The 57,671-nt window shown below is 43.6% G+C and carries 43 protein-coding genes (1 of these 43 running past the window's edge); 17 read left to right on the plus strand and 26 right to left on the minus strand.

Annotated features, from left to right (window positions below; all coding sequences use genetic code 11):
- The coding region (locus CFE23_RS12410; protein WP_291088473.1) for a TetR/AcrR family transcriptional regulator at nt 1-365 on the minus strand (365 nt) is incomplete at its 3' end.
- Between the two features lie 216 nt (nt 366-581).
- On the opposite strand from CFE23_RS12410, the gene CFE23_RS12415 reads away from it, so the two are divergent.
- From CFE23_RS12415 to CFE23_RS12435, 5 genes are all read left to right on the plus strand, one after another.
- Nucleotides 582-845 carry a DUF2892 domain-containing protein gene (locus CFE23_RS12415; protein ID WP_291088475.1) on the plus strand — a complete coding sequence of 88 codons (264 nt, stop codon included), beginning with the start codon at nt 582-584 and terminating at the stop codon, nt 843-845.
- Nucleotides 846-1,060: 215 nt separating this feature from the next.
- Nucleotides 1,061-7,210 carry a YDG domain-containing protein gene (locus CFE23_RS12420; RefSeq protein ID WP_291088477.1) on the plus strand — a complete coding sequence of 2,050 codons (6,150 nt, stop codon included), beginning with the start codon at nt 1,061-1,063 and terminating at the stop codon, nt 7,208-7,210.
- Nucleotides 7,211-7,427: 217 nt separating this feature from the next.
- A complete protein-coding gene (locus tag CFE23_RS12425) occupies nt 7,428-11,111 on the plus strand; it encodes a T9SS type A sorting domain-containing protein (protein ID WP_291088479.1) in 3,684 nt (1,227 codons plus the stop codon).
- A gap of 177 nt (nt 11,112-11,288) precedes the next feature.
- Nucleotides 11,289-14,693, plus strand: coding sequence for a gliding motility-associated C-terminal domain-containing protein (locus tag CFE23_RS12430; protein ID WP_291088481.1), 3,405 nt, complete (start codon nt 11,289-11,291; stop codon nt 14,691-14,693).
- Nucleotides 14,650-18,291, plus strand: a complete 3,642-nt coding sequence (locus CFE23_RS12435) for a T9SS type B sorting domain-containing protein (RefSeq protein WP_291088483.1) — start codon at nt 14,650-14,652, stop codon at nt 18,289-18,291. Before CFE23_RS12430 ends, CFE23_RS12435 begins: the two co-directional genes overlap by 44 nt.
- A gap of 51 nt (nt 18,292-18,342) precedes the next feature.
- Here the strand turns inward: CFE23_RS12435 and CFE23_RS12440 are convergent, their stop codons facing one another.
- The 4 genes from CFE23_RS12440 to CFE23_RS12455 form a co-directional block, all read right to left on the minus strand.
- Nucleotides 18,343-18,708 carry a hypothetical protein gene (locus CFE23_RS12440; protein WP_291088485.1) on the minus strand — a complete coding sequence of 122 codons (366 nt, stop codon included), beginning with the start codon at nt 18,706-18,708 and terminating at the stop codon, nt 18,343-18,345.
- Between the two features lie 301 nt (nt 18,709-19,009).
- Nucleotides 19,010-19,777 (minus strand): hypothetical protein, encoded by a 768-nt coding sequence (locus CFE23_RS12445; RefSeq protein WP_291088487.1) that lies wholly within the window; start codon nt 19,775-19,777, stop codon nt 19,010-19,012.
- Between the two features lie 4 nt (nt 19,778-19,781).
- The gene (locus tag CFE23_RS12450) at nt 19,782-20,567 is read right to left on the minus strand and encodes an SDR family oxidoreductase (RefSeq protein WP_291088489.1); all 786 of its coding nucleotides are present in this window, start codon (nt 20,565-20,567) and stop codon (nt 19,782-19,784) included.
- Nucleotides 20,568-20,620: 53 nt separating this feature from the next.
- A complete protein-coding gene (locus CFE23_RS12455; protein ID WP_291088491.1) occupies nt 20,621-21,238 on the minus strand; it encodes a TetR/AcrR family transcriptional regulator in 618 nt (205 codons plus the stop codon).
- 362 nt (nt 21,239-21,600) lie between these two features.
- Between CFE23_RS12455 and CFE23_RS12460 the strand changes: the two genes are divergently transcribed.
- The 8 genes from CFE23_RS12460 (at nt 21,601) to CFE23_RS12495 (ending at nt 30,916) form a co-directional block, all read left to right on the plus strand.
- Nucleotides 21,601-22,014 carry a response regulator gene (locus CFE23_RS12460; RefSeq protein ID WP_291088493.1) on the plus strand — a complete coding sequence of 138 codons (414 nt, stop codon included), beginning with the start codon at nt 21,601-21,603 and terminating at the stop codon, nt 22,012-22,014.
- Between the two features lie 4 nt (nt 22,015-22,018).
- On the plus strand, nt 22,019-22,561 hold the full coding sequence (locus CFE23_RS12465; protein WP_291088495.1) for a heme NO-binding domain-containing protein: 543 nt from the start codon (nt 22,019-22,021) through the stop codon (nt 22,559-22,561).
- A gap of 3 nt (nt 22,562-22,564) precedes the next feature.
- Complete coding sequence (locus tag CFE23_RS12470; protein WP_291088497.1) at nt 22,565-25,177, plus strand: PAS domain S-box protein; 2,613 nt, start codon at nt 22,565-22,567, stop codon at nt 25,175-25,177.
- A complete protein-coding gene (locus CFE23_RS12475) occupies nt 25,174-26,307 on the plus strand; it encodes an FIST N-terminal domain-containing protein (protein WP_291088499.1) in 1,134 nt (377 codons plus the stop codon). The genes CFE23_RS12470 and CFE23_RS12475 overlap by 4 nt, the downstream gene beginning before the upstream one ends.
- Entirely contained in the window at nt 26,307-27,347 is a 1,041-nt protein-coding gene (locus CFE23_RS12480) for an ATP-binding protein (protein WP_291088501.1), read from the plus strand. The genes CFE23_RS12475 and CFE23_RS12480 overlap by 1 nt, the downstream gene beginning before the upstream one ends.
- The gene (locus CFE23_RS12485; protein WP_291088504.1) at nt 27,331-27,648 is read left to right on the plus strand and encodes an Hpt domain-containing protein; all 318 of its coding nucleotides are present in this window, start codon (nt 27,331-27,333) and stop codon (nt 27,646-27,648) included. The genes CFE23_RS12480 and CFE23_RS12485 overlap by 17 nt, the downstream gene beginning before the upstream one ends.
- A gap of 12 nt (nt 27,649-27,660) precedes the next feature.
- Entirely contained in the window at nt 27,661-28,365 is a 705-nt protein-coding gene (locus CFE23_RS12490) for a LytTR family DNA-binding domain-containing protein (RefSeq protein WP_291088506.1), read from the plus strand.
- A 115-nt stretch (nt 28,366-28,480) separates the two neighbouring features.
- On the plus strand, nt 28,481-30,916 hold the full coding sequence (locus CFE23_RS12495; RefSeq protein WP_291088508.1) for a DUF4114 domain-containing protein: 2,436 nt from the start codon (nt 28,481-28,483) through the stop codon (nt 30,914-30,916).
- 352 nt (nt 30,917-31,268) lie between these two features.
- Here CFE23_RS12495 and CFE23_RS12500 read toward each other — a convergent pair whose 3' ends face one another.
- The 4 genes from CFE23_RS12500 to CFE23_RS12515 all read right to left on the minus strand — a co-directional run bounded on the left by CFE23_RS12500 (nt 31,269) and on the right by CFE23_RS12515 (nt 35,260).
- Complete coding sequence (locus tag CFE23_RS12500; protein WP_291088510.1) at nt 31,269-31,769, minus strand: hypothetical protein; 501 nt, start codon at nt 31,767-31,769, stop codon at nt 31,269-31,271.
- Nucleotides 31,730-32,245 carry a helix-turn-helix domain-containing protein gene (locus CFE23_RS12505; protein WP_291088512.1) on the minus strand — a complete coding sequence of 172 codons (516 nt, stop codon included), beginning with the start codon at nt 32,243-32,245 and terminating at the stop codon, nt 31,730-31,732. Before CFE23_RS12505 ends, CFE23_RS12500 begins: the two co-directional genes overlap by 40 nt.
- Before the next feature lie 38 nt (nt 32,246-32,283).
- Complete coding sequence (locus CFE23_RS12510; RefSeq protein WP_291088514.1) at nt 32,284-32,796, minus strand: hypothetical protein; 513 nt, start codon at nt 32,794-32,796, stop codon at nt 32,284-32,286.
- A gap of 397 nt (nt 32,797-33,193) precedes the next feature.
- The gene (locus tag CFE23_RS12515) at nt 33,194-35,260 is read right to left on the minus strand and encodes a tetratricopeptide repeat protein (protein WP_291088516.1); all 2,067 of its coding nucleotides are present in this window, start codon (nt 35,258-35,260) and stop codon (nt 33,194-33,196) included.
- Between the two features lie 161 nt (nt 35,261-35,421).
- Here CFE23_RS12515 and CFE23_RS12520 point away from each other — a divergent pair, with 161 nt between their 5' ends.
- The 3 genes from CFE23_RS12520 (at nt 35,422) to CFE23_RS12530 (ending at nt 38,291) form a co-directional block, all read left to right on the plus strand.
- Nucleotides 35,422-35,724 (plus strand): STAS domain-containing protein, encoded by a 303-nt coding sequence (locus CFE23_RS12520; RefSeq protein WP_291088518.1) that lies wholly within the window; start codon nt 35,422-35,424, stop codon nt 35,722-35,724.
- A 24-nt stretch (nt 35,725-35,748) separates the two neighbouring features.
- Nucleotides 35,749-37,011 (plus strand): oligosaccharide flippase family protein, encoded by a 1,263-nt coding sequence (locus CFE23_RS12525; RefSeq protein WP_291088520.1) that lies wholly within the window; start codon nt 35,749-35,751, stop codon nt 37,009-37,011.
- 77 nt (nt 37,012-37,088) lie between these two features.
- The gene (locus CFE23_RS12530; RefSeq protein WP_291088522.1) at nt 37,089-38,291 is read left to right on the plus strand and encodes a glycosyltransferase; all 1,203 of its coding nucleotides are present in this window, start codon (nt 37,089-37,091) and stop codon (nt 38,289-38,291) included.
- Here CFE23_RS12530 and CFE23_RS12535 read toward each other — a convergent pair.
- Genes CFE23_RS12535 through CFE23_RS12545 form a run of 3 tightly spaced genes read right to left on the minus strand, consistent with a single transcriptional unit; the run spans nt 38,271 to nt 44,138 of the window.
- Complete coding sequence (locus CFE23_RS12535) at nt 38,271-39,827, minus strand: cellulase family glycosylhydrolase (RefSeq protein WP_291088524.1); 1,557 nt, start codon at nt 39,825-39,827, stop codon at nt 38,271-38,273. The two genes, CFE23_RS12530 and CFE23_RS12535, sit on opposite strands and share 21 nt — an antisense overlap.
- Nucleotides 39,814-41,049 (minus strand): hypothetical protein, encoded by a 1,236-nt coding sequence (locus CFE23_RS12540; protein ID WP_291088526.1) that lies wholly within the window; start codon nt 41,047-41,049, stop codon nt 39,814-39,816. Before CFE23_RS12540 ends, CFE23_RS12535 begins: the two co-directional genes overlap by 14 nt.
- Nucleotides 41,049-44,138, minus strand: coding sequence for a hypothetical protein (locus CFE23_RS12545; RefSeq protein WP_291088528.1), 3,090 nt, complete (start codon nt 44,136-44,138; stop codon nt 41,049-41,051). The genes CFE23_RS12540 and CFE23_RS12545 overlap by 1 nt, the downstream gene beginning before the upstream one ends.
- 182 nt (nt 44,139-44,320) lie before the next feature.
- Here CFE23_RS12545 and CFE23_RS12550 point away from each other — a divergent pair, with 182 nt between their 5' ends.
- Nucleotides 44,321-45,505 carry a glycosyltransferase gene (locus tag CFE23_RS12550; RefSeq protein WP_291088530.1) on the plus strand — a complete coding sequence of 395 codons (1,185 nt, stop codon included), beginning with the start codon at nt 44,321-44,323 and terminating at the stop codon, nt 45,503-45,505.
- Between the two features lie 111 nt (nt 45,506-45,616).
- On the opposite strand, the gene CFE23_RS12555 is transcribed toward CFE23_RS12550, so the two are convergent.
- The 14 genes from CFE23_RS12555 to CFE23_RS12620 all read right to left on the minus strand — a co-directional run.
- The gene (locus CFE23_RS12555; RefSeq protein ID WP_291088531.1) at nt 45,617-48,124 is read right to left on the minus strand and encodes a cation-translocating P-type ATPase; all 2,508 of its coding nucleotides are present in this window, start codon (nt 48,122-48,124) and stop codon (nt 45,617-45,619) included.
- Between the two features lie 45 nt (nt 48,125-48,169).
- Entirely contained in the window at nt 48,170-49,000 is an 831-nt protein-coding gene (locus CFE23_RS12560) for a universal stress protein (RefSeq protein WP_291088533.1), read from the minus strand.
- Between the two features lie 20 nt (nt 49,001-49,020).
- Nucleotides 49,021-49,332, minus strand: a complete 312-nt coding sequence (locus CFE23_RS12565) for a hypothetical protein (RefSeq protein ID WP_291088534.1) — start codon at nt 49,330-49,332, stop codon at nt 49,021-49,023.
- A 37-nt stretch (nt 49,333-49,369) separates the two neighbouring features.
- Nucleotides 49,370-49,531, minus strand: coding sequence for a hypothetical protein (locus tag CFE23_RS12570; RefSeq protein ID WP_291088535.1), 162 nt, complete (start codon nt 49,529-49,531; stop codon nt 49,370-49,372).
- A gap of 105 nt (nt 49,532-49,636) precedes the next feature.
- A complete protein-coding gene (locus tag CFE23_RS12575) occupies nt 49,637-50,227 on the minus strand; it encodes a YceI family protein (protein ID WP_291088537.1) in 591 nt (196 codons plus the stop codon).
- A 194-nt stretch (nt 50,228-50,421) separates the two neighbouring features.
- On the minus strand, nt 50,422-51,381 hold the full coding sequence (locus CFE23_RS12580) for an MlaD family protein (protein WP_291088539.1): 960 nt from the start codon (nt 51,379-51,381) through the stop codon (nt 50,422-50,424).
- Between the two features lie 24 nt (nt 51,382-51,405).
- Nucleotides 51,406-52,140 (minus strand): ATP-binding cassette domain-containing protein, encoded by a 735-nt coding sequence (locus CFE23_RS12585; protein WP_291088541.1) that lies wholly within the window; start codon nt 52,138-52,140, stop codon nt 51,406-51,408.
- 2 nt (nt 52,141-52,142) lie between these two features.
- Nucleotides 52,143-52,901 (minus strand): ABC transporter permease, encoded by a 759-nt coding sequence (locus tag CFE23_RS12590; protein WP_291088543.1) that lies wholly within the window; start codon nt 52,899-52,901, stop codon nt 52,143-52,145.
- A 56-nt stretch (nt 52,902-52,957) separates the two neighbouring features.
- A complete protein-coding gene (locus tag CFE23_RS12595) occupies nt 52,958-53,491 on the minus strand; it encodes a hypothetical protein (RefSeq protein ID WP_291088545.1) in 534 nt (177 codons plus the stop codon).
- Nucleotides 53,492-53,497: 6 nt separating this feature from the next.
- Nucleotides 53,498-54,124 carry a nitroreductase family protein gene (locus CFE23_RS12600; protein WP_291088547.1) on the minus strand — a complete coding sequence of 209 codons (627 nt, stop codon included), beginning with the start codon at nt 54,122-54,124 and terminating at the stop codon, nt 53,498-53,500.
- Nucleotides 54,125-54,368: 244 nt separating this feature from the next.
- Nucleotides 54,369-55,589 carry an ABC transporter permease gene (locus tag CFE23_RS12605; RefSeq protein ID WP_291088549.1) on the minus strand — a complete coding sequence of 407 codons (1,221 nt, stop codon included), beginning with the start codon at nt 55,587-55,589 and terminating at the stop codon, nt 54,369-54,371.
- Entirely contained in the window at nt 55,586-56,338 is a 753-nt protein-coding gene (locus tag CFE23_RS12610) for an ABC transporter ATP-binding protein (protein ID WP_291088551.1), read from the minus strand. The genes CFE23_RS12605 and CFE23_RS12610 overlap by 4 nt, the downstream gene beginning before the upstream one ends.
- A complete protein-coding gene (locus CFE23_RS12615) occupies nt 56,338-57,546 on the minus strand; it encodes an efflux RND transporter periplasmic adaptor subunit (RefSeq protein WP_291088553.1) in 1,209 nt (402 codons plus the stop codon). The genes CFE23_RS12610 and CFE23_RS12615 overlap by 1 nt, the downstream gene beginning before the upstream one ends.
- Nucleotides 57,547-57,635: 89 nt before the next feature.
- A protein-coding gene (locus tag CFE23_RS12620; protein WP_291088555.1) for a hypothetical protein crosses the window boundary here: on the minus strand, nt 57,636-57,671 show its end. It continues 219 nt past the right edge of the window; only the last 36 of its 255 coding nucleotides appear in the window; its start codon lies off the right edge, out of view; its stop codon occupies nt 57,636-57,638.

The raw sequence follows: 57,671 nt of genomic DNA on the forward strand, positions 1-57,671 counted from the left end.
ATATAGTCGGTAGCAACATCGTCCTGAATTTTTTCGGTCACCACCGCGATGGCTTTTTTAAGCTGATCCATAGGGTCCGGGATATTGGTGGTAGAGAAAACGAGCTTGTACTCTATCCAGCTCCAATACCACGAAGACAGGTATACCAATAGCTTGTGTTTGTTTTCAAAATACCGGTAAATGGAGCTCTCATTAGAGCCGATGCGCTCTCCCAGCTTCTTAAAGGTAAAATTATCAAACCCTATTTCATCGATTAGCAGGATGCTGTGTTGAATGATATTACGACCAAGGGCTGATGTTTCAGGATCTTTAAGATAGATTTTTTCATTCACGTGGATTTTGATATTGGAAAGTATTTCTTTCATTTCGGTTATTTTGATTGCAAATATAATAGTATTACTATCAATTTAAAATTTTTAATTTTTATTTAACAGTCATTTGGCAACGTTTCCGGAAAGCGGTTATTTGCAGCATGGTAGAAAAGTTCTCTTTTTGTTAACGAAGGTGATTAATGGTTTTCATTGGATACGCGTAATTTTGTGATCGTGAAATGAAATAATAACTACCGTTAAATAAGCGTGATGAAACGAAATGTTGGAAATAAAGACGGGTTAATACGTATAATCATTGGCGGGCTGGCGCTGGCTTTTTTCCTGTTTGTAACCATACAGGACGAGTTGGTTCGCGATATATTAATAGGAATCTCTTTTTACACCATCGTAACAGGCACCGTTCATTATTGTCCGTTGTACCTTTTTCTCGATGTTGACACCAGGACCGAAAATCCGCTGAGGCGCAAAAGGCACAGGCGCAAAAAAATGCACAAAGCGGCTACTAAAGCCTAAAATACTTCCTGCGACTTACTTTTCCGTATCGAACAACACTGGCCATTCCTCTCTGATGGTATGGCGTCATCCGTTGTTATGTTATGTGAATTTCGAAAAATAAATTCCTTTACACTTACATTACAATTGATAACCAGAAACATAAACATTTACTGATTTTCAGGACGGGATTACTTAATCTTGTGAAAGTAGCTTTGACATAAAAATAAAAAACTATGAAAAGCACTTTACTGTTTAAGAAAAATTTCAGCGTATCCTTATTCTGCCTGACATTATTTTGCCTGCAATGGCAAGTGAAAGCCCAGGTTATTATAACGAATACGACCCCTGTAACCCAGAACTTTAATAGTATGGGTACTTCCGGAACGGCATCATTGCCCACTGGATTTAAAATCGGAACAGATTACACCTCGGGAACTACCGCAACAACGCAGGCTTATGGTACAAGTGGCACTGGGGCTGTAGGGGCCAGTTCATCCGGCGCTGCCGTCAACTGGGCAGACGGTGTGACCGGCAGTTCCACAGACCGGGCAGTTGGTTTTCTGAATTCCGGATCATTTTCCAGTCCCCGATCAATCATCATGGAAATCCAGAACAATGGCGCTTCCAATATTACCTCTTTATTGGTCTCCTTTAATTATGAGAAATACCGATCAGGTTCGAGGGCTTTCGACTGGACTTTTTTTCATGGTGCCACGACGGCTCCAGCAACTGCCAATACAGCGGGAGATCAAAGTTATGCTGCAGATGGAGGAAATACCGTTGTAAATCCTGCGACTTCTGTTTCTAAAAGCTTTACCCTTTCTGGATTAAGCATTGCACCTGCTGCCAAATATTACCTGCGATGGACGTTTACCGGTGTCGGTGGCTCCTCAAATGGGCAGGGGATCGGTATAGACAATGTTAGCCTCACCGCTACGTTCCCTGGTGCGACGCCGTCTGCCGTTTTTACTACGACTTACGGAACGGCTTCTGCTGTGCAGACATTTACAGTTTCTGGGAGTAACCTGACCACGAACCTTACGGCCACAGCGCCAGCAGGTTTCGAAGTCTCTGCTGACGGAATTTCATACAACACAACAGCCTCTTTCACGCAAAGCGGCGGAAACGCCAGCGGCTCGTTAAGAATTCGTTTGAAAGCCAATGCCGCAGTGGGGTCCTATAATGCTGCCGCGATTGTATTAAGTAGCACAGGAGCAACGTCAGTTAATGTTGCCACGCCTGCCAGCGGAAATGTTGTGAATGCTAAAAGCCTTACCATTACCGGACTTACAGGAACCAATAAAGTGTATGACCGCAACGTCACCGCTTCTTTTACGGGAACAGCAACTTATTCGGGATTGGTTAATGGCGAATCGTTTGTTGTGAGTGGCACTCCAACAGCTACTTTTACAAATTTTTTGGCCGGTAACGGAAAAACCATTGCTGTTTCAGGTTATACAGCGCCTTCCGCCAATTATACCATTACGCAACCAAGCTTAACCGCAAACATTACACCCAAAGCAGTCAGTATTTCCGGCGTAACGGTTAACAACAAATCTTACGATAATTCCAATACAGCGGTATTAAATCTTGGATCGGCAACAGTTATAGGAGTAATTTCTCCGGATGTAGTGGCGGTTGACGCAGCGTTGGCGACGGCTTTGTTCGACACAACTGATGCTGGGACGTCAATAGGGGTTACCATTTCAGGACTTGGCATTTCCGGTGCCGATGCTGCAAACTACACCCTTTCAGCACAGCCAACAGGCATCACAGCCAATATTAATAAAGCGGACCAGGTGCTAACTTTTAGTCCGCTGGATCTGAAATTAGATACAGATCCGGATTTCGGTCTTACTGCTACTGCTAGCTCTGGCCTTACGGTTTCATACACGAGTTCGGATACCAATGTCGCTACCATTTCCGGAAATACAGTTGACATAATAAGTTCGGGGACGACGACCATCACCGCTTTGCAGGCGGGTAACAACAATTACAATCCGGCCGTTCCGGTTGATCAGGTACTTAACGTTTCTTCTACAGCAAAACAGGATCAGGTCATTACATTTAATGCCCTTGCTCCGGTTACTTATGGTGACGCTGCGTTTGAACTATTGGCTACAGCAACATCCGGATTACCGATCACCTACAGCAGTTCGGATACAAACGTAGCCACGGTATCAGGAAACACGGTTACGATCATCGCACCCGGAACAACGACTATTATCGCTTTACAAATTGGAGACGCCAATTTTAATCCGGCGACACCAGTACAACAATCATTGAATATAACAGTAAAAACACTTACGGTGACTGGCACAAGTGCCGCTTCAAAAGAATACAATGGCAATACCATCGCAACGCTTACCGGAGCGACATTGGTCGGAATAGTGGGTAGTGACGAGGTGACGGTTTCAGGTAATGGAAGCTTCGTGGACGCCAACGCCGGATCCAGTAAGGCAATTACTGCAATGCTCGCCCTAAGCGGTGCTGATAGTACGCGGTATTCCATAACGCAACCAATCGGCTTAAGTGCCGATATCACGCCAAAAGCAGCGACCATCAGCGGCATTTCGGTTAACGATAAAATATATGATGCCAACACGGCTGCCACCCTGGGTGGTATCGCCGCAATTGATGGTATCCTTCCAGCTGACATGGCTGAAGTCTTATTAGATGCCACTTCGGTAACAGCTGATTTTGAGACGCCTACACCAGGCAATGGCAAAAATGTGACGGTAACGGGGTATACGCTTACCGGTGCATCGGCTCCAAACTATGTATTGTCACAACCTGTACTTACAGGAAATTTATTGCCTAAAGCATTACTCCTGAGCGGAATTGTTGCAGAAAGTAAAACTTACGATGGAACGACCAATGCCACATTTTCAGGAACACCGGCAATAGATGGCATTATTGGTACAGAAGACGTAATTATTGACGGCACGGCAACAGTGGCATTTACAGATGCAAATGCAGGAGCCAACAAAATCCTGCAAATCAACGGGCTTTCTTTAACCGGTGCGGATGCCGGAAATTACACGCTGGACAGTTCAGGCATCACGGCATCAATCCTTCCGGCGACGCTTACTTATATTGCAAATCCGGCTGTAAGACAATACAATACGGCCAACCCAGGTTTTACAGGTTCAGTTAATGGATTTGTAAACGGAGAAAATATTACTGCTACCACAGGCACATTAATATTTACGTCTCCGGCCAATGCGTCCAGCACTCCAGGAATTTATGCGATCAATGGGGCAGGCCTTACTGCAACGAACTATAGCTTTACTCAGGATGCAGGCAATACCACGGCACTGACAATTATCAAAGCAGACCAGACAATTACTTTTGGTACACTTCCTGTGAAAACCACAGCCGATGCTCCTTTTGCGTTAACGGCGACGGCAAGCTCCGGGTTGGCCGTTAGTTTTAGCAGTGCTAACCCAGCGGTCGCGACCGTTTCGGGCGCCACAGTAACCATTACGGGAACCGGCACTTCCACCATCACGGCGAGTCAGGCAGGGAATACGAACTACAATGCGGCTGTTGCTGTCGACAGGACGCTTACCGTAAATGCGGTACCGGTCTCCATTTTCTCAAATCCGATTACCGGAACAAACCCAAACACTTCAAATCCTTATACCACCGGGCAAACACTTAACGCCAACATTACCGTTTCCGGAATCGGAAGAAGTACTGGTATCACAGGAACCAATGCCAATGACAGGTATACGGCCAATGGCTGGAATACGCCTGCCATTGATACGGCCAAATATTTCGAGTTGACAATCACACCAAACTCGGGATATGAAATTGATTTTGCTAACTTTATTTATACCGGGCAGGCATCGGGAACAGGACCTACTTCAGTCGTAATCCGATCAAGCAAAGACAATTACGTAACTGGAATCGGTTCTCCAACGGTAGCGGGTACCACGATCAGCCTTTCTGCTACAGCTTATCAGGATATTACCACGGCGATTACGTTTAGGATATACGCCTTTGGAGCGAGCGCCTCCGCGGGAACTTTTAGCATCAACAGCTTTACGTTCAACGGAAATGTAAATGCAAGTGCAGTTCCATCCATTTCGGTTACGCCGGCTGCATTGACTGCATTGGATTATTTTGTCGGTTCAGGACCTTCTGCTTCAAAAACGCTGTCGGTAACAGGTGCCAATCTTAATCCTGTATCCGGAAGCGTTACGGCGACAGCTTCTGTCAATTTTGAGGTTTCTGCGGATAATATCACTTTTGCCAATGAAGCCACAATACCCTATACAAACGGCGGCATAACGAACGCGCTTGTCTATGTCAGATCAGTCTCCGGCCTGGTAATGGGAACCTATAATGGTACGGTAGCCATAAGTGGTGGCGGCGCACCGACCGTCAACCGGAATGTGCAGGCCATCGTCAGGGAACCTTTTAGGATTCCATATACAAATGATTTCCGGACGCAAGTGGCAGTGGATAATGCTTTGGCACAAGGTTTTGTCATAAATAATGCTACGTTTAATGCTACCGGTTATGAACAAATTGGATTAAATGGTTACATCGAAACCCCTGTAATTGATTTTACACAGACCCGTACCATCCAGGTGGGTTATGCCGCAGCAACATTCGGGGGTGTCAGCGGGCAGACATTGGAACTGCAAATTTCCGTTGACGGCGGTACAAATTACACCACGATTGGAACGTTGGTACCTCCTTCAGCTTCCTTTACTACAACAAAAACAGATGTTGACCTTACGCTGTATCCGGTGACGACAGGAAAGCTTAGGATTAAGATGACTGCAGGCAGCAATACGACGCGGTTCAGGGACCTTTATATTTTAAAAACCACAACGTGGGACGGTGATGCCTGGTCGAACGGCACTCCGGATGCCAATGCCATTGCCGCAATAGCTGGGGATTATACGACCCAGGTTGACGGAGCGTTGATCGCTAAAAGCCTTACGGTATTATCAGGCACAGTGACCGTTTCTTCTGGAACAACAATGCGTTTGGAAGACGAACTCAACAATGCAGGCACCGTCCTCTTTGAGAATAATGCAAATCTGATTCAGGTAAGTGCTGCGTCCAATACCGGCGAAATCACCGTGAAAAGGAATGCCATGATGAGGCGTCAGGATTACGTTTACTGGTCATCACCGGTATCAAACCAATTGTTATTTGATTTTACGCCGGAGACTTTGCCGAACCGCTTTTACGTCCTGAACGAAACGACAAACTTATTTACTGCAGTGGACCCTACTGCTACCACGTTTGCCAATGGTAAAGGATATATGCTCCGGGCCCCAAATGATTTCCCCGCTGCGCCACAAAACTTCGTTGGTGTGTTTCAAGGCGCACCGCACAACGGGACGGTTGTCGTGCCGGTTACTACTGCTGGATTGGGTTATAACCTGATTGGAAATCCTTATCCTTCACCGATAAGCGCGGCTGCGTTTGCATTGGCTAACCCCACCATCGGAACGCTGTATTTCTGGACCCATACCCAACAGGGTGCAGACAGCGGTGCCAATTATGCAACATATAATGAAACCGGAGCGGCTTCGGCTTTGGGAGGAGAAGTGCCAAACGGTACCATCCAGAACGGGCAGGGGTTTATGGTAAAAGTACCATTGAACACCACCACTGTCACCTTCAGCAACAGCATGCGTGCGGACAATCATGACAACCAGTTTTTCAGATCAGCTGACAACCCGAACTCCGGATCAAGATTGTGGCTCAACCTGACCAGTGCGGCGAAGAAATACAACCAGATATTAATAGGTTACGTTGAAGGGGCTACCGATGGCCTGGACATACAATTTGACGGCAAGATGCTGGAAAATCAGAATGCGGTGCTGTACAATATCTTGGATAATACTTCATATACGATCCAGGGGAAGGCGCTTCCGTTTGCCGATAGTGATTCGGTACCATTGGGTTTTAAGGCTTCCGAAGCTGGAAATTATACCATCACGCTGGACCATTTCGACGGCTTGTTTTCAGAAGGCCAGGATATTTTCCTGAAAGACCATGCCGTAGGAACAACGGTTAATCTAAAGGATGCACCTTATACATTCGCCACAGTACCCGGCACATTTGAACAGCGCTTTGAAGTAGTTTACCAAAATTCGCCCCTGGCCGTAACGCCAGTGACATCGGTCGAAAGCATGGTGATTTTTACCAAAGATAATCACCTGGAAATCCATACCGGAAATATAAACCTATCAGATGTCGCCCTGTTCGATATCCGTGGAAGGCTGCTCTTTGAACAAAGCGGCATCGATGCACCAACAGCTGTGGTCAGAAACCCGGGCATCAGCGAGCAGCTGATCATTGTCAGGGCCACCCTGGCCGATGGACGTGTCGTCAGCAGAAAAATCGTGTTTTAGTCCTCATTTTTTATACTTTGACAGGTAGGCCCTGCAGTTTTTACTGCAGGGTTTTTTGATTCGTGACGCGCTGTTTGCGATAAATTGATATCTGCTTTACATAAAGATGATTTTGTACTGACACTAATTAAATGCAGCCGTAAAGTCCACGCAACATCGGGTTTGGATATTTGTGTCGATATGAAAATGAAAACCTATAACAAATTACCTCATGATTATGATGAAATCTTTACAACCGAAAATCTGTAGCCTCTTATTTTACATCCTACTTTCTTTAAGCATCCCTTGGGCTGGAAATGCCCAGCTTCTGGGTTGGAATTCAAGTAACAATGGCGGTGGATTTGGAGTCAGTCCATGGGCGCCGGAAACGATTGACAGCCACCTGCAATGTTCCGGTTTGACCAGGGGAAGCGCTATTGGAACTTCTGGCGGCGCCGCACAATCTGCCTGGGGCGGCGCCGGAGGCTGGACCGGTACGCCAACTGACGTAGGAAGCTTTTATTTTACGTTCCAGGCTACAGCAGGTTATAAAGTAAGCTTAAGCAGCATTTCAACGGCGACAAGGAGGTCTAACGCCGGCCCGTCAGGCTGTTCCGTATGGTATTCTATAAACAATGCGCCGCCAACAAAAATAACGGACTGGATCACGACATCTTCAAGTGGCAATACCGGCACACCAAACAGTGCAGATTTAAGCGGAATAAACGATTTACAGGAAGTTGCTACAGGAAGCACCATAAAAATCTATATTGTCCCACAGGGCTCTTCCACCGGTAATTACTACCTTAATAACGGTACCAATTGCCTTAGGATTGAGGGCGTGGTAGCGCCACTTATTAGCCCGTTAATCACGCCATCATTGACCTCGCTGAACAATTTCGGTGATGTGATAGTAGGAGCCACTTCTGCTTCACAAAGTTTTACTTTCGACGGTGAGGGCCTTACAGATGATGTCAGCATTGCAGCTTCTGCAGGATTTGAGATTAGTACCGACAATACCAATTGGTTTCCCGGGAGCGATTTCAGTCCGGTAGGGGGCAGCTTGAATGACATGCAGATATGGGTGCGTTTCAAACCAGTAGCGACTGGTGCCGTCAGTGGAAACATTACATTGACGTCGCCCGGCGCTGACGATAAGATCGTCGCCGTTTCAGGAACAGGGCTTCCCGTTCCTGCGTTATCGGTTACACCTGAAGTTATCAACAGTCTTACGTATCCAGAAAATGGAGGGCCTTCAGCGGCATTTCAACTGACAAGCCTTACATCAATCGCACTTTCACCTGCGTCGGGGACCATCATTTTTTCAATATCAGGAGGCAGTTCGTCAAATTATGAAATTTCTGCTGATGGCATCAATTGGGGTTTTTCCGCAGCGTTTGCATATGCTTCCGCAGATAATACCATTGTCAATCCCGAAATATATGTGAGGATGAAAGCCGGCCTTACTGCGGGCGCCATTGCTCCGGACACCGTATCGGTTGACGGCGGTGGATTAAGCACCTTCTTTACCATTGCGGGAATTGTAGATCCGCCAAGTACCATTCTGTCTGATGATGAACCATATGGGCCATTTTGCAATGGTGTCGCGAATACATTTGATGTTGATTTTACGCCCAGCGGAAGCTTTACCGGGACTTTATTTTATGCACAGATTTCCGATGTCGATGGAAACTTTTCAAATTTGCCTGAAAATATTGTCGGAACATCTGCTACCAGCCCGATTACGGTAACCCTTCCGGCCGGATTCACTGCTGGTACGCAATACCGGGTCAGGGTTTTTAATGATAATCCGCTTACGTTTAGCTCCAATGACAATGGTCACGATATTATCATTAACAACATCACGCCATTTTCAGGAATTGTGCAACAGCAAGCCGTTTGCGATGGTAATGAAGCCATAATCACTTTGTCAGGGGTATCGCCTGACGCGGTTTTTAATATTACTTATAATATCAATTCGGCGCCGGATGAGGTGTTGACAGGACAGATTTCGGATGGAAGCGGTGAACTAAACTTTAATGTGCTGCTCAACGCGCAAAATAATGGACAAACCTTAACCGTTACGGCTATCGAAAGGTCGGATATTACCCCTTCCTGCGGAATCACCTTAACTGCAAACAACACGCTAACATTAGCTGTAAATCCACTTCCGCAAATTTCGGGTGTCATTACAACTCCGGTGTGCGGTTCAGGAGAGATGACCACAGTAACCGTTACCGGAATGCTCCCGTCTACAACATCAGCTATAGACTACACGATTGCCGGCGGTAGCCTTCAAACCGTAAATGGTGTTACAGCCGACGCTACAGGAACAGCGACTTTCCAGTTGTCGCTTCTTGCGGACGATGACGGAGAGGAATTCCGTGTTGAATCGATCACGCGTACCGATGTCCTGCCATCGTGTACCTACGAGGTAAACGGGATCAGTACTTTACTGATCGCAAACGAAAGACCAACGGCAACAATAGTGGGTGATCAGTCGATCTGCTTCGGAACGGAGTCGTCGGATATCAGCATCAGCCTGACGGGAACAGCGCCCTGGAACATCACCTATACAGATGGCACTTCCGCATTCACCGAAGACAATATTATGCAAAGTCCGTATACCTTCACGGCAAGTATTTTCAGTACAAAAACGTACACCGTTACAGCAGTCGAGGACGCACACTGCCAGGCTTTGCCTGCGGGGTTGACGGGATCGGCCACAGTGACCGTCAATTCGTTCAGTAACGGCGGAACGGTTTCAGGAAGCGCAACCGTATGCAATGGCGAAAATTCAGGGACGCTGGAACTCACAGGATACAACGGGAGCATTATCGGATGGCAATCTTCTGAAAACATCTCTTTTGCCACATTCGCGGACATAGACAATACCACCAGCAGTTTAGCGTATGCTGATTTAACGGCAACGACATATTATCGTGCCGTTGTAGCCAATGGCAATTGTCCCGTAACGTATTCGACCGTGGCGGCAATAACGGTCAATACTGTTCCTTCATTGATTACACAATCACAGGTTTTTTGTAACGAAGCGCATGTTGCGGATTTGTTCCCATCGGGTGCAGGTATTCAGTGGTATGCGGATGGCGTCGGCGGAAATGTCCTGGCGGATTCTGAAGCGTTGGCAACGGGAGATTATTATGTTTCTCAAACCATTAACGGTTGCGAAAGTGCCAGAACGCTGACATCAGTGACTGTAAATATGATCGATGCACCTGTTACCGCAGCGCAGTCCTTCTGCAATCAGGCTATCGTATCTGATTTAGAGCCTTCGGGCGCAGGAATCCAATGGTATACCAGCCTTTCCGGCGGAAATGTCTTATCGGATTCAGAAGCATTGGCAACGGGAGACTACTACGTTTCCCAAACCATTAACGGCTGTGAAAGTGGCAGAACGCTCGCTTCAATTACCATAAACAGCACCGATGCACCTGAGGGCGAAACGGAGCAGGAATTTACTGAAGGGGAGACGCTTGCAGATATTGACGTTTCCGGCATGGATTTACAATGGTACTTGACGGAATCAGATTTGGAGGAAGACCTACCGGCAGACGTAAACACGCCCTTGGTTAATGGCGCGACTTATTATGTAACACAAGCTGTTAATGGATGTAGGGGAGCGGCATTGGCTGTAACTGTTACCGCGGAACTATCGGTAGGGGATTTTGATTCACACGAATTTGTTTTCTATCCAAATCCCGTACAGGACATCCTGCATATTGCTTACACGGAAACCATCACTTTAGCAATAATCTATAACATCAATGGCCAGGAATTGAAAAGCGTTAAAGGAAATGAGAGCCTTCTTGACATCGACGTCTCACAACTGCCTGAAGGAATTTACTTTATGAAAGTACAATCGGGTGATGTCCTTAGTGTATTGCGATTCGTTAAGAAATGAAAATAAAGCTTCGTTAATTAATATTTTCCATTAAATTTGGCGCGCGATGTTAATTTATTGTAAAATTTTCATCGACAAAAAGCTAAGGAAACACGGAACATATAACAATTTATTAATCCGGCGTGAAAATTAGAATGAGATATACAACCGAACTTTGCCCGGTTTAAATAATTTAAAATGATATTGAAAAAATACCTGCTATCAATAGCGTTCACGTTTGTTTTTGTTTTTGTAAATGTTCAACATAGTTTTTCACAGTGCTTCCAGATCGAAAGTATTCTGGTAGACGCTTGTGGCGGACAGGAAGGGCTGAATGAAATGGTGCGCTTTAAGGTTGGTCCGACTGCAGTTAATACAAGTTCATTAGTCGTCGACTGGCCCAATAATCCGTGGCAGGGGCTTGTACAGGATGGCACAACGGCTACGAAGACCGCAGACTTAAATGCGGATATCCTTGACGCAGGAGGATGCGGCCAATTAATCGAACCGACTGGCGGCGTACTACCGGCCAATGCCAATGTGATCCTTGTAACGAGTTTCAACCTCGATACGGCCTTAAACTCGTTTGGGGCACTGACAGAGGATATTTATATATTGTACCAGGATAATGCGACAACGACTGGCGGGCACTTTGCCAATTCGGGAACCGGGACCAGAACACTTACCATATCTTTTAATGCCTGTACCGATACGGTTACTTATAACAGGGCATTACTGATTAACAGTAGTGGAGCCACAACCGCAGGTGATGGCGCGATTGTTACTTTCGATCCGTCCGGAAATGCTACATACATCAATAACGGCTGTTCTGCACCAGTACAGCCATTTACTGTAGATGCCGGGGCGCCGTCTGTGAATTCGTGTGCCGGAGGTACCGTTTCACTTACAGGAACAGCGCAGGGCCAGCAAACGGTGTTGTGGTCTGCTGCATCCGGGTCGTTTTCCGACGAGACTGCTTTATCGACCGATTATACGCTTGATCCTGCCGCAACAGGCACAGTTACACTGACGCTGACTGTGACGAATAGCTGTGGTGCGATCGTAACAGATACGATTGACGTCGTGGTGACCAACAGTATCACACCTACTTTCAATTCGGTTCCGGCCATCTGTTCCGGGAATCCGCTTTCCCCATTGCCAACGACTTCCACTAATGGCATCTTAGGAACCTGGGCCCCTGCATTAAATAACGCTGCCACAACAACGTACACGTTCACTCCAAATGTTGGGCAATGTGCTTCGTCAACGACATTAACGATTACGGTAAATACGATACAAGTTCCAACGTTTAATGCGGTTCCCGCGATCTGTTTGGGAGATGTTTTATCCCCACTGCCAACAACTTCGACCAATGGTATTACGGGTAGCTGGTCGCCTGCACTGAATAACGGCGCCACAACGATTTACACGTTCACGCCCGCCACAGGGCAATGTGCTTCTACTGCAACCCTCACGATTACTGTAAACACTCCGGGTATTGTGCCCACATTTGCTGCGGTTCCTGACATTTGTTCCGGCGATGTGATCGCAGCTTTGCCAACGACTTCGACGAATGGCATTCTGGGAACCTGGACACCAGCATTGAACAACACCGCTACAACGACGTACACATTCACGCCAAATGCCGGGCAATGTGCCACGACAACCACACTATCGATTACTGTCAACACACCAGTGGTGCCAACATTCAACAGCATTCCGGCAATTTGCGCAGGTGATACACTTCTGCCATTACCGACAACCTCGACAAATGGGATTATTGGAAGTTGGGCGCCCGCACTAAACAATGCTGCCACGACGACGTATACTTTCACTCCAAATGCAGGGCAATGTGCTTCTGTAGCCACGCTTACCATTACTGTAAATACTCCGAGTACGATCCCTGGATTCGTTGCAGTTCCTGAGATCTGTTTCGGTGATACCTTAACAGCACTCCCAACGACGTCTACGAATGGCATTGCCGGAAGCTGGACGCCTGCGCTTAACAATACTGCGACAACGACGTATACGTTCACACCGGATGCGGGGCAATGCGCATTGACGACCACATTGACAATTACCGTAAATCCTTTACTGACACCAGCATTTAATGCGGTTTCACCAATCTGTATCGGAGGTGTTTTGTCTCCATTGCCTACGACTTCGACGAATGGAATTGTCGGAAGCTGGTCGCCTGCATTAAACAATAACGCAACGACAACGTATACCTTTACACCGGATGCCGGCCAGTGTGCTTTACCAACAACCCTTACAATTGCTGTAAATACGCCAACTACCGTGCCTTTGTTTAATGGCATTCCTGCAATCTGTTTTGGAGACACACTTTCCCCACTGCCCTTAACTTCGATCAATGGAATTACCGGAAGTTGGGCTCCGGCATTAAATAATACGACTACAACAACTTATACGTTTACGCCAACTATCGGTGAATGTGCATTAACTACGACATTGACAATTACGGTAAATGCTTTACAAACCCCAACATTCAATGCAGTTCCCGCAATATGTTCAGGCGATGCCTTATCTGCGTTGCCAACGACCTCATTGAATGGCATCACCGGAAGCTGGGCGCCGGCATTAAACAACGCTGCTACAACGACCTACACTTTTTCGCCGGATGCAGGGCAATGTGCTTTGACAACTACGCTGACAATTTCGGTGAATTCATTGCTAACGCCAGCATTCAATGCAGTTACGCCAATCTGTTCAGGAGATAACCTGTCACCATTGCCTACGACTTCTACGAATGGAATCATTGGAAGCTGGTCGCCAGCATTGAACAATACTGCCACGACAACATACACATTTACTCCTGACTCAGGACAGTGTGCTTCACCTGTGACACTTGTCATTACCGTAAACAATTTGGTCACACCTGATTTTCCCGCTACACTGGTACTTTGCAATGGAGAAACAGCCCCTACACTGCAGGCAACATCAGCAAACGGAATCTCAGGTTCATGGAGCCCTGCAATTATAGATGCTACGGCAGACGGCATATACACATTCACGCCTTCAATAGGACAATGCGCAGCATCGGTAACCACCACGGTTACGGTAAGCCAAATCAATTTTGACGTCAGCGAAGGCTGTGTCAACCGGGAATACCTGCTTCAGGTAAATCCGATTGCGGGGTCAACCGATCTGGATCAGGCCGATTACCTTTGGAAAGACGCTGTCGGTGATGTGGTTGGCACACAAAACACCCTGAATATAACGGCATTAGTTGGAGACCAACCTAATGTTCAATTCCCGCTGGATTATACGGTAACCATTACGAATCAGGACGGTTGCAGTGTGAATAGAAGTTTTACAGTGGAAGGGATTTTCTGCAGCATACCTAAGGGGATTTCTCCTAACAATGATGATAAGAATGATGCTTTTGATTTGACAGGCATGGGTGTAAAAGACCTTACCGTATTTAACCGTTACGGAACAGAGGTTTTTCATTATAAAAATTATACGGATCAGTTTAAAGGGCTTTCAAATGATGGAAAAACTTTGCCCGATGCAACCTATTTCTATGTTATTGTAGACAATGGAGGACAGACTTTCACTGGATGGGTTTACATCAACCGATAATCAAAATTATATGGGTATTAATTTCCTGAAAAGAAAATTTGTTTTTATACTTTTAGCATCTTACTGCCTTGTTAATGCACCTGTTGCATACGCACAGATCTATTTGCATAATTTCGGTACAACAGCCATCAGTACCCATCCTTACACGGTGGCGCCGGTTACATTTGATTCCCATCTGTCAAACTCTTCCTGGAGCAATAGCACCAACGCATGGAGCAGTAATAACGGCGCTACCGGTGAAGCCATCCGTTTGACGACCTCGACGGCCGCTTCTATTACACTGACTTTTGATGTGGCGCCCGGTTATCAGGTTGAGGTAACTTCTTTTGATTTTTGGAGACAGCGAAGCAATTTTGGCCCACAGAACTGGGCCATGGCTATTAACGGAATTAACGTAGGCTCGGGAACCATTCCTACTGCAGGGGCCGCAATAGGAAATACCGCTGTCGCCAATACAATTTTCGGATTAACAGGCACAGTAACAGTAACGCTTTCTTTAACCGGTTCAGGGGGTAATGGGACTTTTCGCCTCGATGATTTTAAGTTAAACGGTAGTGTTACCCCAAATTGCAGTGCGCCCGTAATTTCCTCGTTTTCGCCTACAACAGGTCCTCAGAATACGCTTGTTACAATTAACGGGAGCGGTTTTCTGGCCAATACCGGTACGAGTTCTGTTAAATTTGGAGGTGTTAACGCCGCATCATTTACGGTTGTTTCTGACAACATAATTAAAGCATATATTCCCGCCGGGGCGATTTCCGGAAATATTACACTGATTACAAACGGTTGTGAAGGTACTTCAGCTGGTACTTTTACATCGATTGTTTCGCAGCCGGCAGTAAATTATTCAACTGATATTTATATTTCAGAAGTGTATGACGCCGAGGTTGGCAGCGGAGGCGTTATAGAAATTTATAACGGAACCGATTCTAATGTCGACGTTTCCGCTTACAGCATCAGGAGGTATGGCGATATCAATGATGCAACACCAAGTTATGATGAACCTTTAACACCCACCCTGCCTATTTCGCCTTTCATAGCGCCGGGCGAAATCTATTTATTTGGTGTGGGGACATCGGCAATTCCATGTACGGGAGTAACTTTTGGACACTATTACCCCAGTGGCGGTTTTAATTCCAATGACGAGTTTAAGCTTGTAAAAAACGGTACAGTCATCGATGACGTACAGATTTCTTCAACGGTGATTACTGGCCAGCCGGGTTACTCCATCACCAGAAATCCGGATGCAGTGGCGCCAAAAGTTATTTTTAATGCATCAGACTGGAATCTTGTTGGGACTGAAACCTGCACTGATATAGGTGTCCATGCCGTAACAACGAATACACTTCCGGCTGTAAATAACCAACCCGTAAGCAAAACCATTTGTGAAAACGGCAATACCTCATTTTCTTTAGTACTGGCTAGCGATACCGGTTTTACTTATCAATGGAAGGTGCATACAGGTTCAGGAAGCTGGGCAAATGTTACGAATTCATCGGTTTACAGTGGTGCCAACTCCAATACCCTCACGTTGACCGGCACACCGCTGTCGTTTGATAAGTACCAATATTATTGTGAAGTAACATCGCCTGCCGGAAAAGTTGTCAGCCACGCAGCACAGTTAGAAGTGAATGCCGCCGCTACGATCCCAACATTTAACAGTATCCCGGCAATCTGCTCGGGCGATACATTATCACCATTGCCGACAACCTCGCAAAATGGCATTACCGGAAGCTGGTCACCAGCGCTAAGCAATACTTCGACTACAATCTATACTTTCACACCGGATGCAGGGCAGTGCGCGGCCACTACGACGTTGACTATTACAGTGAATACTCCTGTGACACCGACATTCAACAGCATTCCGGCCATCTGTGCTGGCGATGCGCTTTCACCATTACCGACGACTTCGCAAAACGGAATCACCGGAAGCTGGTCGCCGGCACTAAGCAATACATCGACTACAATCTATACTTTCACACCGGATGCAGGGCAGTGTGCGACGACAACCACGCTTACAGTAACGGTAAACGGTGGCAACACGATTCCAACATTCAACAGTATTCCTGCCATCTGTTCAGGTGATGGACTTTCACCATTACCCACGACTTCGCAAAACGGTATTACCGGAAGCTGGTCGCCGGCACTAAGCAATACATCGACTACAATCTATACTTTCACACCCGATGCAGGGCAGTGTGCGACGACAACGACATTGACAATTACGGTGAATACACCGGTGACACCTACATTCAACAGCGTCCCGGCCATCTGTGCTGGCGATGCGCTATCACCATTACCGACGACTTCGCAAAACGGAATTAGCGGAAGCTGGTCACCAGCGCTAAACAATGCATCGACAACTATTTACACTTTTACTCCAACTACTGGGCAGTGTGCAACGACAGCCACGTTAACTATTACTGTTAACACGCCGGTTGTACCCGCATTCAGCAGCGTCCCCGCGATCTGTTCAGGTGGTGTACTTGCGCCATTACCCACAACTTCACAAAACGGAATTACCGGAAGCTGGTCGCCGGCGCTGAACAATACATCGACTACAATCTATACCTTCACACCGGATGCTGGTCAGTGTGCGACGACAACAACATTAACGATTACTGTAAATACGGGAACGACCGCGTTGCCTATCATGGGTGCAAATGCAGTTTGTGCTGGAGAAACCATACTCCTTTCAAACGCAAATGCGGGGGGTAATTGGACCAGTAGTGATGACACCATAGCGGCGATTGATACCAATGGCCAATTGACCGGGATTGTTGCCGGTACTGTTACCATAACTTACACCACATCGGGATCATGTCCTGCTTTATCCAGTAAAACCGTCACTGTAAACGCCTTGCCAAATCCGGTACTGAACAACGCTTATTATTTGTGCCTCGACAACGTAAGCGGCGACATTATTTCTACGGTTGACTTATATTGTGGATTACCGGACGCCGGATACCGGTTTGCATGGACATTAAACGGAAATCCGGTTTTGGAGACCTCGAATACGCTTCAAACCGATATACCCGGAGATTATACGGTCACTGCTACAGACAGGCTGACCGGATGCAGCATGATGGCATCAACGACTGTAGGAACTTCTTCGATCGCCATTGCAAGCGCGACTGTTGGAGATGATTTTGAGGACAATCAGCAGATCGTAGTTAATGTTACGGGCGGATCAGGCCAATATGAGTTTATCCTGAATGACGGACCAGCACAGGATAGTAACATTTTTTCCCAGATTTACCAGGGAGAATATGACATCGTTGTACGGGATAAGAATGGTTGTGGGGAAATAGCATTAAGCGTGTTTGCATTAAACTATCCTCATTTTTTTACGCCAAATGGCGATGGATACAATGACTACTGGAACATCAGCGGACTTTACAACCAGCCGAAGTCGCAGATATTTATTTTTGACCGTTACGGAAAATTACTCACCGCAATCAGCCCCGCATCAGGTGGATGGGATGGTCGTTATAATGGATATGATCTTCCGTCTTCAGACTATTGGTTTACGCTGACATATAAAAACAGACAGGGGCTGGACAAAGAATTTAAAGCGCATTTTTCACTGAAAAGATAGGTATTTGCTATTTGTACAAAAAGAAACCGGCTTTAAGCCGGTTTCTTTTTACTATTTCTTTGATTTCTTTTTCGCCTTATCTTTTTTCGCTTTTTCTTTCTTTTTAGCTCTTTTTTCTTTCTCTTTCGCTTCCTTTTTTGCTTTTTTGAGCTTCGCTTTTTGCTTTTCTTTTTGCTTTTTCAGTTTGGCTTTCTCTTTCTCCTTTTCCTTTTTTGAAACAGCTTTGCGCGGTGCTACTTTCTCAATCTTTTCGGGGAATTCAGACAATTCGGGTTCTTCGGATATCGTTTCGGTGGTTGGTATCTCGATTTCTTCTGAAGGCACTACAGCGGCATCATTGTTGTCTTCTTTCTGAGGCGTATGCACTGTCGCATTGGTTTCAGGTGTTTCAGCCTTTTCGTTTTGTTGTTCGGTCATTTGTAAGTTTTTTGATCTTTCGCAAAGATAATTGTAAATACAATATTGCAATGTTAAGTTTTTTTGGTGAAGCGGCAGTGCAGGTTGTCAGACCATGTACTTTGTTTGGTAACTTATTTACCAACGGTATGGCGATAAATTAAAAAAATCATGTCGTGAAGAAACGATTGGTTGTTTTCAAATATGATGTTGGTGCGTGTCCGTCAATATTTCTTATAGTTAATAGCTGAACATTAGAAACCGGAAAAGTAGTCTTAATGCAGGCAATCCGTCTTTTTCAGTCGTTTTTCAAAGGTCATCCTTACAGTTTAATCAATGGTTTTCCCTGTAGCGCCTGGATCAAGGTGTAGGTCACGAATAAAAAATAGGCAATGGAAATGACAATTACATCCCTTTTACTTTTGGCCAACAGGTAGGTCAGCAAAGGGATAACCTGAATCGCATGAATCCCGAAGAAGTGCGCCACCCTCAAATCACCGTGGTTTTTACTCCAATTTAGTACCGGTATACCAGGAGTGCCGTCACTGTGGCCAATGGTATGTTTCAAAATGGAGCCCATTGCAAATCCTTCAAAAGCAAATAGGATTGTAATCAGGATGCTTAATTTAACAGCGAGGACAATCGGTTCCGGTGCTGAGAATTGGTTTTGGCTAAAAAACAGGATCGCGATGTAGAGCGTGTGCAGCATAAGTATTGTTATAGCCAATGCCATGATGTTGAAGACCAGCCGGTCAAATGCCGTGGCCACATTAAAGTGCGACATTTTTCCTCTTGCCGCCTGATACACGATTAATAATAGTTCCAGCGAAAACACAACGACGATTGACCAACTGTATAGGCTCACCTGTTTTTGATTGTCAAGGTAGTGCAAATAAACACCCATCGTAATTGTGAAAAGCGCCGCACTTAGAAAGAATTTTGCCGGTTTTAACCACGCACTGATGCCCATTACCTGAACCGCGCTGTACCTGCTTATTGTAAAACACATTATTGCGCCCATGATGCATACCACGCTGTAAATCAGCAGCAGCTGATTCTTGTCTCGGATGATTTCGTATAATTGTCTCATAGTTTCAAGATTTACTTTTTGGACTGGCCAGTTTTTTTTTGATGTTCATCATGATGTAGTCCGGTGTGATTCGGGGCAAATTAGAGATGAACCAATTGTTGAATCCCGGTATTTTTTTCCCTTTTCCTTCCAGCAAAAGCGCTACCCCTTTTTTTGCAACATAGGCTGCAGAAACAGGTTTGTTGGCTTTGTAAGCATTTGTCTCCAGCATTTCTTTCGTCTGGAAAGGCGTATCAACAGGGCCGGGACAAAGCGCGGTAACGGTAACGCCCGATTTTTCCATTTCAGCAGCAACCGTTTCTGTAAATGCCAGTACAAACGACTTGGTTGCGGAGTAGACCGAATAATATGGAAATGGGAGGAAAGAGAGCAGGGAAGCCACATTCATAATTTTACCAGATCGCCTTTTTGCCATTTCCCGACCGAAAAGTTTGGTAAGAATTACGACGGCTGAAATATTCAGATCAATCATCATCAGCTCCTGTTCCAAAGAAGTTTCCGTGAAGGCACCATAGTTTCCAATTCCAGCGTTGTTGACGAGCATATCTACGGCGATATCAGCATTCCTGACTTTCTCAAACAGCAGATAGGCATTGTCCTGAACCGATAAATCCAGCGCAAAGATCGTTACCTGAATGCCAAATGAATTTTCAAATTCTTTTTTTTGTACTGCCAATTTTTCCCCGTTTCGGGCGACCAGAATCAGATTGAATTTTTGGGCAGCCAGCATTCGTGCCATTTCGCGACCGATACCTGAAGTGGCCCCTGTGATTAAGACAGTTTCTTTCATTTTAAACGGTTTTTTTTTACTGAACAATGTTCAAATTATTAATAAAAAAAATATTAGTGGTTTTCGATAATCTTTAAAAATTCCTGATAGCCGTCTGACAGTATGGTTTCCGGACTTGTAAACTTAACGCCCTTGGTCCTGTTCCTGATTTCAAGGCAGCACATGCCATGCACGAGACTCCATATCATGAAGGCCAAAGGCTCCAAATGGTGTCCCTTAAAATGGCCTTTTTCCATGCATTGTGCTACGGTGCCTTTAAGTGCCTCAAACGTACCGATACCTTCATTCCATTCCTCTTTTTCTGAATGTTCAATGAATTCCATCGGCGCTTTAATGTTGAACATCAAACCATACATTTCCGCATTTTCAATGGCAAATTTGATATACCGGATGCCCATTTTGCGGAGGCGTTCCATCGGATCTGCAATGATAAACAGGTCTTTAAAACTGTTTCCCAATTCCTGGAAACCAATGGTATGTAAATCGTGCAGTATGGCATTTTTGTCCTTAAAATACACATATACCGTCCCCACGCTGTAGTGAATTTCATCCGCGATGTTCCGGATGGTCGTCTGTTCGATGCCCCTTTCGAGAAACAGCTTTTTTGCCCCATTCAGAATCAGGCTTTTGAGGTTCTCTTTGTCGCGGGCTTTTCGATCAGCTACAGTCATCGTATTATTTTCTGTTACAAATGTATTGTTTTTTTTGAACGCTGTTCAATTTTTTTATAATGGAGGAATATGATAGTTGATAAGGGAGATCAATTGGCTGATAGCAGTAAGAAAAACCGGTATTAAACGTTTGCTGGTCCAGTTCGGCCCGCGAGGGAATCGCAGAATAGATTGTTTGTACTTAATCTTTAATTGCCCAATGCTACACCTAACAGGAAACCACAACCCAATACATTTGAAGTCAATTTTTACTCGTCGACACTTTACTGCCATTCGTCGACAGCAAAAAGGTGTCCGCCGAAAGAAACTGTGGTATTGATGCTTTTAAATTAGCTTTGATTGGATAAACAGACTTTATAAAAATGTCAAAATCACTGAACATTCTTCTTATCGAAGACGATGCCATCGAAGTAATGAAATTCCATCGGGTACTCGCCACATTAAAGATGAATCACAAAATCATCGAGGCCAACAATGGCGAAGAGGCGTTGGTAATCTTAAAAGAGAGAGAAATCATTCCCGATATTATCATTCTGGATTTGAATATGCCCAAGATCAATGGGATCGAGTTTCTTCAGATCCTTAAGGCTGACGATTATCTAAAGTACATTCCGGCAATCATCCTGACGACTTCAAGTAATCATAGGGAAGTGATGGAGTGTTACCGTATCGGCATCGCAGGTTACGTTTTGAAGCCGCTGAAGTATGAGGATTATGTTGACCGCATTCAGAAAATGCTTTCTTATTGGAGTTTAAACGAATTAATTTCCCGTTAGCCTTATGTATGGAATTGTCAACCGCGCTATTGAAGACCTTGTAATTGCGAATTTCGGTGCTGAAAAATGGGAATTGATTAAAGAACGAAGTGGCATTGATATCGATTTTTTTATCAGCAGCGAGCCGTATGACGATGACGTTACCTTCAAACTCGCCATAGCGGTTGCAGAGGAAATGGACATGACAGTCGGCGAAGTTTTAATTGCCTTCGGAGAATGGTGGGTGATAAAAACCACTTCCGAAAAATATACCGGCTTAATGCAGTCAGGGGGCAATAACCTTAAGGAATTTTTATTAAATTTACCTAATTTCCATAATCGGGTGATGTTGATCTATCCAAAATTGACACCTCCGGAGTTTAAAGTATCGGATGTATCGGATGACAGCATTCACCTGCATTATTTTTCAAAACGCGAAGGGTTACAGGAGTTCGTTCGTGGGCTGATTCAGGGATTGGGAAAAATGTATCAGACTCCGGTCACAATTCAGCTCCTGCAGACCCGTGATGACGGAAGCAATCACGAAATATTTAAAATTAGCTGGTAAAATATGGCACAATTAGAATTTAAATTCGGGGAAGAATCCTTCAATAAATTATTCCCGTATTTTATTCTGATTGACAGTTCATTAACCCTAACAACGTTCGGGAGAAGCCTTCCTAAAATCTACCCTGAATTAAAGCCTGGAACGCTGTTTACCGATGCGTTCCGCGTCAAAAAACCACAAATCACAAACAATAGCTTTAAAGAATTCAGCAGTTTCATCGGACAATTGGTCGTGATTGAAAGTGTTGTTGATGGCATGGTCCTGAGGGGCCAACTCGAATCACATGACGGGCAATTGCTTTTCGTCGGGTCGCCTTGGTTTAATTCGATGAATGAAGTAGCCGAAAGGAATCTGACTATCAATGATTTCTCAATAAGCGACCCTTTGTTGGATTTGCTTCATGTAATGAAAAACCTGGAGATTTCAGCCCAGGAACTTAAAGAAACGCTGATTACAATCAACAACCAAAGAAACGAGCTGAAGAAAGCAAATAAGGAAATCCATGACATCGCCTTGTTCCCGACGCAAAATCCCGATCCGTTGATCCGGATCGATTTTGACGGAAATTTACTGAAGCGAAATCCTGCAGCTGATGTACTTTTGGAGTTTACCCATAATGGCGAAGTTTATAATGCTGCAGCCTTCTTTAAGCACATCATAGGCGAGATCGATGTGGAAAAGGAGCGGTACATTTTTGAAGCCCAGTCCGGCGGAAAATACTATTCTTTCGTCTGCAAAAGCCTGCGAGAGGAGAAATACATCAATATCTACGGGCGTGATATCACTGAGCAAAAAGAAACCAGTGCCGAACTCGAAAGGCTCTCTTTAGTAGCCAGCGCTAATGAAAACGGGATCGTATTTACATATCCCAACGGCGAGATCTTCTGGTGTAATGACGCCTATACCCATTTAACAGGTTACGACAAAGCTTTTATTATCGGTAAAACGCCAATTGAGATTGGTGTTTGTGCACAAACCAATAAAAGTGAGTTTTCCAAAATGCTTACTCCTTTTTACAGCGGCGCTCCTTTTGAGGTCGAGTTGGTGCACGGCCGAAAAGACGGAAGCTATTTCTGGTCACGCACTAAGGGACAGCCTATTTTTGATGAGCAGGGAAATGTAAAGCAGTATTTTGCGATGATTGAGGACATTTCGCTTAAAAAACGCTACGACGAAAGTCTGGAGATTGAAAAAAGCAAATACCAGAGTATCATTGCGAATATGAATCTGGGACTGCTCGAAGTGGATCTGAATGATGTAATTACGTTATCTAACAACAGTTTCAGCGAAATCAGTGGATATCCTGCCGGAGATTTAATCGGTAAGAAAGCTTCTGCGTTGTTAATGCCTTTTGAAAGTCAGCAAATCCTGCAGTCAAAAAACGAAATGCGGTTGGAAGGCATCACAGATTCCTATGAAGTAAAGGTATTTAACAAACAGGGGGAAAAACGGCATTGGCTGATCAGCGGCGCGCCAAACTATGATCTCAATGGCAATCTTGTAGGCTCAATAGGGATACATCTTGACATTACAGAACAAAAACTCCAGGAGGAACAGCTGTACATACTGTCTTTAATTGCAGAAAAAAATATCAATGCCGTGGTCATTTCCGACAAGGATGGAAAATTAGAATGGGCTAACACGAGTTTTCTGGAGATGTCCGGATTCGCTATGGAAGAAATTGTCGGCAGGAAACCGGGAGAGCTGCTGCAAGGACCGGATACCAATCCTGATACGGTTGCTTATCTAAAAGAGCGCATCAAAAAAGGACTGCCATTCAATTGTGAAATTGTAAATTATTCTAAATCAGGTAGAAAGTATTGGGTAAGCATCCAAGGACAGGCCTTGTATAATAAGAGAAATGAAGTTGTAAAATTCTTTGCCATCGAGGAAGACGTTACTGCGAAGAAAGAGATGGAACACCAACGGGAATTTTTGATGAACAGCCTCGCTAAGAGCAACAAGGAACTCGAAGATTATGCGGCTATAGTATCACACGATTTAAAATCGCCTTTGCATAGCATCCATTCCCTTATTGCCTGGATAAAGGAAGACAATGATAAGGAATTCAACGCCCAGACCCTGCAGTATCTCGGAATGATTGAAAATAAGGTCGAAAAAATGGACCACCTGATAGAGGGAATCCTGACCTATGCCAAAATTGATAAAGTGGAAGTGACGCTGGAGAATGTGTCCACTTCGGAAATCATTAACAACATCGTCAATATCATTCATATACCCACTCATGTTAACGTAACCATTAAAAATGAATTGCCGATCATCAAAGGGGACCGCTACCGGGTGCAGCAGCTTTTTCAAAACATCATCAGCAATGCTGTAAATTACATAGATAAGCCAGAAGGAGTTGTAGAAGTTGCCTGCCAAAACCTTCCAAAGCACTACCTCTTTTCAATTGCGGACAATGGGCCCGGGATTGCAAAGGAAAATGAGGAAAAAATATTCAAGATATTTCAGTCTTTAGGAAACCGCGATAAGTCAACAGGTCTGGGACTTTCAATTGTTAAAAAAATAGTTGACCTTTATCAGGGTGAAATTTGGGTAGAGAGCGAAATGGGTAAGGGAACAACCTTTTTTATAAAATTAAATAAGTCATGAAAATAGTACAGGCTTTAAAGATAGAGGACAAACCATGGAAGTTTTTTCAGGAGGACATCCCGTTACACAATCCGTTGGTTTTGGTATTTGCAGACCGTTTTTTGCTCGAAAAAAGCGAGGTGATCAGCGATATCCGAAGCCGGTTTCCGTATGAGCATATCGTGTTTGGGTCAACTTCAGGCGAGATTGTCAGCGGGGAAGTGTATGAAAAATCGATAGTTGTCACAGCGATTGAGTTTGAAAAAAGCACTTTTCAGGTCGTTACAGAAAATATTCTGGATTATCATAAAAATGCAAGACCACTGGGCGAAGCACTATACGGTAAAATAAATAAGACAAACCTAAAGCATCTTTTTGTGTTGTCTGAAGGGAGTTTCGTAAATGGCAGCTCGTTAATTGACGGAATCGAAGACCACCTAAGCGATGCAGTTTCCATCACGGGAGGCATGTGTGGCGACGATGCGCGCTTTTTAAAAACACTGGCCTCTTACAAGGAAAATCCCAAAGAAGGTGAAGTGGTCCTGATTGGGTTTTATGGGGAATCACTCGAAATCACTTTTGCCAGTTTCGGCGGATGGTTGCCATTCGGGCCGGAAAGGAAAATCACCAAATCAACCGGCAATGTACTTTTTGAGATTGATGACCAATCTGCACTCGATTTATATAGAAATTATTTAGGTGATAAGGCCAGCGAGCTGCCCCAGGCATCTCTTTTGTATCCCTTGAATGTGACCCCTGAAGGAAAATCAGAGCCCGTCGTACGCACGATTCTGGGCATTGATGACAAGAACAATTCCATGATCCTGGCAGGCGATGTACCAGTGAATTCCAGGGTACAACTCATGATGGCTTCGGTGGACGGGATTGCTGCCGGCGCACAGAATGCCGCCGCCATTGCAATGGAAGGCAGGCAAACGCCACCAGATTTGGCAGTTTTGGTCAGCTGTATCGGACGAAAACTGGTGATGAACCAAAGGGTGGAAGAAGAGATCGAACAGGTTCAGGAAATCATCGGGCAGCAAACTACGATTACAGGTTTTTATTCTTATGGGGAAATGGCACCATTCAACGGAAAAACGGCATGCGAACTGCACAACCAGACCATGACACTAACCCTAATCAGCGAATAATGAATTCACTGCTCAAGCGACAGATTGCTAAACACCTGGATACCGGTCTAAACAATATCGATTTGTTTTTTAAGGCGGTGGACAATTCATATCAAAATTTTGAGGACCAGATTGCGATGCTGCAACGCGCGATGAAAATCAGCTCTGACGAACTCTATGCAGCCAACCAAAAGTTGCGGGAAGAGGCAGAGAGCCTCAAGGAGATCAACCGCAATCTTGAATCGGTTCTAAACTCGATGAATCTGGACTCTGCAAAAGTCACAGATAACAATACCCTGAAATCATCGGATTACATCAGGCAACAGGCGATCGAGATCGTAAAAATAAATAAACAGCGGGAAACGCTTTTGGGCAACCTTGAAAAGCAAAACCAGGCGCTGAATGAATATGCGCACATGGTTTCTCATGATCTTAAGGCGCCTTTGCGCAGCATCGACACGCTGATCAACTGGTTTATGGAGGATAATGCAGAAATCATGAATGATTCCAATAAGAAATCAATGCATACGATATTGGCCAATGTTGAAAAAATGGACCTGCTGATCAAAGGTATTCTGGTGTACTCGTCAGTAGAAAAACAGGAAATAGATGACCGGACAATCGATTTGAATATCTTGATAGATGAGGTCATTCGGACCATTCATATCCCTAAACACGTAACATTCACAATACACAATACTTTGCCAAAGGTGTTGGGCAACCCGTTTCGCTTCAACCAGCTGTTTCAGAATTTAATTCAGAATGCGATAAAATATAACGACAAAGACGCTGCGTCCATTGAAATCGGCAGTACAGAAAATGAAAGTGAAATCGAGTTTTATGTCAAAGACAACGGCATAGGTATTGCGGAAAAGCACCAAGGTAAAATTTTCGACGTTTTTTCAAAATTGCACAATAACGATCCATCCTCAGGTATTGGCCTTTCCATCGTGAAAAAGATTGTAGACTTATACGCCGGGAGAATCTGGCTTGATAGTCAGGAAAATGTTGGTACCACCTTTTATTTTACTTTACCCAAAAACCATGGAACAGCCGAATAACAATTATATCGAACAACTTTCAGGCGACAGCATTGACTTTCGGGAAAAAATGATTGCCATACTGAAACGTGAGCTACCTGAAGAAATCACGACATTTCAAAACCAGATTCAAAACAGTAATTTTGCTGAAGCGGCACAAAGTGTCCATAAACTCAAACATAAGATTTCCATATTGGGTCTTGAAAAAAGTTATTATATTGCTGAAGAATTTGAGGAACAGTTAAAAAAAAACAATACTGCGTTGCAATCTGATTTTAAAGCCATTCTGGAGAAAATGCAGCAGTTTGTTCAGGAATTATAATCTTATACACCTATGAATTGTATTGTAATTGACGACGAAGAAATGGCACGTGCCATCATCGGGCAAATGATTGAAAAAAATCCGCAATTGACTTTGTCTGAATCGTTTTCGAATGCAATGCAAGCCATCAAATTCCTCAATCAACAGGATGTTGACTTGATTTTCCTCGACATCCATATGCCCGACTTTACCGGATTTGATTTTATACAAACCATAAAAAATCCGCCTAAAGTAGTGCTCGTCACTTCCGATAAGAACTTTGCTATTGAAGCATTTGAATACGAGTGCATCGTGGATTATCTCGTGAAACCCATCACTGAAGACCGATTTCTTAAAGCGGTTCAAAAGGCGAGTGCTGCAGCTGCTGCACCGACTGCGGTCACGAAAGTTCCGACTGAAGACAATGCCAACGAGTTTTACATCAACATCGACCGCCGACTGATTAAAATTGAATTTGCTGCCGTAAACGTGGTCGAAGCCAAAGGTGATTACATTCACATCAAAACCGAAGGTAAAAATTACGTCGTGCACTCTACGCTTAAAAAAATTGAAGACAAATTACCCAAAGATTTGTTCCTGAAAGTGCACCGGTCGTTTATCATCAACACCAAAAAAATCATCGACATCGAGGACAACAGCGTCCTGATTGGTAAAGATGTAATCCCCGTAAGCCGGGCCAATCGTCCTGAATTAATGAATCGGCTGAATTTACTCTGAATCCGTCATCTAAGGAAAACTGCTTTTGGTCGACACTTCCGGCTGCGTTTGTCTAATATTAAAAAAATCCGGAAAGCGACCCACTAGATTTGTCTCATAATTAAATAAATGAATTATGAAAACAATTTTAGCTACGATGGCGTGTCTCTTTTGCGCAATCAACTACGGACAGACTTTCCAGTATCTGGGCCCTTACACTGCCGATGGAACACCACTTTATTTTGATCCAAGCGATGTAATCACGCCGGCGACCCTTTCGCTGGTAAGCAATTCACTTCCAGAAAATTACCCTGTTCCCATTTACAATCCCCAGTACATTTCGTCAGGCTATGGGACAGACATTATCGTCGACAGTCTCGCAGATGTGTGGGTAACATTCGTAAGCGAAGGTGCCGGATATCGAAATGTCCTGGGGTTTTACACTTATGACATTAATAATCCACCGACAACAGCACCAACGGCAAGTCAGATTACCATCATTTTTCCAAACGTTTCCGGAGCGGGCAGTGGTGGTTCCTTATTGGCCGGAAATAAAGTGAAAATCGGCACATTTCCCGCCGGAACGGGTATAGGCTGGGTATTGCTGGCAAACGGATGGAATGGCACTCAGGTTACTAATGGCAGCTGGCGTCTGTTCTCTAATCCGGATTTCAACCCGGAAGCCACGTCTTCATTACGGCAGCATAACGTATTGCTCAACGACCCCGATAATCAGCGTGTGATTTTGGGCTTTGAAGATATCCGCCGAGACAACGGCGGCTGTGATAACGATTTTAATGATGCCGTATTTTATATTACATCGAATCCATATGAAGCGCTTCGCTCCACCAATCTGGCCGACGTGAGTTCCGCAGCCGATGTCAGTTCCGGAAATAATGGTGGCTTGGAAAGCAAAGGCGATTTAGCGACCTTGATCGCAAAGCGTAATTTCAACAGAATCAAGAACAACGCGTTCGCCGACCGTAAAGTGAAGCAGACGACTTTCTCAAAGCTTCAGGGCATGCAGTTGCGTTCCGGGAACCAAACCAATTTTGCTGCCTTGCTGCCTGATACCGGAATGTTTGGCAATGAAACCACCTACGTGTCCAGTCCGACGGATTTAATTGGAATTACGAATGCCAACCAAGTGTACTCCGTCGATTACTATCAAGGCGAAACAAGGGTCGCTGCGGTTTTGGCAACCACCACCACAAATGGAATTTATGGCCATTCCAAAGCAATTTGTGACCGATTGAATAACAGTACGCTCGAAGACGTCAGGACAATAAATCTAAACGGTTTTGAGATCATCATGGTTAAAATTAAAAGGGCCAATGGCGCGATTGAGTATGCTTTGAATTTTTCGATTCAGCAATCAGATACTGAAAATACTTTGCACAGTTATTGGAATATTGCACAATACCCATCGGGCGACTATACTAATTTCCAGGTTTGGGGCAGTTCAATGGGCGAGGTTTGCAGCATTACAAATTATATTATAGCACAGTACCAGGCTCAGGGGACCTTGGCTTCCGTGGCGGTTTCAGATCGGATTCCGAGCGTTTTCGTGAGGAACGGATATTATAAGAATGGTACAATGCATTTATCAATCATCAATAAATCGGGAGCGACATCAATGCTTTTAGAGGGAAATAAAAGAACCACCGAGTTGGCAAATTTAGAAGGTATTTCCCAAACTATTTCTTTATCGAATGATTATCTGCAGGAACTGGATTTGAGTTTGGGCGGTTTGTTTGACTTCGGATTCTCCATAACAGGAAGCAATTCCCCGCAGCAGGATGCCTTATATATGGCAGATGGTCCATGGGGCTTGGATTATGCTGAGGCCGAAACGACGATTGCGAATTTTCAAATCAGCAATCCTCCCGCAGCTGCCGCTGTTGATGCTTATGCCATTGAAAGAAATGTAACAGTAAGCGGACAGGTATTGGGGACATTAAACATCTTTAGGAACATACTGCCCGGCGAATTGACCTTTGACGCGTCTGAGTACGCTGCCGTGGGCTTCTCCGTACAAAATGCGCTTCCCATTGAAGTCGTATTGGTGACCGAAAACACTACAGACTGGAGTAACCGCCTGCGTTTTCAGATTCCGGCACATACTTCAATGCATGAAATGGCGATTGCATTGGCAGATTTCACGAACAATTCAGGAGACCATTTCAATAATGAGAAAATTAAAGGATTTGTATTTTCGATTGCCGGAAATTATACGACATTCCAGGATTTTACTGCCTCAATATCAAACCTTGCGTTGAAGACAGCAGCCGCTACGCTGGGAATCACAACGCCCGAAGCGTTTGGCACTGCAAAATTGTACAGTTACCCAAATCCGTGTCAGGGTATGACGACGCTAGTGTTGCCGCAAACAACTGCTAAAGCTGAAGTGAGCATTGTGGATTTGACAGGCAAAATATTAAAAAGACAGACTTCTCAGGCCAATACCCGTGAAATAACAGTGCCATTAGACGGTATTGCCAAAGGAATGTACTTTTTTGAGGTCATCACGGCCGAAAATCAGCAATATCAAACGAAGTTTTTAGTAAACTAATTGTCCCCAATCTATTCCTGAAAAAGGCTGTCAGCAATGGCGGCCTTTTTCTTTTATAAAAGCCCGCGGCTTTAGGTTTTGAATATTGGCAGGTCGGTAGATAACTATGTCGATTTTCCCACCTACTCTGTCTGATGCCCATTAACACAGATTTGGCATAAATTACTACTCAATTTGAGTTTGTTGTTATTACCCTATGACCACAAGGTTTTCGCAATGGAAATGTCATTTAATACCTGTCGAATTTACCTTATTTATAACTTTTGTGGTTTACTATGTTATAACTTCATCTAATAGAAATCAAAATAGAAGCCCCAGTCAGGGGCTTTAAATAACTTATAGTTTCCTTAGTCTAGACATTAGTTTCATCTTCTACATTTACATTAATTGGTTCTTCCCAATGTATGATTATATCTTCAGTTATAATCTCGGTAGGATGCATCAATGGTACAAAGTAACCATTTAAACGCGTACCTTCAGTCTTTGTGTGTAATATCCCGCGGGCGGTTCCGATACAAATTCCTAACAGATGGGCTGCAGTGCCGTGGTCCAACTTAATCAAATTAGTTTTTGGATTAAAAATGGATTTCCATGATTCTTCTTCCACACCAAAATGCAATGCAGGCTCTACAATCAACATAGTTTTTTCATTGCAGCTTAATTCGAATGAAAAGACAACTGCAATAGCTTGTTTATTAGCATCTACACCAAATTTTACACCAATATTAGTGTATATTTCACTGTCATCATCACCTTTACCTATATTAAGCGGGCAGTTGTCATCAAATATGGCAAATCGATCCGTTGTTACTTTTAGCAGGTATGTATAGAGGGGTTGTTTTTTTGTGGCCATAACTGTTGGGCGGTAAAGTGTTTTAAATTATGATTGGATGGTCGCATTTCAGTCGGTTTTTGTGCAATATATGGTTTGGGTTGATTTCTCGCATAACTCGAGAGTTTACTTATTTCCACCGGATGATCCATATAAATGTACTTAAATATAACCTTTTTAGGTTGCACGTCGAAATCTTTAGGTACTTCAAGTAATTTTATACCTAATAGCCTTCCAAATTTATTAGCGCTATTAATAGTCAAATTTTGTTTTCCTTTTAATAGCTTACTAATATATTGGGGTGATACATCGAACAATTCTCCTAATTGCTTTTGAGAAAGATTTTTTGTTTTCATTGCCCTTAAAATTTTAACGGCGATTGAGAATGCTACATCTAAATCTTCCTCATTTTGTACCCTTGCTTTAGCTTCCTTTATCCAATCTTTATCTACTTTGGAATTTTTTAAAAGCTTTTCTCTGATACTTTCTTTGTTCATGAATTTGTTTTGTGTTAAGTTTTCGAATTTTTAAATTCTTAAGTGTTTAAATAATTTTTCGTGATTTTTAACTTTCTCAACTCAAGTTTTAAGTGATCGCGATCATTCATTGTAGGTGTTAGTTTAATGCCACCGCCGCTTATGACATACAAATTAGGTTCTGGTTCTACCGCATATATTCTAAGCCAATTGTGCTTGGAAAGCCCTTTACCCTTATTCAATTCCAATGTACTACTCACGTAAGTATCACCCAATGGCTCAAAATATTTCAATAGATTTCTTTCAGGGTCTTGTGGGGTATTTGCTAAATCTAAAATTTTTTTCTCCATCCATTTTGCTTGATTTCTAGTTTTTTCTATGGCTTCATCGACAGAAATATAACCCCAGATTGCGGATTTTAAATCATTTTCATGTTCGCTAAAAAAACGATGCAAAAATTCTGGATCGTTCCAATTCAAAAAGAGCTTTCGAAATTCATTGTACTCTTCATTTTCAAATTGAACTGAATACAGGCTGTCTTCCACAATGCTAAAGGTATCAACTATTTTCATAAAAATCAACCTGTAAGTTTATTTTTTGCAAATATTTATCATTTTGAAGAAATAACCTAATTTTAATAGAACTATTTTAATAAGATAGTCGGACTTGTAGTTACCTAATCTTTTAATAAAGAAAAAAACACTTAGTTATGAGTCAATAATTATAAAAAATAATTTCTGACATTTGCTATAAAGAGATTATACTTGTCCAAAATAAAAAGCCCACAATGGTGGGCTTAAGCTTAAAGGCTGCTATAGTGACTATATAGTGGTTTTCCACCTGTGCCAGATTCTCTGTTCTCTCGTTCAATGTTGTTTTATGATAACATAACAAATTTAAAATCTACATAAAATTATTAGTAAATCATTTTTCTTCGCAAACTTGATTATTAAAAGTTATCAACAGTAGTTATCTACTAACTTGCCTAAATATTGGTTTTGGACAAAAGAGCCATTTCAGGCGAAGCCCAATTTCAGTATAGGTGAATCCTGCAACGGAAGCCGATGCGATGTTACTTTTACCACCGTAAATGTTTGCCAAAAACCGGTCTGAAAGCTTGTAACCAAAACGCAATTGGATGCGATAGGTGACCTGTTTGTCATTGTCTTCAATGTACTGATATCCCGCAGCGGCATTCGCATTATAAAAAACACTTTTAGAGGTGGTGATCATTTCGTCTTTCAGGAAATCCACGAAAATCTCGTAGGCGTTGAACTTCTTCGGACTAAAATAAATGGTTGGCAACTGGTCTTTAAATGAAATGAACTGGTAGTTGAATCCTGTTTTCAAAACAGGCTTGGAAAGTATGTTGTAATAAAGCGAAGTGAATAATAAATTTCTCTTGTTATTGTCCGTTTGGGTGGTGTAATAGTATTGTGTAAACCAACCCAGATTGACGTTGGTGCCGATATTGTAATTCAAGTAATAATTATTTGCAGCGATTTGCTGGTCGATCAGGTCGGTATTGAAATTTTGTAATTCGCGCTTGTATCCAATTTCCAAGTCCTGCAATTTATAGGGTTTTATCTTAAAATAGGCTGCAACCAACGCTTCGGTATAATTACTTGAGGTAGACGAAGCAGATGTCACTCCGATTTCTGTATTAAAACTGATTTTAGGATGAAATTTATATCCTACGCCAGCCAGGAAATCATTCGATTCTGCCTTGATATTGGTATTCTTGTTTCCGGTTTTCCGAAATTGGTACGTGGTATTCACCGACCATTTTGTGGAAAGAGGAACGGTAACCAAAGTTCTGGATGTTACCGCCGTATTGTTGCCATTGTCAAATGAGTAGCTTAATTTTTCTTCAACAGAAGGCGTATGCTCCTGGTTTAATTTCTTCAGGAAATTCGTCGCATCGTTCTGTCCCGGGAAAATATCAAGCGTCGTTTTCACTGCGGCATAGGCTTTATCGATTTCTCCGGATGCATAATAGGCGTTTGCAACACCGAGATTTCCGTCGAAAGAACTTTTATCACTGCTCAATATGCTTTCATAATATTGGATGCTGTCTTTGAAATCACTTTTATAAATGGATAGGGTAGCAGCCAGCGCCAATAGCCAGTTTTCATTGCCGTATTGGGCGTTGAGCGTCTTGATTTCGGCGTCGGCGGCTTTGAATTTTTTATTCCAGATTAGCGCCTGTACATAACGCTCCGAGGCTTGTTTTTTTAGGTTTTGATCGGTCACAGCTTTTGCCGCTTCCACAGCTTTTTCGGCAGTCAACAGCGCCATCTTGTCGTTTCCATCAATATGTTCTATTAAGGCCAGGCCGTTTAAAGACAACACCGAATCACCAGCAGCAAGTAAACTGTAAGTTGCCTTGCCCTTTGCAATGTCTTTTGTAATCAGGTATAGGTTTGCTTTGTTGAGCAGTGTTTCTTTGTCATTCGGAAAATCGGAGAGGATTTCGTTATAGAAAGCCTCCGCTTCAGCATATTTTTTTTCCTTAACCTTGTCGTTCGCATAACCCAGTTTGATGTACTTCCTGGATATTAATGCGCCGGGATTTGCGGGAGACAATTCCAGGGCGGTATTCACCTGGGCCAGCGCGTCAGGAAATTCTTTCAGATTGGATAAGGTATTGGCAAAACCCAGGTGTGCCACGAAATTTGTTGGATTATTGCGAACCAAATTGCTGTACACTCCTTTCGCTTCTGAAAATTTCTTGTTCCACAGCAAGGCTTCTGCATGGTTTAATTCGATTTCGAGATCGCCGGGGTATTCCTTCATCAAATCGACAAACATCTGCAATGCCTGTTCAGGTTGGTTGTTTAACCCGACCGCCCTGGCATAGCACAATCGCGCCGTTTTATTGGTTGGATAGTCTTTTAAAATGCCTTTAAAGAAAATCTCGGCTTTGCTAAACTCGCCTTTTTCAAGATTGCTAAAACCTTCATTCATGTTTTGGGCATAACTTAAACCACTAATACTAATGAAGAAAAGAAGGATGGCCCGATGTAATAATTTCATTCGTCGATATTGTAATTGATATTGATTGCAAGTTAGGGACAAACCTATGATATTTCATCTACACCAAACTTCCATTCGTCGAATATTCTCAAAAAAACTTGCTGGCGCATTGGATATTTGCATCAGAAATCACAAACAATATAAATTTTAAAGTAAATATCATGGCACTACAAATTTTAAACAACGGTGGAATTTTTGAAATCAATGGCGATTTGAATTCGCAAAACGTTTTTTCTCTGAACAATCATTTTGAAACCATGTTGGAGCGGTCTAAAATGATTACCATTTCATTGAACAAACTCGCAGATATTGATACCTACGCCATTTCGGCTATTGCTTCGTTGTACCGGAAAGCGTTAGCGGGCAATAAAGTTTTTTATGTTATCGGGCAGGAAAACCAAAAAATCAGTGAAAAATTCCAAACCCAAAAAATGAGCTACCTGTTGCGCCGCGACATCCTTTAATTCTAACCCTTTACCCTTTATCCAATGACGACAACTGGCACCCTGCGCAGGATCCGATCAAAACAAATCAGCGAGGAACAGTTTTTCCTGTTCACGATGCTCTTGGTCAATGGCGGCAATTATATTTACAATTTATTGCTCGGCAGAATATTGGGTCCTGAAGCCTTTGCTGATGCGGCGATCTTAATCACTTTTTTATTGGTGCTTTCATTTCTCGGCATGGCGTTTCAAATTGTAACCTCAAAATATGCTGTACTATTAGAAAAAGACCAGTTGGATGTATTTATTGCAGGAATTTCAAAAGTGACCATTGGAATCGGAATTGCGATTGGGGCTGCGATAATGATTTTCAGCCACGAACTGCAGTTGCTTTTCCATACCAAGACATCAGCCATGTTTGTGGTTTTTGGTTTTGGAATTCCGCTGTATTTGCTCATGAGCGTGAACCGCGGGTTGTATCAGGGAAAAGACCGCCTGGCCAAAATGGCGATCACCTATCAAACCGAAATGATTAGTAGGCTCGCCATTACGCTGCTTGTGGTATCGCTCTTTCCTTCGTTGCCGACATCGGTCGCGATTGCCGCCGGAATCGTTGTTTCTTTTGTGTTTGGGCTGCTTCCTTTTCAAAAGAACTTATTTAAAAAGCCAGAAATTTTAAAGGAAACGATCAACACGAAAAGCATCATCCGTTTTTTTGCGCTGACGGCATGCTACGAATGTGTTCAAATCATTATAAATAACAGCGACGTCCTTTTGGTAAAACATTATTTCTCAAACCATGATGCAGGGTTGTATTCATCATTGGCACTCATTGGCCGGGTAGTTTACTTTGTGGCCTGGATGTTCGTCATGCTGTTATTGCCAAAGGTAATTCAGCGACAGAAACAAGGATTGGATACGAAATCGGTTTTAATGAAATATGTAGGCTACATCAGCCTTTTGTCCACATCAATTGTTGCCGGCAGCTGTCTTTTCCCCGAAACGGTGGTGCGCCTGATGTTTGGCAACGATTACCTTGCGATTGCACCTTTGTTGTGGAAGTATGCCCTGGCGACCTCGGTTTTCGCTGTGGCCAACATCTTCGCGTATTATTTTCTTTCGCTCGGAAAATACATCCCTGTACTGTTTTCGGGGATAATGGGCCTGACGCAGATTGCACTGATTGTGATGTTTCACAAAAGCCTGCAACAAACGGTAGAAATGCAAATCATAGCAATGTTTGGGCTATTATTTATTCAGCTTGCGTATTTCCTTTACCACACAAACAAGAACATTCGTCTAACGTAAATTTCCATTCGTCGAATAGTCCTGAAAAACAACAGAAGCCGTTCGATATTTGCACGATAAAAATAAAAACATTAAAAATGAAAATAGCTGTTGTAACCTCGTTTCCACCCAGTAAAGTGACCTTAAATGAATACGGATATCATTTGGTAAAGAATTTTGTCCAAAAGCACGAAGTATCAGAGCTTTTACTGGTGACGGATAAAACTGCCGACCCGAAGCAACTGGATTTCGATAAAAGTGAAAAAGTAAAAGTTCGCGAATGCTGGTCTTTCAACAGTTATGCCAATCTTTTTACAATTGTAAGGACCATCCTTAAGGAAAAGCCGGATGCGGTGTTGCTGAACCTTCAATTCGTAAAATTTGGCGACAAGAAAATTCCTGCTGCATTAGGCCTTTTGATACCGATGTTTTTGAAGATTTTCGGATGCAATACCATCGTTTTACTGCATAATATTTTGGAACAGGTCGATTTGGAAAGTGCCGGTTTTACAAAAAACAAATGGGTCGAAAAGATTTATAATTTCATTGGAACCAATTTAACACGCTGTTTGCTGCAATCCGATCGCGTGGCGGTTACCATCAGTAAATATGTTGATGTTTTATCCGCAAAGTACAAAGCTGACAATGTTGTGCTGATTCCACATGGCTCATTTGAGGCACCTGAAGCTGCAAATTTCGATTTACCAGCGGGTCCTAAAAAAGTGATGGCTTTCGGGAAGTTCGGCACTTATAAGAAAGTCGAAATTATGATCGAAGCCGTCGAGCAAATCCGGAAGCACAGCGATGAAGAGATCGAAATTGTGATTGCCGGTACCGACAGCCCGAACACTCCGGGTTATCTGCAATCGGTAAAGGAGAAATATGCACACGTGCCCGGAATTGTCTTTACGGGCTATGTTGAGGAAAATCAGGTGGCACAAATTTTCAATGAAAGTGCCGTAGTGGTGTTTCCTTATACTTCAACAACAGGCAGTTCAGGCGTATTGCACCAGGCCGGAAGTTATGGTAAGGCGGTAGTGATGCCGGATCTGGGTGACCTGAATCTGTTGGTTCATGAAGAAGGGTATCGCGGAGAATTTTTTAACCCGGAATGCGCCGGATCATTAGCGGATGCTATTTCCTGTATTTTAAACGATGACCAATACAGGCGAAGCATTGCCCAGGCCAATTATAAAGCGGCGTGCGCGTTGTCAATGGATAAGATTGTTAGCATGTACCTCAATCGATTCGAGGAAATTGAAATGCAAAAAACGACCAAATTACTCGTACGTAATGTGTGAAAATGAAGGTTTCTTCTTGCCTTTTGAATTCAGGAATCCGAAACTTTTCTGCTTGCTCTTCACCCAGGGCCATTTTCCAGCAACCTGATTGGGAATACTTGGGAAATCATATAACGTCCACGATAAAAATGCAAGGTGATTCTTTTTGAATTGCGCTTGCATTTTTTCATGATAAACGCCCTGGTCTTTTTCTGAATGCCCGGACCAATGCCAAATTCCGTTATCGGATGGAAGTCCAAATTCCTGGATGACAACAGGCTTATTCACGGCTTTTTCTAAACTGTCATGTTCTTTTTCAAAGTCATCAATCGCGTTATAAAAGTGATAGGAAACAAAGTCGACCTTGTCTTTTAATTGCACTGCTGCCGCCGAATTGGACCAGCCAACCGTAATCAGATGGTTCGGGTCACTCTGTCTTATAACAGGAATTAAATGTTCAAGCCATTCAAGGACATTCGACTGATTTCGCTTCTCAAAGTCCAGATTGGGCTCGTTTTTTAAATCCCAGGCAATGATCGCCTTATGGTCTTTGAAGGTGCTTACGATCTTCTCGGCATGCCGGTGTGTAAGCGTCCAGTCGGCAATGCTATAGTCGCTGTAAAAATCGAATAAAGTAACGATAACCGCAAGCTCTCTCGAGGCAGCCATGTCGAGCAGGTTTTTGAGTTTGTCTAATTTTTCCTGTTTTACATCGGCTTTGCCAAAATCCTCATATTGTACAAAAATCCGGATGGTGTTGAGCTTTGCTGATTTAATAATATCCAGATCGCGGCCAATCGTATCCTTGTTAAACGCCTTGCCAAAGGTATCCCAGGCGGAATTTTTTGGGTAGTAGTTTATGCCCTTCATTACAAATTCCCTATCGTTTTTATATATTTTCTTCCCACTGACTTTGAAAACCGGTGCGGTAACAACGGTATCTATAGGAAAATCAGAGGGCTTCATTTTCTGGATATGACGCACACGCCAAAATCCGTCTTCGAGCAGCATCATCACTTTGTAGGAGGCCGTATCCTGGATTGTAGCAATCAGTTTTTCCGATTGGAATATCTTTTGAAATTCGACTACATTGCGGTCTGTAAATACGACCAATTGCCCATCGGCACTGTAGAATTCCAGCGACGGATGGTGCTCCAGGGTTGTACTTTCAATGGTGAGGTTCTTTTTGGAATTCTCGCCGATGGTTCGGTATAGATTCGTCCGGGCATTCTGCGTATAATAATCTTCAATACCCTCATTCCGATTATCTTCCAAAGATTTATTTTTAACGACCCATGAAAAAAGGTAGTGCTTTTCTATGGTCTTAAGGGTGTTCGGTTCCATTATACGGCCCGGATTTTCTAGACTTTCCCATTTTACGTTAGGAAGGTAAGTGTTGATGGTTTCTTTGTCCAGGTGCAGCATTGACGTACGGCTGGCACCTGAATTCATGTAAGTGAGTACCGAATTGATTCCCATAATGACAAGCAGGTTGACTGCAATAAATGTGACGATGAGTACGACGCGAATAGATATTTTATTGTTAATTAATGACATATTCTTTGGTTTCGGTGGTTTGGGTTACGCCGAGCGTAGTGATTTTAAAACGATAGGCTTTCTCCTTATAAATATCAGCAGGCAATACAAACGAGGCGTATCCTTTGTTGCTTTCTTCGTACAATGTAGCGACTGCTTTTGGACCATGGTATACCACTACTTTTACCTGAATGCCGTCAGGAACCAATTGGCCCATGAAGCTCCGCAAAGGACCCACTTGTAAAGTCCGGTTCTGGTTTGTAAAATCATAATTGAATGACGCGATGAGCGGATTGTAATGAATACGCAAGTGGTTACTGGTTGCTATCCCGGTAACATATGCTTTTACAATATAGTCGTCTTGATGGTCCGGGTGCAGTAGTTGTGCCGTGGCAATGCCGCCAATTGTCGTGCCAAAGGTTTTTAAATTTTTCTGATTGGCATTCGTAATATTGAATGTCACCATCGTGCCATCACTGACGGTGTTCCCATAAGCGTCTTTTATGATCGAAGTAGTAAACTTCGTGATTTGATTTCCATCTGCAAAGGCATGATTTCTGGCGTAATTTATAGTAAAATCCGTAGCGATATTTGGATAAATTTCAGTTTCAATTTCTTTAGTAGCCGTTTGACTGCAATCGCTGGAGACCAGTAACTTACCCGATTTGTTTTCGGAAAAAATGTCTTTCCACGCAATGAAATTCATTGTTTTCTCGGTTGTGACTGAAATATTGTCCAAAAACTGGTGCTTGATAAGAACCGGAGTATTGTCTGCCAGCGGATTGTCAAAACCATCAGTAGGAACCGTGACCATCATGGTAAACTCTTTTCCTCCGGCTAAAATACTTCTTGGCCCGAGGTAGTTTTCAATGTGAACCTGTGATTTATTCGAGGGGAGTATTTCAACATTCCCCTGGATTAGGGTCTTATTTTCGGTTGTTAAAAACCATGAAATGGTACCCGTTTTGGTGCTGTAGCTTTCGGGGAAAATAAAAACGAATTTGTCTTTTTCTTTTCTCGGCTCCAGGATCGTTTTTCCATAAGAATGGATGATGAAAAGCATCGGTATTTCCGAATCCGGAGAACCTGAAAATCTAAGCGCAACCGGTTCTCCGGCACGAAATGAACTTTCTCTTGAAATCAGGTGAAATGAGGCGGGTTTTTTACCGGAAACCAATACACTTCCAAATGACAGCAATGCCAAAGCACAAAAAAGAAAAAATAGATAAGTTGTCTTTTTCATTAGCGTGGGTTTCCAACAAAATTGTTGATTTCAATTTTAATGTAGTCGTAGCCCTTTCCGGGTACTTTTTGCAATTGTTCCAATTCCTGGCCATATTTTCGGTTCGGAACCACAGCTTTGGCGATTGATGCATTTGCGAGGCCATTTACAAAACAATTTTCAAGGGACGATTTTAATAGGCGAACGCCCTTTAGGTCCAATAGTTCGTAATTAAAGAAATGTTTTCGCTGCACCCGAACGCCCTCATGCATAAAAGCATGGTCTACGTATACCAATTCTTTTTTTGAATTATAATAGGAAATCAGCAGTTCCGGAATGGTTGATTCCTGAATTCCTGAATTGAACAAAGTGCCTTGCAACTGGTTGTTTTCGATGTTGAGATCAGACAAGCCCACAGCGGTGTAAAGATCGGTAATGGCTACGTTTCCTGCGGCCTGAATGTCGAAAGTAACCGGGATTCCCTTAATATCCAAAGGCGTAAACTCGTTCGGGTTAAAAGTTGTCGGCTTCAGATCGGTGTTTTTCAACCAGGCAATGTCTTCAAAATTCACCCTGAAACTGGTGATTTCTTTTGGCATTAATTTATGTTTTATAACGTATTTGGCATTGTGGGATGCCAGTTTTTTATCGTTTTTGTCATACAAAGTGGCTTTTAAAGTGACATCGGCGGGAACATTATCCACGTTCTGCAGCGTTCCGATAATAATATACTCCTGCTGCCACCGGATGAGCCGTGCTGAAAGTATCTCCAAAACAGGCTGTTTGAGAACATCATCGTGATAGGTTTGTTGTGTTGTGACAGCCCTTCTTCCGTGCTTGTAAAAGTCGGTAGTGTTTGCCGAAACAAATTGGTCCGGGGGGATATCGATGTCTAACTTATTCGGTTTCAGAAACCATTTTCCACCTATTTTTACTGCCTCATGAGTATAATCCCGACGGATGATTTCGAGCGGCGTAACCCATTTGGTACGCGCTATTATTTGCGCTTTACCTTTAGACTGGTGTATGGTTTCCATTTCAATGGCATCTAATTTCGCATAAGAATTTAGTATGCCATCCTGAACTGACGTTTCCAGCATAAACTGGGACAAAGGGTATTTCTTATCGGGAACCAACAACGAATACGCTTTCTCATATTCCTTAAAATCAAGCGCGTCATAGTATGATTTTACGACATTTAAAGCAGAAATCTGTGTGGCGTTACTCAAGTAAAGTCTGTAAATGAAAATGCCGATGACCACCGTTAAAATCAAGGCCCACAGCTGCATCAGGGAAATCAATCGGTTTGGGAAATGCTGGTATGGAAGCGCGAAATTGAAAAAATCTGGTTTTGCAATCGCTTTAAGTTTAAGGGATTGGTATAAGAGCATCTGGATGTTCAATATGAAAGCAATCAGAATGGTCAGCAGTGGTATAATGCCCCACATGAGCTTTTGGTATTTCGGGATATCTTCAAACGGAAGGATTTTCGATAGCGGTGCAACATTTAGTTTTTCCCAAACCATGATGCCATTTTCGAGTTGAGAAAGGCGGTGCCAGCCGCAGAAATACAAAATCGGGTCATAGAATTTGTCGTTGGAAAAAACGTACTTCAGGTTGTATTTTTCAGGAACTGTGAGGAATTGCTGCAGGGAGCCGATGCCTTCGAGTCCGCGAAATTTTGAATTTTCCAACCGCTCAACCGCACGTGAAGTCAATTCGGGCAACCGTCGTGCAGAATGATAATTGCCATCTACAGTGAGTGCTTTGGTCTGGAGTGATAAAGTGGCCATCTGATCGCCGAAGCCCAATGTCAGGTACCGCCATTGGTCGTGTTGGTCCTGATTTAAGAAATTCACAATCGGCAGCATATTGATTCTTTGAGGCTGAAATGGCCTGAAGTAGCCCAGTGTAATGGTAAAAACGGCAAACCCTAAAAAAATGCCAGCGAGCAACCCGCACACGATCCGATGGTAAACAGATCCGAATCGGCGCTGCATCGCTTCACTTAAATCGCCTTCCACCAAACGGTACGTCAACTCCCCGAACAACGGCAGGCTCATAATTGAAGCCCAAAGCGTAAAGCGGTCAAGCGTAAGGATGTTGAAGGCATTTTTTCCTAATAACATCAACGGAATAGGGGTCGTGCCGCCCGTACCTAAAAGAGTCAGTAACGCAAACGAAAGCCCAAAAAACAAAAACCGCTTGCTGAAAAACCGATAATATAAATAAGGCATGAAAAACAGCAGAATTCCCCATGGAATTAAGAAGAACATCAATCCTGATGACGTAACCTCGAGGAAATTGTCCCGACTCCCGTGCGGAATGGGAACCTGTGTAATTGGATTGTTTCGGGAGTTGATCCAGTACGGAAGAATACAAATGATCAATAAGAATACCGCTGTAGCACCAAAAACGACGATGCGTTTAAATAAAGATCGAAATGAATTATAGAATATCCTGAATGTAACTTCCTTATAACTGGTGACCTTTTCCCGGGATACATCCATGATTGCCATTCCGATGAGCGGAAATATGAAAAAGACCATCCCAAAAAGCGGGGTTACATGGTGTGAACAAACTGTGACGGCCAGCAGCGACACCGCCCTGAAAAAATAACGGTATTCACCTTTTTTAATCCACAAATAAATCTCCGGCAAACTGTGCATTAATACTGAAATACCGATGATACTGGGCAGCTGCCCAAAAATATGCAGTGTTTCTACAAACGAAGAGGAAAAAACAGCCACCAGTGCGGCATATCCTGCAATGGTCCTGTTTCCCGTAAGCAGCAATGAGAAGCGGAATACTCCGGTAATGAACAAGATCACCCCCAATATTGCGACGGTAAAAAGCCCGAATTTTAAGCCTCCGAGAAGCGAAAGGACTGCGATACACTGATGCACTAAAGGCGGATAGCCAGTAACCGTAAAGCCGGTGTACCAACTGTAATTCCAGGGTTCAAACCAACTGTGGGCATAGTGATTTGCGAAAAAAAGATGAATTAAAGCATCGTAGGTATTTTCTAAAGTGAAGAAAATAGCACTTCCGTGGAACACGATCGCGATGAGAAGTGCAACGACGAGATATTTATTAGACTTTTCTTTCACGTTTGCCTGCGCTGGTTATTGTGAATGTAAATATAGGAATAAACAACATGTCGACGAGTTTTAAGTAACGGTACTAACTTTCCATTCGTCGACACAAACGTATCCGTTAGTCTAAAATCGACAATTCAGGGTTTAAAGTCAATCTATATTTGTCATGAAATTAATCGCAAAAAATAAAAATCATGAATATTTTAATCGTTGACGATCAGGAATTAGTATTACTTTCCCTAAGCAAATGTCTGAATGACCTGGGGTATAATGTAGTGAGTGCAAACAATGTTTTTGATGCCATTAAGAAATATGATTTATTTGAACCTAACCTGGTCATTGCAGACATTAACATGCCGGTATTGGCTACGGGAAAACAGCAAAATGATACCACACATATCAACGACAAAGCCTCGGGACTGGAAATAGTTAAATACATCAAGAAAATAAAAAAACACGATACGCCCGTGATGATTCTGTCAGGAAACAATGACGAGGATATTATCGTAAAAGGATTCGAACTCGGTGCGGCTGATTACATGAAAAAGCCACTTAGCTTAGGCGAAATTGCCGTTCGCGTGAGTAGGCTTATTGGCCCCGGAGATTCAATTTCTACTATGAAGATGAATAGGAACAGAAGCATACAAAGCACTTGCACTGGCGTTGTAATACCTTGTTATAATGAAGAAACGAGATTGCTGAGTGATGAATTTAAGGCTTTTATCCATAAGAATCTAGGCTATCACCTTTGTTTTGTAAACGACGGCAGTAAAGACAATACACTCGCTGTTTTGCAGGAAATGCGAAAAGGAAACGAAGACCGCATCAGCATCTACAATTGCGAGAAAAATGGAGGAAAGGCAGAAGCTGTGCGTTTGGGAATGCTGCATCTGGCAAAACAAAATCAGTTCGATTACATTGGTTTCCTTGATGCGGACCTGTCCACAAATTTCGATGATTTTGATGATTTGGTGCAGACCATCCGCCATTCCGACTATAAAATTGTGAGTGGCTCCCGTATTAATCGAATGGGTGCTGACATTGCCAAAGAATCGGCCCGTAAAATCATCAGCATGACCATCAACTACATTATCAGAAAGACGTTGGGTATGGATTTCAAGGATACACAATGCGGTGCAAAAATCATGACCAAAGAAATTGTCGAAAAGACTTTCCAAAAGAAATTTTTGACCAAATGGCTTTTTGATGTCGAGATTTTTATGAGGATGAAGAAAGTTTACGGAAGCGACAAAGCAAAACAACTCATTTGCGAAAAGCCTTTAAACCGTTGGGTGCATATGGATGGTTCGAAATTGTCTTTCAAGGACTCTTTTAAAATCGTAGGGCAAATCGGGCAGATTGCATTGCATTACAGATAGCCGATGCTTTATACCGAACATGGTCAAATTCAATTGTGGAACAGCACAAAAAAAATGTCAGACCGGTATAACTCCGTTCGTCAAATTTTCAAATTTCGCAATCGCACGTTGTTAAGGATTAGCTGGTTGTATATTCCGCTTCCCAATTTTGACCAGTTCAAACCACAGTACCGAAATGCAGCCAATCCCAATTGACAGGGCAGCCTGCCGGATACTCAGGTGTTCCAATGCAAAAAAGTCGGTAAGCGGTTTGACATACAGCATCAACGCAGTAATCGCGATAGTGATGGCCGCAATAAGGAACACCAAATTGTTTTTGTACTTTATAGTCGTGATGATGGAGTAGTAAAAGGAACGGTTTTCGAAGGTTAGAAACACATTGGCACTGATCAGTGTCAGGAAGACCATCGTTCTCGTAAGCGACTCATTATATTCCTGGTACACACAAAACTGATACACGAATAAGGTTCCAACGGTCATCACCAAACCTTGAATGATACTCGTTGAAAGTTCTTTCCAATTGAAAAATGTGGTTGTAAAGGGCCTGGGTTTTTGCGACATCGTATTTTGTTCCATCGGTTCGTTTTCATAAACGACAGAACACGTCGGACCCATAATCAGCTCTAAAAAGATAATGTGGATTGGCGAGAAGATATTGGGATAAATCCAGCCCAGGGCCAGCGGAATGAACACGGTCAGGATAATCGGGATGTGGATGGAAATGATAAACTGAATGGCTTTTTTGAGGTTGGCATAAATTTTTCTACCCATTCCAATCGCATCCACCATTTTAGAAAGGTCATCGTTGATCAAAATTAAAGAGGCGGCCTGTTTGGCTATTTCCGTCCCCTTTTTACCCATGGCAATGCCAATATGCGCTGATTTTAAAGCCGGCCCATCATTTACACCGTCACCGGTCATGGCGACGATTTCATTATTGGCTTTTAACGCATTGATGATTTTGAGTTTTGCTTCGGGAAACATCCTGGTAAACAAACTGGTGTCGGCAACGCGGACTTGTAATGCTTTGTCCGAAAGTTGCATCAATGCATCCCCCGAAATGCTTTTTTCGTAGCCGGCAAACCCGATTTGCTTCGCAATGGCTGCAGTGGTTTCGGCATTGTCTCCGGTGATGATTTTTACTTTGATCCCCGCTTTGTAAAAATGCTCCAACACGGATGCAATGTTCTTTTTTGGCGGGTCATAAAATGCCAATAGCCCAATAAATTCAAAGGGCAATTCCTGTTGTGTTTTCGGGTAGTTTTTGGTGGCGAAACGGCTTTCAGCAACGGCCAGAATCCGATATCCGTCGGCTGAAAAATCCTTGATGGCTTGTAATACCGATTTCGTTTCATCAGCAGTGAGTGCAGCTGAAGCCATGATGGATTCCGCCGCACCTTTGGCAGCAATAATCCTGCTTCCGGATTGGTCCTCGAAAATGTGCGTCATCATGGGCGGCTTTCCTGACAGCGGATATTCATGCACCATCTGGAAATCGGGGCGTTGGTCTTCTTTTGAAATTGCCGAATAGGCTTCGTGCAAGGCGACTTCCATCGGGTCAAACGGAATGGGTTCGCTTGCCCACATGGCCATCGTAATGAGGTGTTTTTCATCGGCTGATAACGCGTCTAAACTGCTGATTTCCCCAGATGTTAAACTAAAAATTTTAGCCAGGCTCATTTTGTTTTCTGTGATAGTCCCTGTTTTATCAACACAAATAACCGTAGCACTGCCCAGTGTTTCAACGGTCTTCATCTGCTTCACGACGATGCCTTCCTTCATCATCCGCCAGGCACCAATCGCCATAAAAGTCGTGAAGGCGATCGGAATTTCCTCCGGCAGGATGCTCATCGCGAGCGTTAACGCTTTGAGCAGGCTGTCGTATAAGTTATAGGAATGAAAGTAATTGATCGCCCAGACCACCAGAAAAACCAACGCGCCGGCGACTGCCATTTTCTTTACAAAATTGCCAATCTGCACCTCCAGTGGCGTCTTTTCATCGGTGATGGCTTCAAGACTTTTCCCGATTTTTCCCAATTTGGTATCGCTGCCTATGGCAAAAACGGTTGCGATGGCCAGACCGCCAACTGCTGTGGTACCTTGGTAGATTTTATTGTCCTCAGTCGTTTTGTCTTTACTGACGGCCATCGATTCGCACGTCAGGATGGATTCATTGACTGAAAAATCGTTCGAATGCATGATCACGCCATCTGCGGAAATAAAAGTGCCTTCTTCCACCATCAGGCTGTCGCCAATAACAATTTCTTCGGTTTTGATTTCGACTGCAATCCCGTTCCGGACAACTTTGCATTTGGGTTTTATAATGTCTTTTAATTGCTCGAGTGCGTTGTGGCTCCTGGCATTTTGGAATAACGAAATGAGTGAAATCAACACAATTGCCGATACCAGGAAAATACCGTCTGATGTTTTTCCACTGATAAAATAAATGGTTGATGCTGCCAATAACAGGATCATCATGGGTTCTTTCACCATTCCGATCAGTGCCCTGAGGAACCTGTTGATTTTTTTGTAGGTAGACACATTCAAGCCATGTTTCTCCCGTGCGATAAGGACCTCAGCATCCGTTAGTCCATTTGTATTGAATTTATTTTCTGGCATATTTGTTTTATGGGTTCGTGGTAGACAGCACTTGCATCCCTTGCATTACTTCCTGAAAACCAGCATCGGTGTTTTGGTGTCAAAACCCAAGGCTGCGGTTTTGCTGGACAGAAACAGGCGTTCAAACCAGTTGCGGTCCTGTTTCGTAAACATCACGATCAGCGAAGGATTTGATTTCTTAATGTCTGTTTGCAGGTGCGCCAGCAAAGAGCGTTCGGCATTCAGTTTCCTGAAATTAAACACGACATTTTCGAAATGATGCCTTATGGCAACCTGATTTAATTTGGACTTCTCCTCCGCATAGTCCAGTAAATAATCATAATGGTACACCCCAATTTTTGCTTTAAACGGCCCGGCAAATTGCAGTACGGCCCGGAGTTCAATCCCAATATTCTGCATGTCTGAAGCATACAGTATGTTTTCCATCAGTTTAGTGCGATACGTGTACGGCACGACCATAACCGGTACGGGGGAGCTGGTCATCAGTTTTGAAGCATTCGTGCCCAGGAGTTTACTTATTGTCCCGCCGCCACGTGTGCCCATACAGATAAAATCGGCATGTATTTTCTGTGCGTATTCGATGATTGCAGTGTCCACTTCCGTACCGTTATCAATCATCCAATCTACTTTTCCGGCGGAATGTCCGGCTTGCTTGTAAATGGCCATGACGAACTTCCAAAGCTTGTTTTTCAGCATGGCGTTTTCGGTATCCTTTAGATCATTGTAATTGTCATCTGTCCATGCATTGATGGGCGTTTTTGCATTGGCGTGATAGAAAATAAGTTCACAGGGAGCCTGCGTGGCCAGTTGTATGGCAAAACGAATCCCTGTTTTGGAGTGGGTGGAAAAATCTGTTGTAACGAGTATTTTTTTCATGGGATTAATGGCGGTTCATTTTATTTATGGACGTCCTTTACTTTAAGCATAAATGCAGCAGTTTCAGGGTCTGCGGCAGTACCGTATCCATCCACCAGCGTACCTTTTTCCTGATCACAGGTTTCAATGGCATACATGATGGCGCTGTCATCAGGATTCGATTCTCCTTCAAAACGGTAGAAGTGCACAATCGTAATTTCCTCCGGAACAAAATGGCTGCCTGTTTTTAATGAGACCAGATTTCTGCCATTTATTTCGAATTGGGAGCGGAAGCCCATTTTTTCTACTTCGGCCAATATCGTAACCAGACTGTCCATGTTTACCTTTTCCATAATTTAATTTTTCTGCAGACCCTTTATTTTAGAAATATTACAAACCATCATCCTTATCGTTTGCCTCCTGTTCATCTGGTTTTTCAAAGTAGTTCATTTCTTTTTCCATGACTTTTTTATCCTTCTGATTTTGTCTCATCAGGAAAATGATCAGGGCGATGGCCGCGATGCCCAAAATCATCAAAATAATCCAGTTCATTTCCATAGCCTTAGGTTTAAATATTTTATGTCTTTTAAAGGTAGTTCATAAAAACCATAACCCGTATAAAATCAGCCTAATATTCTGAAATATTGTGATTTAGTGTCAACGTTCAAACCGCATCGAAATATCCAGTGCTACCTTGTCACCGGTACGCATCAGCTTCTTCATGAAATAGGGCGGATCAATGGCGTAATCTGACATGTTAAAGCTGTAATTTGCCGTACAGGTAATGCTGCCTCCTTTGTTAGCCATACAATGAATGTCAATCGTGACTTCCTTTGTAACACCCGCTATCGTGAGCTTTCCGATGGTAGTGATGATCGTCCTGTAGTTTTCCTGACCCGTTATTTTAGCGGAAACTAATTTGTAAGCAATCGATTTAAACCGATCTGTTTTCAGTGCTTTCCAGGCGTTTTTATTCAGCGCGCGGTTATTGCTTTTTAAGCTTTTTGCAGGGATAGACAATTCCAACATCGTAAGCCCTGTAATGTCAGTTCCCGGCAGCAGGTTAAATTGTGCCTGGCCAGAAAGTGATTTTGTTTCCATAGTCCAATCGTGGAAAGTCGAGGTGCCAGAGATTTCGATACAATTATCGGAACTTTCTTCAATTGAAAAGTGGGTCTGGGCATTTGAAGTAGCGCCGGTTAATACATAAAAGACAAGCAAAATGCCTAAAAAGGGAATGTTTTTCAAAATGCAGGGATTAGCGGTTAATGGAATGAAATCAAGTTGAACAATATCACTTTTGTCCGGATTTGAAGGGGTTTGTCCTGTAAAGATCGGACATTGCCTTAATACCTGAAATGATGCTGTACCCGTTAAAAAGTGACGGTCGTTACGAAATTTTGCTTTCTGGATTTAGCAAACAAAAAACGGATTGGTAGCCATTACCGGTTTGCTTTCCCGAGTTCGGCTTTCTTTTTGGCTTTTGCTTTTTCCTGCTTTCTGAAATAGCCTCTTAAAAGGAAGTTGTGTTTGGCCGCTTCTTCAAGTTCGTTGAGTTTCTTTGTGCCGGTTTGCAGGTTTATCATTGTAGAATCGAGGGAAGTTGCCCATGTTTCATCGGTGAACAGTCTGGAAACAATGCCCTTTCCATTGTTGAGGCTGGCGGTGAAGACGTTGATATCGGCGGCGCTTTTTTCAAATCCGGACAGCGTTTTTTTAATGCTGTTGGCATAGGACGGGTCGGTCATCAGTTTGGAAAAGGTACCGTTTTTATCATTCAGTTTTTTGGTAAAGGCTACAAATTCATCGGTTCCCGTTTCCAGGTTGGTCATCGTTTTATCGATGCTTTTCGCAAACTCCGCGTCGGTAAGTACTTTTGAGAGTGCGCCTTTTCCGTTGTTGATCTTGTAGCTGAACTCAGAAAGCTGTTTGGTGATGATCTCCGCATTGTCAACACTTTTTTTCAGTCCCGACATCAAGTCTTGGATTTCGATGGCTTCAACTGAGGCAATCGTTGCATGGTCCTGGATCATTTTATCAGATGCAGACCCCGGAGAAATGGTCACGACCTTATCGCCCATTAATCCGTCTGAGCCGATGCTCGTCATCGCATCCGATTTGATGTATTGCTGAATTTCGCTCCTGATCGTCATGCCGACGACTACCGCAGAGTCCGATACAAATTGGATGTCTTTTACAGTACCAATGTCGATGCCGGACAAAAGCACATTGTTGCCCACTTTCAGGCCGCTTACATTTTTAAACTGCGATTTCAGGTAAAATGTCGATCCGAAGAGATTTTGGCTTTTCCCGATAAAATAGATGGTAATAAAGAATGCTGCCAATCCCATGATGACGAACATTCCCAATTTCCAGGTATAATTTGAACTTTTCTTCTTCATGATAGTATGTTGTTGCTTTCGATTTTAAATAAAGAACGAGCGCACCCACTCATCCTGACTATTTTCCAATTCTAAATAGGTGCCTTCCGCATTAATGACGCCGTCTTTTAAGATCATGATGCGGTTGCCTGTCATCTTTGCGCAGGCGATGTCGTGCGTGATGATGATGGATGTGGTCTTGTATTTTTTTTGTACTGAAAGTATCAGCTCGCTTATTTCCCGGGCTGTGATCGTGTCCAGTCCGGCGGTGGGTTCATCGTACAAAATGATTTCAGGGTTGATGATTAAGGTTCGTGCGAGGCCGATTCGTTTTATCATTCCGCCTGACAGTTCGGAAGGCATTTGGTCGATGGCGTCGGATAAACCCACGCTGTCCAGTGCTTCGACAATCTGTTTTTCCACTTCATCATCCGATAAATGCGGCGTGTGGTGCTTTAGCGTAAAAGCCAGGTTGTCCCTGACAGACATGGAGTCGTACAATGCGCCGCTTTGGAACATAAAGCCGATGCGGAGCCTTATGGCGTTGAGCTGCTTGTAATTTAGCTTTGTGATGTCGGTACCAAAAACCTTCATTTGCCCTTTATCCGATTCCATTAATCCGACAAGGCACTTGATCGTGACGGATTTCCCGGAACCTGAACGTCCCAGTATGACCAGATCTTCACCTTTTTCCACCGTCAGGTTGATGCCGCGTAACACTTTGTTCTTTCCAAACGATTTGTGCAGGTTTTTGATTTCAATAATCGGTTCGTCTTTCATCTTTAGAAGAATAAATCGGTTATCTGCACGGCGAGCATATCGATGATGAAAATGGAAAGCGAAGCGGTTACGACAGCCGAATTTGCTGCCAGGCCAACACTGGCAGTACCACTTGCAGCATTGAATCCCTTGTAACAGCCGATCAGTCCAATAAAAAATCCGAAAAAGAAGGTTTTTAAGGTGGCGGGGAGCAGGTCAAGGAAATCAAGGTGTTCGATTACTTCAGAGAAATAGCGGAATATTCCAAGGCTTCCATGTACGTTATAGCCAACGTATCCGCCAAAAATCCCAATCACATCAGCATAAAAAACCAATATAGGCACCATGATGGTTGTGGCTAAAATACGCGTCACCACCAGGTATTTGTATGGGTTTATGGCCGAGACTTCCATGGCATCAATCTGTTCCGACACCTTCATCGAACCCAGTTCGGCTCCGATTCCTGAAGCAATTTTCCCGGCGCAGATTAAGGCCGTGATCACCGGTGCAATCTCCCGGATTAAGGATAAAGACACCATACTCGGCAACCAGGATTCCGCACCGAATTTAGACATCGTGGGGCGGGACTGAATCGTAAGCACCAATCCCATAATAAATCCTGTTATCGATACCAAGGGCAATGTTTTCACGCCAATGGCGTAGCACTGGCGAATGAACTCATTGATCTGGAAAGGCCGTTGGGCAATCTCACGGAAAAACCTTCCTGTAAATAAGGACAGCTTGCCGGCTTCGTCGAAAATATTTTTTATGTATGCACGCATTTACCTAGTGCTTAAAGTGATGATGGATATTGCATAATGGGATATTCGTTTGCTTTTTACCTGGCGGTTGGACTGACGACCTGGACCTTTGTCGGGCCTTTTTCAATTGCCATAAAAGAACTGATCAGAAGCAATACAATGGCTATAAGGATTGCAATAGTGGTTAGTCCAACGCCTAATGTATAACGCTTGTTCCCTTTACGTGTTACGGCATTATTCCTGGTGTAGGAAACGGTATTTGCGCCAATTTCATACACCAGAATTTCTTTGTAGGTTTTAATCATCAACGTATCGAATTTTTCAGTTGACAAAGCTTGATCCAAAGGCTTTCCCCTAAAAATGCTTAACATTAATAGGATGGAACTGATAAACAATACAATCGGGACGATAGTGATCAATTGTATTGTTTCATTTGAGCCATCAATGCTGTTCAGGAAAAATGGGATGAACAACACGGTGAAACCTATTATCGTGCCGGCATAAGAATGTTGTTGCCGGTACGAATCTACCTGCTTTTCAACAATCTCTTTTGAGTTCAGCGCGAGGAATTCGAGATGCCGAAGGTCTTCTGCTTTTACATTTGATTCCACAGGTTTTTAAAGGTGTATGAACAGCGCGTCTTTTGGCCTCCTGATCTTTTTCAGGTTGACCAGATAGTCATTTTTGACATCCCTGTAGCCAAGGGCCATGATCACCGTGCTTCGCAATCCTCTTTCCTGCAACTGCAATAGATCGTCGAGCAACAGCGAATTAAATCCTTCCATGGGGGTGCTGTCTACTTTTTGTTCAGCGGCAGCAACCAGTCCGATGGCTAACGCGATATAGGTTTGTTTTGCATGCCAGTTGAAGTTATCGGCATCACTATTGGCGAGCTGCGATTCCAGTTGTTCCCTCACCGGAGCCAGGGTTTCCAGGGCGATACCCCTTTCCTGCGCGATTTGATTTACATAGATGCTAATCCGTTCCTTTGTCAGCTTGTCCCATGCCGCAAAAACCACCAACGCCGATGCTTCTGTAATTTGTGGCTGGCTGTAAGCGATCGGTTTTATTTTTTCAAGCAATTCCTTGTTTTCAACAATAAGCACACTGTAGGGCTGTAACCCAAAAGAGGAAGGCGCCAGTGCTATGGCATCAAGAATAACATCCATTTTACTTTCCGGAATCTTTGTTCCGTTCATTCTCTTTGCGGCGTACCGCCATTGAAGTGCTGCTGTGATTGACATTTGGTTCTGTTTTTATATCGGAGCGTACATACCAAAGGTATTTTGGCCACCGGCAATTGATTTTTTAAAGGTTCCAGTGCTTCTAGTCGAAGTGTTCTGGATGTCGCCTTATGAGGGTGCTGTTTGCAGGAACAAAGATGGTAATGCGCCAATGGCCTGACAATGATTTCGAACTGCCTTAGCGGTGATGAAGCGCACTCGTTTTACTTTAACACATCATTTTCAAAGGTTTATGCGTTGCGGTTTATTCATACCGCAGCGCCTCAATCGGGTCCAGTTTAGAAGCTTTCAGTGCAGGATAGTAGCCAAAGAACACCCCTGTAACGAAACAAACCAAAAACGAAACATAAATGGAGGAAGCGGATATCAGCGTAGGCCATTCCATAAAAAATGAAACGGCTTTCGTAGCCGAAATCCCGATGATCACACCAATGATACCGCCCGTGATGCTTATCAATATGGCCTCAATCAGGAACTGAATTAAAATGTCCAGGCCGCGTGCACCAATGGCCATCCGCAAGCCAATTTCTTTAGTGCGTTCTGTCACAGAAACATACATGATATTCATGATGCCAATTCCGCCAACGACCAATGATATTCCGGCGATAACGGTGAGCAGGATGGTTAAGATGCTGCTGGTTGAGGTAAGCATATTGACCAGTTCAGACTGGGTGCGTACCGTAAAGTCATTGTCATCGTTCTCCCTTAACCTGTGGTTTTTCCGAAGTACTTTTTCTACTTCTGCGGAAGCGCTGTCCGAAGATTTTTCTTCAATTGCCGCAGCATAGATGGACTGATAATAGGTCGTTGCCAAAATTCGCTTCTGCACCGTTGTTACCGGCGTGATGATGACATCATCCTGGTCCTGCCCGAATGAATTTTGCCCTTTCCTGCTTAGGATGCCTATGATCTTAAAAGGTATTTTTTTAAAGCGAATGCTTTTCCCAACGATAACGCCGCCATTGGGGAACAGATTAGCTGCAACCGTTAACCCGATCAGGCATAGTTTAGAAGCGGACCTCACATCTTTATCGGTGAACGCGATCCCTTCCTGGAGTGGCCAGTTTCTGATGAATAGAAAATCGGGGTGCACACCCTGAATGGTAGTGCTCCAATTGTACGACCCATTCACGACCTGCCCTTTCATAGCGACAACCGGCGATACCGCATTGATGTAGTGTGGACTCTTTTTCAAGGCAATAACATCAGATTCATTTAGCGATTGCACGCTGTTGTTATCCATCCTGGTGCCGCCGTTGGTATTGCTTGTCGGTATAATCATCACCATATTGCTGCCCATTCCCGTAATCTGTCCCTCTATACTTTGTTTAGAGCCTTCGCCAATAGCAATCATCGCAATTACAGCCGCAACGCCAATGATGATGCCCAACATGGTAAGGAAGGTGCGTAGTTTGTTCCGGCTGATGGACCGCCAGGCAATGTTTAGAAGATTGGTGATTTTCATGGGTCTACGATGACGTTAACAGCGGGCAGTTTTGCGAGGACTTCTTTGGCGCGGACGACATTTGGGTTTGTTACATCTTTTAAAATCCTACCGTCCCTCAAAGTAATTGTCCGTTTACTGAAGGTGGCGATATCCGGCTCGTGTGTGACAAAAACAATCGTTTTTCCCAGGTCGTTTAAATCCTGAATGAGCATCATAATCTCATAAGAAGTTCTGGAATCCAGGTTTCCGGTTGCTTCGTCTGCCAGGATCATAACAGGATCGTTAACCAATGCCCTGGCGATAGCAACGCGCTGTTGCTGACCTCCAGACAATTGGCCGGGTAAATGGTAGGCCCTGTCAGATAACTTCACCGCCTCGAGTGCCTTAAGGTATTTCTCCTTACGCTGCGATGCGGTATATTTATTATTGTAGAGTAGGGGGAGTTCTACGTTTTCTATAGCCGAAGTTCTTGCCAGCAGGTTGTAGGATTGAAATACAAAACCGAGTTTGGAATTGCGTAGCCCCGCCAGTTCATTTTTGGAGAGTCCGCTGACATTCACACCGTCGAGCAGGTAAGTGCCCATTGTGGGTTTTTCGAGGCAGCCCAGAATGTTCAGCAACGTTGTTTTTCCGGAACCGCTCGCACCCATAATCGTAATGAATTCGCCGGAATTAATCGTGAAGCTTACGTTGTCAAGAGCCTTCACTTTTTGGTTTCCCACCGTGAATTCCCGTTTTAGATTTTGTATTTCGACTATTGCACTCATTACTTGGCAGGTTTTGAAGCTTTCCTGTTGCCCATTTTCGGCATAAAGGGACTCGTCTTGGCTGGTGTTTTTGTTGATTTTTTATCCGAGCTGCTGAGATTCGTGATCACTTCCTCGCCCTCTTTCAATCCCCCCGTGATATTGACATTGATATCATCAGTCATGGTAGTAGTGATGGGTTTTTCAAACAACGTATCCCCCGACTTGATCCAGGCGTTCGCCGCGATGGCTTCAGGGTTTTTCGGTTTGGAATTTATTTTGGTTTTAGCGTGTATGATCACAAACTGTTTTAAAGCGGTGCTGTCCGGTTTGAATGCCAGTGCTTTAGCCGGAATCAGTAAGGCTTTGCTGTCTTCTTTTGTATAAATGCTGATGCTGGCGGTCATTCCGGGTTTGAGTTTCAGACTGGTATTGTCGACATTGATTAAGGTAGTATAGGTTACCACATTGGCATTGACCCTAGCATGCAATAAAATTTGCTGCACGCTGCCCTTAAAAATCTCATCAGGAAACGCATCGACAGTGAAGCTAACATTTTGCCCGGATTTCACATCGCCAATATCAGCTTCGTCTACCGCAGCGCGAACCTGCATTTTGGTCAGGTCTTTGGCGATGACAAACAACGTAGGCGCATTAAAACTCGAGGCAATGGTCTGCCCTTCACTTACCGCGCGGTTTAGGACCATGCCATCAATTGGGGAATAGATGTTGGTATACGAGAGGTTTTTAGTCGTAATCCTCAACTGTGCCCTTGCGTTATCCAGTGCCGCTTTGGCCACGTTATAGTTATTTTGGGCAAGCTGGTAATCGGCCTGGCTCACAACACCCAACGCAAACAATTTCCGCTGGCGTTCATAAGTGCTTTGCTGGAATTTGGAATTGCTTAACGCATTGGCAAGGTTTGCAACGGACTGTTCTTTTTGAGCTAATATTATCGATGGATCAATGGCAGCAATCAGTTGTCCCTTTTTGACCTGCGAATTAAAATCGGCATAAATTCTTTTAATAACCCCGGAAACTTGTGCGCCCACGGCAACAGTATCAACCGGCTGAATGGTTCCTGTTGCGGTAATACTTTTGGCAATATAACCATATTCGGCTTTGGCGACATCAAATGTTTCTACTGCCACTTTCTTATTGCGGAAGTAAAAATACGCTATCGCGGCGGCGGCCAACAAGGCAATCAAAATGACAATCCACTTTTTCATCGTAAAAATTTGTTACACATTGCAATTGGAATGGTCCCAGCCAAAATTCTTGCCGGTGTGGCTCCAATACAGTCAATCTGAAAATTGTATTATGTCGTTTCCCTGGCGGGAATAGCAACAGCTAA

Source organism: Flavobacterium sp. BFFFF1 (assembly GCF_002256285.1).
In the GTDB taxonomy this organism is placed as follows: domain Bacteria; phylum Bacteroidota; class Bacteroidia; order Flavobacteriales; family Flavobacteriaceae; genus Flavobacterium.

Bases quoted from the DNA above. Each gene is read 5' to 3' on its own strand.
- CFE23_RS12555 (WP_291088531.1), bottom strand. From the start codon at position 48,124: ATGCCAGAAAATAAATTCAATACAAATGGACTAACGGATGCTGAGGTC.
- CFE23_RS12425 (WP_291088479.1), top strand. From the start codon at position 7,428: ATGATGAAATCTTTACAACCGAAAATCTGTAGCCTCTTATTTTACATC.
- CFE23_RS12470 (WP_291088497.1), top strand. From the start codon at position 22,565: ATGGCACAATTAGAATTTAAATTCGGGGAAGAATCCTTCAATAAATTA.
- CFE23_RS12480 (WP_291088501.1), top strand. From the start codon at position 26,307: ATGAATTCACTGCTCAAGCGACAGATTGCTAAACACCTGGATACCGGT.
- CFE23_RS12465 (WP_291088495.1), top strand. From the start codon at position 22,019: ATGTATGGAATTGTCAACCGCGCTATTGAAGACCTTGTAATTGCGAAT.
- CFE23_RS12515 (WP_291088516.1), bottom strand. From the start codon at position 35,260: ATGAAATTATTACATCGGGCCATCCTTCTTTTCTTCATTAGTATTAGT.
- CFE23_RS12580 (WP_291088539.1), bottom strand. From the start codon at position 51,381: ATGAAGAAGAAAAGTTCAAATTATACCTGGAAATTGGGAATGTTCGTC.
- CFE23_RS12560 (WP_291088533.1), bottom strand. From the start codon at position 49,000: ATGAAAAAAATACTCGTTACAACAGATTTTTCCACCCACTCCAAAACA.
- CFE23_RS12570 (WP_291088535.1), bottom strand. From the start codon at position 49,531: ATGAACTGGATTATTTTGATGATTTTGGGCATCGCGGCCATCGCCCTG.
- CFE23_RS12525 (WP_291088520.1), top strand. From the start codon at position 35,749: ATGACGACAACTGGCACCCTGCGCAGGATCCGATCAAAACAAATCAGC.
- CFE23_RS12605 (WP_291088549.1), bottom strand. From the start codon at position 55,589: ATGAAAATCACCAATCTTCTAAACATTGCCTGGCGGTCCATCAGCCGG.
- CFE23_RS12550 (WP_291088530.1), top strand. From the start codon at position 44,321: ATGAATATTTTAATCGTTGACGATCAGGAATTAGTATTACTTTCCCTA.
- CFE23_RS12495 (WP_291088508.1), top strand. From the start codon at position 28,481: ATGAAAACAATTTTAGCTACGATGGCGTGTCTCTTTTGCGCAATCAAC.
- CFE23_RS12475 (WP_291088499.1), top strand. From the start codon at position 25,174: ATGAAAATAGTACAGGCTTTAAAGATAGAGGACAAACCATGGAAGTTT.
- CFE23_RS12510 (WP_291088514.1), bottom strand. From the start codon at position 32,796: ATGAAAATAGTTGATACCTTTAGCATTGTGGAAGACAGCCTGTATTCA.
- CFE23_RS12505 (WP_291088512.1), bottom strand. From the start codon at position 32,245: ATGAACAAAGAAAGTATCAGAGAAAAGCTTTTAAAAAATTCCAAAGTA.
- CFE23_RS12585 (WP_291088541.1), bottom strand. From the start codon at position 52,140: ATGAAAGACGAACCGATTATTGAAATCAAAAACCTGCACAAATCGTTT.
- CFE23_RS12430 (WP_291088481.1), top strand. From the start codon at position 11,289: ATGATATTGAAAAAATACCTGCTATCAATAGCGTTCACGTTTGTTTTT.
- CFE23_RS12435 (WP_291088483.1), top strand. From the start codon at position 14,650: ATGGAGGACAGACTTTCACTGGATGGGTTTACATCAACCGATAATCAA.
- CFE23_RS12415 (WP_291088475.1), top strand. From the start codon at position 582: ATGAAACGAAATGTTGGAAATAAAGACGGGTTAATACGTATAATCATT.
- CFE23_RS12590 (WP_291088543.1), bottom strand. From the start codon at position 52,901: ATGCGTGCATACATAAAAAATATTTTCGACGAAGCCGGCAAGCTGTCC.
- CFE23_RS12490 (WP_291088506.1), top strand. From the start codon at position 27,661: ATGAATTGTATTGTAATTGACGACGAAGAAATGGCACGTGCCATCATC.
- CFE23_RS12455 (WP_291088491.1), bottom strand. From the start codon at position 21,238: ATGACTGTAGCTGATCGAAAAGCCCGCGACAAAGAGAACCTCAAAAGC.
- CFE23_RS12535 (WP_291088524.1), bottom strand. From the start codon at position 39,827: ATGTCATTAATTAACAATAAAATATCTATTCGCGTCGTACTCATCGTC.
- CFE23_RS12565 (WP_291088534.1), bottom strand. From the start codon at position 49,332: ATGGAAAAGGTAAACATGGACAGTCTGGTTACGATATTGGCCGAAGTA.
- CFE23_RS12615 (WP_291088553.1), bottom strand. From the start codon at position 57,546: ATGAAAAAGTGGATTGTCATTTTGATTGCCTTGTTGGCCGCCGCCGCG.
- CFE23_RS12600 (WP_291088547.1), bottom strand. From the start codon at position 54,124: ATGTCAATCACAGCAGCACTTCAATGGCGGTACGCCGCAAAGAGAATG.
- CFE23_RS12530 (WP_291088522.1), top strand. From the start codon at position 37,089: ATGAAAATAGCTGTTGTAACCTCGTTTCCACCCAGTAAAGTGACCTTA.
- CFE23_RS12500 (WP_291088510.1), bottom strand. From the start codon at position 31,769: ATGGCCACAAAAAAACAACCCCTCTATACATACCTGCTAAAAGTAACA.
- CFE23_RS12610 (WP_291088551.1), bottom strand. From the start codon at position 56,338: ATGAGTGCAATAGTCGAAATACAAAATCTAAAACGGGAATTCACGGTG.
- CFE23_RS12460 (WP_291088493.1), top strand. From the start codon at position 21,601: ATGTCAAAATCACTGAACATTCTTCTTATCGAAGACGATGCCATCGAA.
- CFE23_RS12520 (WP_291088518.1), top strand. From the start codon at position 35,422: ATGGCACTACAAATTTTAAACAACGGTGGAATTTTTGAAATCAATGGC.
- CFE23_RS12420 (WP_291088477.1), top strand. From the start codon at position 1,061: ATGAAAAGCACTTTACTGTTTAAGAAAAATTTCAGCGTATCCTTATTC.
- CFE23_RS12485 (WP_291088504.1), top strand. From the start codon at position 27,331: ATGGAACAGCCGAATAACAATTATATCGAACAACTTTCAGGCGACAGC.
- CFE23_RS12540 (WP_291088526.1), bottom strand. From the start codon at position 41,049: ATGAAAAAGACAACTTATCTATTTTTTCTTTTTTGTGCTTTGGCATTG.
- CFE23_RS12450 (WP_291088489.1), bottom strand. From the start codon at position 20,567: ATGAAAGAAACTGTCTTAATCACAGGGGCCACTTCAGGTATCGGTCGC.
- CFE23_RS12445 (WP_291088487.1), bottom strand. From the start codon at position 19,777: ATGAGACAATTATACGAAATCATCCGAGACAAGAATCAGCTGCTGCTG.
- CFE23_RS12440 (WP_291088485.1), bottom strand. From the start codon at position 18,708: ATGACCGAACAACAAAACGAAAAGGCTGAAACACCTGAAACCAATGCG.